The organism is Wohlfahrtiimonas populi, from assembly GCF_002006795.1.
Classification (GTDB): Bacteria; Pseudomonadota; Gammaproteobacteria; order Cardiobacteriales; family Wohlfahrtiimonadaceae; genus Wohlfahrtiimonas; species Wohlfahrtiimonas populi.
The window spans coordinates 230687-286646 of the sequence record NZ_MVDN01000003.1; the positions used below are offsets into that span (position 1 = coordinate 230687).

Consider the following 55960-nt stretch of genomic DNA (forward strand, 5'->3'; position numbering starts at 1 on the left):
TTCATATAATTTCGTGAAGAACCATTGTTCCCAACGATAATAATCAGGCTCGCACGTTGCGATCTCACGATCCCAGTCAAAACCAAAGCCTAAAAGCTTTAATTGGTTTTTCATGTAAGTCATGTTTTTTTGCGTCCATTGATAAGGTGATACTTTATTATCAATCGCCGCATTTTCAGCTGGCATACCAAAAGCATCCCAACCCATTGGTTGAAGAACATTAAAGCCCTTCATCGTCATATAACGGCTCATTACATCGCCAATTGTATAGTTACGCACATGTCCCATGTGAAGTCGGCCAGATGGATATGGGAACATAGATAGGCAGTAATAGTTCTGCTTACCTTCTACATGATCTGCAACTTTAAATGTTTTATTAGTTTCCCAATAAGACTGTGCTGTTTTCTCAACATCTTGGTGATGATACGCTGGTTTCATACGACATTATTCCAATCTATTCAATTAAACAAAGAAAAACACTCATTCTACCTTATTTTTTCAATACTTGTGCGTTTTCTCATAAGCTTTTTGCATAATTTATAACAAATAAAAATCAAGCTAACTCAATGATTAATATATCATTCAGATATAAAAATCATCTTCTTATATGAGAATAATTACTATTTATTAATGATTTCTATTAACATTTGATATTTTTATTGCTACAATCCAAAACACAAATCAACATTAGCTTAAACGGAGCACCCATGACAACTGAGTCAAATGAATTTAATGTAGAAATCATCGATAATAAAGGCGCAGATTTATATGCAGAGTTAGAGCCTGAATTACAACGATTGCATGAGGAGAATATTACTCTTTTGATGGCAACTGTTGATGATGAACAAATTGCTCACGCAAGTTACACGCCATTTGCTGTAATGGATGGTAATTACTACATTTTCATCGCTGACATCGCTTATCACACTCAACATGTTAAAAATCGTCCTATTTTTGACATCATGATTGTAGATGATGAAAGTAAAACTCGTAATATCTATGCTCGTAAACGCGTAACCTATCAAGTAGAAGCAACTGAAGTGCCAGGTGAAGATGCAGAATTTGAAGCAGGCTTAGCTGCATTGACAGAACGCGCAGGTAAAACAGTGAATGTATTACGCGATATGGGTGATTTCCATTTGTTTAAATTGTCACCACGCAAAGGCGTATTAGTAACAGGCTTTGGTAAAGCATTTAGATTGAATCCTAAAGATCAATCAAAAACAACACACTTAACAGGCATTGATGGTAAAGGTCATGGCAGAAGCCACGGCGTACCAAAACAAGCCTAACCCAATATATATGCAAGCGGTCATCCATAAGACAGTTTTAAAATTTGTATCGCTCCCTAAGTTTTAAAATTGTTTTAATCCAAAAGCTCCCCCCTCGCTTAAGGATACTTTAGTTTGATGATAACCTCTTTAATCACTCGACTGATTCCCTCAGGCCGCTTGCATATATTCTAAATTTTCAAAGGAACACCATGTTAACAGAAGCACAAAAAACCAGCATTAAAGAGCGTTTAGCAAAGAATCCAGGTATTTTATTTGAAACATTGGCAGAATCTAACGATGCTAGTGAAGCAGAAATGATTGAATGCTTACCTGAAGAATTATGGTCTAAAGCATCTGGCAATCTTTTCCAAGAAATCCTAACGCGTGTTGCCACTTGGGGCAAAGTGATGACAATCATTCACACAGTGGATGCAGTATTTGAATTCTCTGGTCCATTCCCAGCTGGCGAAGAGGGACATGGATTTTATAATCTTGACGCAACCAGTGGCTTCCAAGGTCATTTAAGATACAAAAATTGCGGTGCAATTTATTTTATCACTCGCCCTTTCCGTGGCTCTGAAACTCGCAGCATTTTATTTGCTAACCATGATGGCGGCATTATGTTCAAGATCTTCTTAGGTCGTGATGAAAACCGCATTATTTTCCCAGAACAAATTGAAAAATTCCAAGCANGTATTTGAATTCTCTGGTCCATTCCCAGCTGGCGAAGAGGGACATGGATTTTATAATCTTGACGCAACCAGTGGCTTCCAAGGTCATTTAAGATACAAAAATTGCGGTGCAATTTATTTTATCACTCGCCCTTTCCGTGGCTCTGAAACTCGCAGCATTTTATTTGCTAACCATGATGGCGGCATTATGTTCAAGATCTTCTTAGGTCGTGATGAAAACCGCATTATTTTCCCAGAACAAATTGAAAAATTCCAAGCATTAGCAAAAGAGTTTAAAGCATAAATATAACAAACCTTTGTTTACTAGTCCTAGACGTTGGGCTTCATCGACCTGCATCATGAAGCCATTTTTTTTGCCTCTTATTTAAAACCAAACTCTAATCCATATTTATATTCATTGATCATATTATTGTCTTTAATGATTTCTAAAGGTCGATTAGACAAAGATTCTATCGTTTTCAGATCAAGCATTTCCATCGCCATAATTCTATCAATAGCGTATTCAGAAGCAGGATCTCCCTTTTTAAAAATAGGTTTGCCATCAAAATGTAAGTTATACAATTTTTCACGTGTTTGCGGTGTGCGGTTGGCCAAGAAATTCTGATGAGAACTATATATAAAACCTAATTCACCCCAATATGAATATGGAAATACCGAATTAGTCGTTTTCAATACATCTAATAACCTTGTGCTATTGAGCGCTACAATACCATTTTCATTCAAACTATTAGAGAGCAAGCCCATCATTTCTTGTGATAAAATATTCGTCGCTCCAGATCTCCAATGATAGGTTGTATTCATTACAATAAGATCATATTTTTCTGTAGAATTACGACGTAACCAACGACGACCATCATCCACATGAATTGTGATTCTCTTATCACTTAAAACAGGGGCAATGTCTGGATATTGTGCAATTGCATCCACATAACCAGGATTTAGCTCAATGGCATCAATTATTTCTAATGTAGGAAAGCTCGATAACATTCTTAACCATGCACCACCACTCACACCAATCACTAACGCTCTTTTGGGCTCAGGATGTACAACATCTAAAATCAATACTCGACTCAAAGTATTGAGATCAGTGATAGGATCCACTTGCATAATGCCATCATAAACATTACCACCATAAATAATCTCTACACCATTTGTTGGTCTAATATCGATCACACCATGCCGATTCTCAGCACTGTATGTTGTATTTGGATTTTTATTCATTTTAAAATAACGAGGATCATTAACATAGCCAATGTTCATTATAATAATTGCCAAACTGGCCGTAATAATCACAATCCCCATGACTCTCTGTACTTGACTAGCAAGTATCATACTCACTGCCAAAAGCGATACAAAAGCACCTATATAAATAAATGCTTGATACGTTGTGATATAAGCTAAAACAACCAACCCAAAGAAGATTGTACCCAATGTCGCACCAATAATATTAGCACAGTACACTATTGAAACAGATGAACCGATTTTTTTCTCATTTTTTAATGAACTACCCAAATGATGGGCAATTGGGAACATGCTTGCTTTTAAACAAGATGTTAAAAAGATCAATGGAACATAAACAAACATTCTTTGAGAGAATTTTGACATGATCATATCCACCAAATACGGCACAAATAGATCCAACACACCACCAATCAATAGAACCACCCCTCCAAAAAACATAATTTTGGAATAGTCATTCTTCATGCAAATGTTTTTACCTAAAATCGCACCTGCTGCGATTCCCAACAAATAAAGTGTTAATACAAATGAAAATGATTGTGGTGTGCCACTAAATTCATAACTCACAATTCTAAACCAAAGCATCTCTTGCCCAAGGCTCACGAAACCAATGGAAAAAGATAAAAACAATGCAAACATTCTTAACATTATGCTTCTCCTCTAAATAACATAAATGTGCCAATTGCAACAACAAAATTGATTAATGCAGCCAGTACAATCACAATATCTAGTGTGAAATAATGAAATAAAACAAAGCCTGTTAAAAATGCCCCCAATGTCGCACCAAATGTATTCACTGCATATAAATGCCCAGTGGAATGTCCAATGTTATTCCACTGCTTGACAACGTAAGTAATTAAAATGGGTAAAGTTGCCCCCATCAATAATGCTGGGATCAGTACTAAAATGAAATTAACTAAAGCAATTACAAATAAATTGTATTGAATGAATAGATCACCCACTACCAAAATCAACGTATAGCTCATTAAGCCATATAAGCCAATCCCAATTTCACAGCAACAAAATAGCAATAAAGTTTTATTGGGATATTTATCAGATAACACCCCGCCAATGATAGCACCGAATCCTAAGCCCAACATAAATGCTGCAACAATGATTGTAGCAGATTCATAATTCGAGCCAAATGCGATATTTAAAACCCTTTGCCAAGAAACTTGATACATTAAACCAGAACTACCTGACAAAAAGAATAAACAGCTCAATACAGCTAACACTGTATTATTTTTTATTAACTTATTCATACATTCTCATATAAATTTATTATTAAATATTTTGGCTAGGTATTCTCCAATTTATTTAGTATCTATGCAAGCAATATTCTCTCGCAATATCTGATAAACCTTATCCATATCCACATATTGTCTAATATGATCCGCTAAGCGATCATACTGTGCATTTTTATAATCCATATCATTGGCTAGCATTTGTGCGGATGTTTGTGATGCACTCAACGAATCTTCTGCCACAATTTCAATATCTTGATAATACGGAATAACCCCCAAAACAGGCACTTTGCATAAATCTTCAATCATCTTCACACCTGATTCAAAGAACTTCATATCACCACGGAACTTATTAATGATAATGCCTTTAATGTAAGGTCGCTCTTCTTCTGGCAACAACATGATCGAACCATATAAACTTGCAAAAATTCCACCTCGTTCGATATCCGCTATCAAAACAATATTCGCTTTGGCATAAATTCCCATTGCGATATTGACCATATCTCGTTCTTTCAGATTCAATTCAGAAATACTGCCTGCACCTTCCAAAACCATTGGCGAATATTGCTCCGCTAAGCGATCATAAGCGTGATGCGCTTCATCCCGCAAATGTAACCAACCATCACCACGAAAATATTCATACGCATTTTTAACACCCAATGATTGACCCAAAAGTAATACATTGCTTTGATGATCCGCTGTGGGTTTTAACATAATAGGATTCATATCAACTGTTGGTTCGACTCCTGCTGCTTCCGCCTGTGTCGATTGAGCAATTGCCATTTCAGCACCATCATCTAACGTGACACTGAAATTTGACATATTTTGCGCTTTAAAAGGCGCAGGCTGATAGCCATCTTGCTTAAAAATACGACAAAAACCTGTTGTAATCACGCTTTTACCAACATCACTGCCTGTGCCTACAAACATAATCGGTGCTAATTTTTTCATATCATCCTTTTTGCTCATCAAATATGGCAAGGCTTCCTGTAAATCTTCCATTAAATATTGCACGTCATTTTTACAAAGTGGCCGATAACCAAATGCAACACCCATCATATCAATATTTGCTAATTTTGCGGCTTCTCGATCATCTAAGGAATCACCAATCATGACAGCGTCTTTAGCTTCAATCTTCAGTGCTTGTAATGCTTTTAATAATAGATCAGGCGCAGGCTTATGTGCGCCATCTTGCCCTGCCATGATGACATCAAAATATTCATGGATGCCCAAAGATTTCAATAATGCATAGGTTAATTCATTTTTCTTATTCGTAATTAAAGCAATCGCAATATCATTTTGCTTCAATGCTTTTAAAAGTGTTAATGCACCTTTAGATAAAATAGTGTGTTCACAAATATGTGCTAAATAATAAGCTTCATATGTATCTGCCAAAGCCTGAATTAAATCATCTGTTATGCGATTAGGCTCATTGACCAAGCTTTCTTGCAATGTACGCTTAGACAATAGCCAAACACCATCACCAATGTAATTCTGAACATTGCGATCATCAATGGCAGGTAAATCTAAGCTTTGTAATCCTTGCTGAATCGCAGCAATGCGATCAGGCAATGTATTCACCAACGTACCATCTAAATCGATCAATACTGCTTTAACGTTACAATCTTTCATATAATCTTCACTGTTATCTTTTCAGCTCAAGTTTACAGATTTTCTAACTCGATTGCTCTCATAGTTATCTAGAAACGCACCAATATAAATATTTATATGCCTTGCTATGAACAAAGTAGCTATAACAAACAATATGAAAAATAAAGGTCATTATGCAATTTTGACAAACATAGTTCCATAATTGAAACGATAAACCACTGTTTTATAGATTATAATAGCTTTAATCTTTAAATTATTCCAAAAAGGAAACAATCTATGAAAAACTATAAAATCTTGCGCAGTGAAGATCGTGGTTATGCTTCTCATGGTTGGTTAAAAAGCCATCATTCCTTTAGCTTTGCCAATTATCACAATCCTGAATGGGTTCATTTTGGTGCTTTACGCGTCATCAATGATGATGTTGTGATGGGCGGTCGTGGATTTGGCTCACATCCACACGATAATATGGAAATCATTTCCATTCCGTTATCAGGAGATTTGGCGCATAAAGATAGCAATGGCAATGAAAAAGTGATCAAAAATGGCGACATTCAAGTAATGAGCGCAGGCACAGGCATCATTCACAGCGAATATAATGCCAATGAAGATCGTGATGTCAACTTTTTACAAATCTGGGTTTTCCCAAATGAAAGAAATATCACGCCACACTATCAACAAAAAACCATTAATTTTGATAAAAGCCACAACAACTTTTTAACATTATTATCACCTGATCGTGATGCTGAAGAAAGTGTTTGGATTCATCAAAATGCATGGTTTTCATTGGCAACCATTGATGCCAATGCAGCTGTGCAATACCAAAAGCATGATGCTAACAATGGTACATATATCTTTATTTTGGAAGGTGATGCAATTGTGCGTGATGAAAAACTCAATACAAAAGATGCGATCATGTTTGATGATTTAGCTGACTTTTCAGTGAATACTCAAAATAATCCTGCAAAAGTATTAATTTTAGAAGTTCCGATGAATTTCTAAGATTTCAAAACCATTATGATTGCGTTTAAACCGGACATTTAAATCCAAAATGGCAACACCATAAATGCGATCATAATCTTGATGATAAGATGGCAAAGGATTCTGAGCAATCACTGATTGAATCAAATCCTTTGCTTTTTCATCCAATAAATTGAATGCCATTTGTGCCGATGCATGAATATTCACTTCATACTTGCCAGGTGCTTCGTTGGCAAATAGAGACTTCGCATCTTCAATACTATCCGTAAATGGAATATATGGCTTAATGTCATAAATTGGCGTGCCATTCACTAAATCATGGCCAGCCACTGTAATCACAGCATTCTCATAATCAATCGAGGCAATCTTTACAGCAGATAAACCCAAACCATTGGGGCGATATGGGCTACGTGTTGCCAATACTCCCATTTTTTGATTACCACCCAAACGCTGTGGGCGAACTTTAGCATCGCCCTGCCACTCATTTTGATGAAAGCCGAAAATCAACCAGATGTGGCTATAATTTTCTAAGCCATCCAAAAAATCTTTAGATTGATAAGGTGGAATCAAGCGAATTTCAGCTTCCGCCGATGTCACAAGCCTTGCTTGGCGAGGAATGCCAAATTTTTCAGGATAGCATCCCTCAATGATCGCAATGGGTTCAATATTCATTACAGTGGGAATTTTGCCAAAAACTCTTCTTCATTCATCACAGTAATGCCTAATTCTTCAGCTTTCGCTAACTTAGAACCTGCTTTTTCACCTGCTAGAACAACTGTTGTATTTTTAGAAACAGAACTTGCAACTTTTGCACCCAATTCAATCAAGCGATCTTTAATACCATCACGTGAAAAATGCGTGAGTGATCCTGTTGCCACCCAAGTTTCTCCTGACAATGGTAAATCGCCAGCATTGGCTATTGGCTGAGGATATTGAATCATCACAAAACTTGTTAAACGCTGTAATAAGTTTTGACTGGATTCATGTTGGAAAAACTCCACCAAGTGATTCGCCATCACAGGACCAATATCATCAATTTTTTGGAAGTTTTCAGCAGTTTCATTTTGCAATGCTTCTAATGATTCATAATGATCCGCCAATACACGCGCAGTTGCTTCACCAATCTCACGAATGCCTAATGAATATAAAAATGCACTAAATTTAGGTTGTTTACTGCCTTCAATGCTTGCCAAAATATTATCAGCGGATTTCTCACCCATTCTTGGCAATTCCAATAGCTGAGCTTTATTTAACACATAAAGATCAGCGGGATCTGTGACTAAATTTTCATTCACAAAAATCTCTAACCATTTTTCGCCCAATCCTTCAATGTCCATTGCTTTGCGAGATACAAAATGCTTTAAGCGTTCAATACGCTGTGCTTTACATGTGAATCCGCCTGTACAGCGCGCAACAGCTTCGCCTTCCACACGTTCAATGACTGAATCGCACACAGGGCAAGTTTTTGGAAAAATAATTGGTCGAACATCATCACCACGATTTTCTAACACCACGCGCACCACTTGTGGAATCACGTCACCTGCACGGCGAATCATAACTTCATCACCAATCATCACTTGCAAGCGATTAATTTCATCTTCATTGTGCAATGTCGCATTGGATACAATCACACCTGCAACATTCACAGGCTCCAAACGTGCAACTGGTGTAATCGAGCCAGTTCTACCCACTTGAAAATCCACATCCAATAATGTTGTGCGTGCTTCCATCGCTAAAAATTTATGAGCAATTGCAAAGCGTGGTGCACGAGAAACAAAACCTAATTTTTCTTGCAGCGCATATTGATCCACTTTATACACAACACCATCGATTTCATAAGGCAATTGATCACGTTCAGCTAAAATTTTCTCCTGATAAGCGATCAAATCCTTCACGTTTTTTGCGCTTTGATTCAATGGGCAAACAGGTAAGCCAAATGATTGCAAGCTAATCAACGCCTCAGAATGCGCTGTGAACTCTTGAGGATTATCTTCAATAATACCAATCCCATAAGCATAGAAACTTAATTGGCGCTCTGCCGCAATTTTGGAATCCAACTGACGAATACTGCCTGCTGCTGCATTACGTGGATTGGCAAATGGCTTTTCATTTTTCTTTAGGCGCGCTAGATTCAATTTTTCAAAGACTGATTTACGCATAAATGCTTCACCGCGTACTTCTAAACGCGCAGGAAAACTACCTGTTAACACCAATGGAATACTTTGAATGGTTTTTACATTCTCAGTCACATCCTCGCCTTGCACGCCATCGCCACGCGTTGCAGCACGAACTAAACGACCATTTTCATACAAAATACTGATAGCCAAACCATCTAACTTTGGCTCCGCCCAATAAGTTAGTGTTGCCAATTCAGATGATGTGAGCTTTTCACGAATGCGCTCATCAAACTTCATCACATCATCTTCATTGAATGCATTATCCAAAGATAACATTGGCATTTCATGCGTAATTTGATTGAATTCTTTTAGAATCATGCCACCCACTTTTTGAGTGGGCGAATTAGGTAAAATCAATTCTGGGTGTTCAGCCTCTAAGGTTCTCAATTCAAGAAAAAGTGCATCAAACTCTGAATCTGTAAGTTCAATCTGATCCAATACATGGTAGTTATAATTTTGGCGATTAATCTCAGCCACTAATTCTGCAATGTGAGCTTTTACTGAATCACTCATTTTTTCTTCCCTAATTTAATAATCTTTCATCCATAAAAAATGTTCTTAAAAGCATTTTTAAGAACATTTTTCGTTATACTTTAATGGTGTGGCTCAATTAGCGATGTGCTCGGTGCTTAGCCCAAGCTTGCTGTTCAATTTCGCTCACATCTGATAATAATTTTTGTACATAATCTTGATCCACTGGGCGCTGATTTTCATCCAACAATGTACCACCCAATTCTTGACCAAAGAAAGCAGCTGCTTTTAACATGTATTGCACTGTATTCATATGCGCATCTGGCCCTGGAATTTGTGCAAAGAATAGCAAACCAGGAATTTCTGCGGTTAAAATTTCAGGATCATTAAAACTACCAGGATGAATCATGTGCGCAATACTGTACATTGGCTCATCACCCAAATACGTTGTCACGATTTGCTGTAAAAAACCTTCGCCACCGATCATCAATTTTAAATCCTGACCAACTTCTAAGACTTCTTTGCCTGAATATGGCTGATCTTCTGGCGCTTTTAAAACTAAAGCCACTGTACGAATCGGCGCTGGACGCGCAAGATTATGTTCATCCGTTGAATGAGAAACTTCTTTATCACCCAATAAAGATTCTTTGATGCGTGCAAAAAAGCTCTTTTTAGGTGCTTCTTCCGCTGGCAACATATTTTCTTCATCAAAAAGATCATAAGTTTCAGGTTTTTGTTCTTCTTTTCTGATCTCTTCTTTGTGTGCCACAGCTGCAACTTTTTCTTCAGATTTGACAGATTGTGGCGCAACCACTTCCTCTTCATAATCATCAAAGTCATCTTTTTCTTGATCTTTTGGCAATTCTTTCTGACTAAACTCAGAAAAACTACTATCAATACTTGGCTCTATTCTATCGCCATCTTCTTCATCAATTTGTTTTTTCAACACAAACCAGTAGACAATACAGCCCACAATGATTATGAGTAAAATAATAGATCCTATTGATCCGAGCATACCTATTTCCTTATTCGCGTTTTTTATATCTGATAAAGGTGATAATCAAAGCTCTATCATACTAAAAAAATAACATTTCAACTATTTAATCTTATTGCTTTGACTGATCAATGCCCACAACTGTTGCTGTTAATCTATCAAATAATGTCTGTTTTAATCCTCGTTTATCATAAGCACTCATGATAAAGATCCCCAAAAGAACCAACAAACCAATGCCACCCAATAAAGTTGCCAGAATAAAGAAAGCAACAATAATGAATACTTGACGAAGTGCAGCTTGCCTTACCAAAATTTGTGGTGAAATCAGAGAATAAACTTTAATGCGGAACAGTTTTTTGCCTAAAGTTGCATTATATTTACTATCCATCAAACCAAAGTATAAAACCTGCACAGCAAATACAAAGAACATCATTTGCATGATCAAGTTTGCAAACTCTTCATTGCCCATGTAGGTATCCACAATATTTTTAATATCTTCTTGCGTTGTAGCAGCATTCACTGCCAAAGATAATTCATGGATGGGTACTGTATTGAATAAACCTAAAGGCGCTAATACCAATTCCAATAATAAGTTCGCAATAATCATACAGATGATCAAATCCAACAAATATGCCATCACACGTTTTGCCATAGGCGCAGGCTGAACATGCAGCACAATCTTTTTCGGTGCTTCTGTACCTTCTTGAACATCTTTCAATGTTTGCTGAATTTGCTGAAATGCATCTTCTAATAATTGCTCAGTCTCTTTTTCAACATCACGAATGGTTTGACCATCTTGATTCAATGGCTCAATCTGAATCACTAAGCCCAAATCACCCAAATAATCGCGGATGTATTCTGCTTCTTCTAATGTTGCTTCTCTTTTAACAACTGTTTTATCATTAGAAAACCACGACTCAAAAAAATTATCATCTTTTTGATAAGCGCCCGCCAATGCTCTCATCGCCATTTCTTGTGAATGCCCTGCTTTCAATTCACCGTAAAAAAGTGCCTGGTATTTCGATTGTTCCACTGTTTATCCTTACAATTTGCTTATTTTGAATCGCCCCATTTATTCATGAGATCATGCTCGATATTCAATTGATCTAGAATTCTAGCAACCATGAAGTCAATGATATCTTCCACAGTTTTTGGCATATGATAAAAACCAGGATTGGCAGGCATCACAATCGCACCCGCTTCGGTCAACGTTAACATATTTTTTAAATGGATGGCGTTGAAAGGTGTTTCACGTAAGACAATCACCAATGACTTACGCTCTTTCATCATCACATCAGCAGCACGTTCAATTAAATTATTGGATTGCCCTGTTGCAACTGCACTCAATGTGCCTGTTGTGGCAGGTACAATCACCATTGCTTTAGAAACATTTGATCCTGATGCCATTGGTGCACTCCAATCTTCAATGCCATAAACTTCCACTAAAGATGGATCATCACATTTCACCAATGATAATAAACGTTCTTTTTGAACTTGTGGCTGATTGCCCAATTGAATATCCATTTCCATCGCAAAAACTAGCAATGCAGCTTTACTGATGACAATATTCAAAGGATATCCGTAAGATAATAATACTTCGATTAAACGCAAGCTATACTGGACGCCAGAAGCGCCAGTAATCGCAATAGAGATTCTTTCTTTCTCTTTAAACTTAGGCATGCTCGATCTCTTTCAAATCGTTTTCTGCAAAATCATATGATTTTCCACAAAATTCGCATGTCACGCTGACTTTGCCTTCTTCAGCAACGATCTCTTTCAATTCATCCACTGACAATTGCTTCAACATACCAATAGAACGATCACGTGAACATTGGCAATGGAAATGCAAAGATTCCTCTTCAAATAAACGAATATCATCTTCTGAATACAAGCGATACAGCAATGTTTGTGTATCCAATTCATTCAATTCTTCTACTGTCACAGTATCTGCTAAATGGCAGACACGATTGTAAGCATCTTCATCTTCCATTTCACCAGGAATACGCTGAAGCAATAAACCGCCCAATGTAGATTCTGTATTGCGTAAGAATAATGATGTGCGTAATTGCTCTGATGTTTCAAAGTAACGCTCGATCGCTGCACTGATAGAATCATCGATCAATGGAATCACGCCTTGGTAGCTACTTTCAATTGAATGAGCATTTTCGATTGTGATCACAACGCGACCGCCTTCTGTCAACTCTTTGAAAGTTGAATTTTCTGGCAAATCATCTTGATAAGTTGCAGTTGCACGGAATCCGCCATCATGTGTGATTTGTACAACCAACATATTTAAAGCACCTGTTGCTTCGATTTGAAGCGTCATTTTGCCTTCGATTTTGATGGTTGCACTCAACAATGCCGCTGTCGCAACTAACTCACCTAAATATTTCTGAACAACTTCAGGATATTCACGTCTTTCTAAGACTTCTTGCCATGAAGTAGTTAATTTGATGCGCTCACCGCGAATTGGAAGGTTATCAAATAGAAAACGTTGTAACATGTTTGCATCATTTTGCATGATCTCACCCTGAAGTTGCACTTGTAAAAAGGTAAGTATACTACATCATTTCCATTTTCGGTTTAGTCACATGCACACTTAATATTCGACGATCGTCCACTTCCCTTGTTGTGAACTGATAACCTTTGAGTTCCAATGAATCACCCACTGATGGTACTTTATCAAAAATATCCACCAATAATCCGCCCAATGAGCTGTAATCATCTTCTTCATCCACTAAACCGCGAACGCCCAAAGTTTGTTCTACTAAGTGAAGATCACATGAGCCTGCAACGATCCATTCATTTTCCCCAACTTCCTCAATGGATGCTTTTTCATCTTCATCAGGGAATTCACCGGCAATGGCTTCGATGATATCGAGTAAGGTAATCACACCATGAATCGAACCAAAATCATCTGTCACAATGACCATGTGTGCATTTGTATGACGGAAAATATCCATCATTTTCAATACAGTGGTGGAACGATGTGAGTAAATGGCTGGTCTAATGGTTTTTTCACGATCCAATTCGCCTGTTGTCATCAAGTCTGAAATGATGTCTTTTGCACGCGCAACACCTATCACTTCATCTAAGCTACCATCACACACAGGGAAATAGTTATGAGGAATCTCTTTCACTTGCGCCAAGATTTCTTCTTTAGACGCATGAATATTGATCCAAGAGATATCATTTCGTGGTGTCATGATTGAGCGAATCACACGATCACCCAATGTTAAGACACCGCTCACCATATTACGTTCATCTTTACCAAAGAGCTCTTCTAATTCAGAGTCAATCGGATTATCTTCCGCTTCTTCCTCTTCATGCTCTTCAGATTTATCGTTTGTGCCCAACATTTTTAAAACTAAGTTAGCCGCACGTTCACGACGAGAATATTTACTTTCTTGTTTTAACAGGTTTCGATTAATGAGCTGATTAATAAGCTCAATGAATACAGAAAAACCGATTGCAGCATAGATATAGCCTTTTGGTACTTCTACACCAAAGCCTTCCATGATCAAACTTAAACCGATCATCAATAGGAAGCTTAAACATAGAACAACAATTGTTGGATGACGATTCACAAATTCAGTTAATGGGCGCGCAGCAAAGAGCATCAATCCCATTGAGATTGTGACAGCTGTGATCATCACCCATAAATGTTTTGCAATACTTGTTGCCGTGATAACAGCATCGAAGGAGAAAACTGCATCCAATACAATGATCTGTAAAACGATTGGCCAGAATTTAGCATAGCCCTTCGATTTACCTTCAACAATGACACCGCCTTCAATGCGTTCGTGCAATTCTTTTGTCGCTTTTTGCAATAAGAAAAAGCCACCAAAGATCATGATCAAATCTCGCACAGAGAAAGAGTGCTGAAAGATGGGATCAGTAAATATAGGGTTTGTCAGCGTGATCATCCACGTCATAACGGACAATAAACCAATACGCATGATTAAAGCCAAGCTTAAGCCTGTTATTCTTGCGTGGTTTCTTTGACGAGGTGGAAGTTTATTAGAGAGAATCGCGATGAAAATTAAGTTATCAATACCTAAAACGATTTCTAAAACGATTAAGATTATAAGCGAAACCCATATCGACGGGTCCAGCAGAACTTCCATATATTTCCTCTATAATGACAAATGAAGCGTATAATGTGCAACACTTTCTTTTTCGATGCAAACGTTTTTACAATAATTCACATTTTTATGCCGATTTTTTAATTAAAATCATGCTAAATTCTCAATAGGCTACGCTGTCAAATGATAAATACCTAAATTTGAGATATGTTTATCATCCAACATCACTCTTAATACTATAAATACGACAGCCATTTAGTCCGTAAAATGCTACCATTAGCAAACTTATTCACTTTGAATCATAAATTTCAGTGAAGTTTCACGCATTAAAATATTTTTAGAGCACATTCAATGAAAAAACCAGAGAATCCAACAACTCATACGCCAATGATGCAACAGTATTTAAGCATCAAATCATCTTACCCAAACATGCTATTGTTCTATCGCATGGGGGATTTTTATGAACTATTTTTTGATGATGCGAAACGAGCTGCGAAACTTCTTGATATTACATTGACTGCTCGCGGACAATCCGCAGGCGAACCCATTCCAATGGCAGGGATTCCACATCATGCAGCTGAAAGCTATTTAGCAAAGCTTGTGCGTGCAGGTGTTTCTGTTGCCATTTGCGAACAAGTGGGAGAAACACCTGCAAAAGGTCCTGTGAATCGTGAAGTTGTGCGCGTATTAACGCCAGGTACATTGACCGATGAATATTTACTCGATACGAAAAAAGACAACCAAGTGGCAGCCATTGCTTTTGCTGATGAGAAATGGCTATTGTCATGGTTAGATTTATCCAGTGCGCGCTTTATGTTGACTGATCCTTTATCAGAATCAGAACTTTTATCAGAATTAATCCGCTTACAACCTTCTGAACTCATTGCGCCTGAAGAACTATCCATTCCTGAATCTATTTCAAGAATGACGATCGTGCAAAAATATCCAGATTGGCATTTTGATTTAGCCCGCAATGCAGAAAAATTATTGAGCCATTTTAAATTAAACTCATTACAAGGCGTTGGTTTAACGAATGATGCGTTGCCAATTATGGCAGCAGGTGCATTGCTCACTTATGCCAAAGAAACACAAAAAAGTGAATTAGAACACATCACCACCTTGCACATTGAACACATTGATGATGCTTTGATTTTAGATACAACAACCCGAAAAAATCTAGAAATTGAGCGCACATTAAGTGGTGGCAGCGATCATACTTTAAGAAGCTTAATTGACCATTGCCAAACACCAATGGGTTCACGCTTGTTATCACGTTGGCTCAATCGCCCACTGCGTGATCAACACATTTTGAATCAACGTTTAGATCTAACGGAAAGCGTAGAACATTATGTCACTACTTTAAAGCCATTATTGAAGCAAATTTCTGATATTGAGCGTTTAACCACAAGAATTTCACTCAAATCAGCACGCCCACGCGATATGATTCAATTGAAAGAGAGCTTAAAACAAATACCTGAACTTGCAAATATTATTCATCAATCAGATAAAATCCAAGTGATTAACCCTGATTGGTTACAGGATTTAGTGGCACATCCTGAATTGGTTGATTTGCTTGAGCGCGCAATTGTGGATGAACCACCTGTGTTGATTCGTGATGGTGGCGTGATTCGTAAAGGCTATAATACAGAATTAGATGATTTACTCGCACTCAATCACGAAGGTAAAAACTTCCTTCTACAATTGGAAGAAGATCAAAAGAAACTCACAGGCATTAACCAATTAAAAGTGGGTTATAACCGCGTGCATGGTTACTATATTGAAGTACCAACACAATTTGCAGATCAAATGCCCACTGAATATGTGCGTCGCCAAACCTTGAAAGGCGTTGAGCGCTATATCACACCTGATTTAAAACAGTTCGAAAACAAAATTCTCCATGCAAAAGAGAATGCTTTATCACTGGAAAAACAGCTATGGGATCAATTGTTAGATCAACTGATTCCACATGTCACAGCACTTCGCTTATTAAGCGATGCCATTGCTCACGTGGATATTTTCACTAACTTCTGCACACTCAAAAACTCTTTGAATTGGCATCGCCCACAATTCAGCAATAACATTGGCATTGAAATCACCAACGGTCGTCACCCTATTGTAGAATCTACAATTTCACATCCATTCATTGCGAATAGTACATCATTAACACCTAGCCAACGCATGCAAATTGTGACTGGGCCAAATATGGGCGGTAAATCCACTTATATGCGCCAAACAGCATTGATCACCCTGCTCGCTTATATTGGCTCTTTTGTACCTGCGGATGCTGCAATTTTGGGCCCTGTGGATCGTATTTTCACACGAATTGGTGCACAAGATGATCTATCATCTGGACAATCCACATTCATGGTGGAAATGTTAGAAACTGCGACAATCCTCCATTATGCAACAGCTAAAAGCTTAGTATTGATGGATGAAGTTGGGCGCGGTACATCCACATTGGATGGTCTATCTTTGGCTTGGAGTGCTGCTGTTTATCTCACAACGCAATTGAAAGCACTCACAATTTTTGCAACCCATTACTTTGAAATGACAGAGCTTGAAAACCTCTATCCTGAAATTGTGAACTTGCATTTGGATGCTGTAGAACACAAAGATCAAATCATCTTTATGCATGCTGTGAAAAAAGGCGCAGCTTCCAAAAGCTATGGCTTACAAGTGGCAGCACTCGCTGGCATCCCACCTAAAGTCATTGAAATGGCAAAAGGTAAATTGCATGAACTGGAACATTCATTTGCAGCAGCCACAACACAACATGCAAAAGCAGAGCCACAAGTGCAAACACAGTTATCACTGTTCACAGAATCCATTCACCCTGTGGTTGAGCATTTAAAATCAGTCAACATTAACAACTTAACGCCAAGAGATGCTTTAAACCTATTGTATGACTTACAAGATAAACTGTAATTTACCTAAAACTTAATAGCATCCTTCTCGAAATGAAGGGTACTAAAAAGCTAGCCAATCTTAAAGCCAAGATCATAAATCTTGGCTTTTTATTTTTAATCATATATGTAAACCATGTTTCATTTGAAAACCTGCCATGAGCATGCTAGATTCAAATGCATCATCTATCACGATTCACCCTAGGAGAAATCATGCTTCAACACAATGTATTATTGGGCATTGCTGCACTCAAAGATGAAATGATTGCCATTCGCCACCAGATCCATAGCAACCCTGAATTAAGCTTTGAAGAAGAACGAACAAGCAATTTAGTTGCATCCCTTTTAGAACAATATGGCTATCAAGTCACACGTGGGATTGCGAAAACTGGCGTTGTTGGGCAACTTAAAAATGGTGATGGCCCAAGCATTGGTCTACGTGCGGATATGGATGCTTTACCCATTCATGAAGCAACAAGTTTATCCTATGCCAGCCAAAACCACGGCAAAATGCACGCATGTGGTCATGATGGCCATACAGCAACATTACTAACAGCCGCACGCTATTTAGCAGCAAATAGAGATCTTTTTAAAGGCACAATTAATGTCATTTTCCAACCTGCGGAAGAAGGTTATGCAGGCGCTGAAAAGATGGTGCAAGAAGGATTATTTGAAAAATTCCCGTGTGATGCAATCTTTGGCTTTCATAACTGGCCAGGTTTTGAAGCAGGCCATTTTGGTTTCCATGCTGGCCCAAGCATGGCTTCAGCAGATACTGTTAAAATCACAATTGAAGGCAAAGGCGGGCATGGTGCAATGCCACATTTAAGTGTAGATCCTGTCGTTGTAGCATCTTCTATCATTATGGCACTACAAACAATTGTTGCACGCAATGTGAATCCCTTAGAAACAACCATCATCACAGCAGGCACAATTCATGCAGGCTCAGCGAGCAATATCATTCCCAATGAAGCTCACATGGAATTAACTGTGCGTAATCTAAATCCTGATGTTCAAGATATTGTGGAACAACGCATCAAAGATACTGTTGAATATCAAGCCAAAAGTTATGGTGCTACAGCTAAGGCTGAATACATTCGCGATTATCCATTACTCACTAATTCAGAGAAAGAAACCGCTTTTGCTGAAAAAGTTGGTCGTGAATTTTTGGGTGATGATTACATCATCAATGATTTTAAACCTATCACAGCCAGTGAAGATTTTGCCTTTATGCTACAAAAAGTTCCTGGCTGCTACGTCTTCGTGGGCAATGGTTTAGATGGTGCTCAAGGCTGTTCTCTACACAATGCACATTATGATTTTAATGATGAGATATTGCCTGTTGTTGCATCCTATTGGGTGAAATTGGTGGAAGCTTATTTAAAACCTTAAGATTAGCTGTAGCGCTCTTCTTTTTTTATGGTATTGTACTAAAGCGCTAAAAGCCTTGATCATAGGCGATCAAGGCGAAGTTTTAAATGTGAGGTCATAAAAAATGTTAGACAATACAACCACTTCACCAATTTTGCTGTATGGCACCAGCGATTGTCACTTATGTGAAGAAGCCATGGATATTCTCAAAGAAAATCATATTCCTTATGAGTTTATTGACATCGCACACGACAATAATCTTGTAGAACAATTGGGCTGGTTTATTCCAGTGATCAAGCTACAAGAAGAAATGATCAAAAGCCCGATTGATTGGGCATCTGTATTACCAAAGATCAAAGCGACTCTGGATATTTAATCACAGATTGATCCAATAAATTAATCATAAGCTCGTCCTTCAATTGCCCACCTGAAACCGTTGGCGCATAAGAAACGAGCTTTATTGCATTAAAACGTAGCAAAACATCCTTTTGAACTTCAAATTGCTTTAACTCTCGCAAAATCAAATCTGTTGGCCATTCATCGTTGTATAAACCCACTGTCACATGTGGAAAATAATCATAATTCTCTTCAAAGTGATCTCGCTTGCTCAATTGATCATTTAATTGCGTTAAATTCCCCTGAATGTCCAATACTTCAAAACCTGGCGCAATGGCATAACTGATTAAAATATTGCGAATGGCAGCTTCTATCGTATTCAATTTCAATGATAAAATCTGTTCGATATCTTTCTCAATCGCATCCAAGCAATAGTCATCACAATATTGCTTTTCAGATGACAAAAACCCACAAGGCGCCAATGTAATGTGCGGTTTACGCACATAAGTTGAAATCAAATAAGGTGATAAATGGTGCTGTGCTTCTCGGTAGCGCTGTAGAAATAGATCATCATCCAACTCAAGCACCCACACAGCATATTTGGATCGACCTTTATGCCAATCATAAAAATCGCCCTGCAATGGTCCATATGTTTTGGAATACTTCAGCAATTCTGAATACATTCATTGATCTCTAAAAATTTTGTCAAAAGAATAAGTTTGGGTATATACTGATTTCCCCAATTTAGTTAACCAAGCTAACCATTATGTCACAACTGCCAAATTTCCGTATTGCTTTGATTCGCTCAGCACGATTATTCAGCGATGAAATCAATACACTACTAGAACCTTATCAGCTAAATTTCTCATTATGGCAAGCCTTATATGCCATTCATCAAAAAAAAGAGTGCACTTCAATCGAGATCGCAGAAGAGCTCAATGTTTCCAAGCCATCCATCACAAAGCGCATGCAAGCACTTGAGAAACTCCAGCTGATTCAACCTTTACCCAGCATTGATAAACGCCAGAAATTATTCTGTTTATCCAATGAAGGTCACAAGCTCTATCAAATATGTGCCAACCAAATTGATGCGTTAGAAGAAAATTTACTCTCAGCTTTTGCTGAATCAGACACGGAACAAACACAACATCTATTAACCCAATTAATAGCTACCTTGCAACAAAGAAAAATGGAACAAAAATGAATACTGAGAAACAACCCTTATGGACACAAAACTTTATCTTAATCAGCGCAATCAATTTCCAAATCGTATTAATTTTCTATCTACTCATCATTGTGATCGTGAGCTACTCTACTGAAAAATTGGGTGCAAGCACAGCACAAGCAGGCTTAGTTTCTGGCATATTCATCGTTGGTATTTTAATTGGCCGATTGATTGTGAGCCGATTACTGAAAAAATTAGGGCGAAAAACAACATTATTGATTGGCCTGACAGGTTTCTTATTAAGCTCAGGCTTATATTTTTTGAATGTAGATGTTGTATTTCTTTCTCTTGTGAGATTCACTCACGGCTTTATGCTCGGCATTGCAGCGACAGTATTGGGTACAATCATCGCTCAGATCATTCCACTCACAAGACGCGGTGAAGGCATTGGCTACTACAGCATGAGCGCAACATTAGGCACAGCCATTGGCCCATTTCTCGCCATTTGGTTGATGGAACATATTCAATATCAATCTATTTTCATGATTTCAAGTGCCATTACTTTTTGCTGTTTAATCACAACTTTTGTCCTAAAAATACCTGAGTTACCTGCTCAAAATTCAGATGTACAAGCACATAAAGAAGCACCTAAAAACTCATGGATCTCAGAGTTTATCGAAAAAAGTGCATTACCCATTTCTCTAGTCATGTTGTTAGTTGCGATCTGTTATTCATCAGTTTTATCGTTCATCAATTTCTATGCTAAGGAGATCAATCTATTGCCTGCGGCTTCATTTTTCTTTTTAACATTTGCAGTTGCCATATTGCTTTCACGCCCATTTACAGGCCCTTTAATGGATCGTAAAGGTGAAAATATTGTCATCTTGCCTGCATTTATTTTCATGACCTTGGCATTGTATTTATTGAGCCAAGCACACAGCTCATTTATGTTATTACTGAGCGCATTTTTTATGGGCTTAGGCTTTGGAAATATTCAATCCATTTGCCAAACCATTGCTTTGAAAAATGTCCCCTTAGAAAGAATGGGCTTAGCCACTTCCACATTCTTTATCTTTTTAGAAGCAGGTTTAGGCTTTGGGCCATTCTTCTTAGGTAAATCACTCGATTATATTAGTTACTCTCAGCTTTATGGCTATAGCGCTGTAGCGATAATATTTTGCATCGTGGTTTATTTTATTCTGCATGGCTATCAATCGATGTTTGGTAAACCTCTGCATTAATATATCAATATCCAATACAAACATCCCGCCAAATAGGCGGGATAGTTTTATGATTAATAATTAATGTGTGTGTTCTATATTTAAACGCTTTGCTTCCCATTTACGTGATTTCCAACGCCAAGCATTCACTAAGCCGCGCACCCATTCATCACATAAGAAACCGATCCAAATACCGATCAATCCCATTTCTAATACGAAGCCGAAGAAATAGCCCACAGGAATTGCCAAACCCCACATGAAAACTAATGCTGCATAAAATGGGAACTTTGCATCGCCTGTTGCACGAAGTGCATTCACCATCACAATATTTTGCGTACGCCCCACTTCCAATAAAATGGACAAACCAAAAAGTGGTAACAATAAATTCGTGATAATAGGATCAACTGTAAAACGTTCCACAATCAAATGGCGAGCAAAATAAAACACAACCACCACAGCAAATGTCACAAGCATGCCTGTTCTTAAGCTTTTAAAGGTTCGCTTATAGGCATCATCGAATCTCGATGCGCCCACTAAATGCCCGACTAAAATTTCATTACCAATACCAATTGCTAAAGCAAATAGCATCAACATATAAGATAATTGCAAATAGATATTGTGTGCAGCCAATGCATCTTCACCCATTTTGCCCACGAACGCGAGCATCACAAGCATTTGTGCTGTCCAAGATAAGTTTTCACCTGCTGATGGCAAGCCAATTTTTAGAATTTGCTTCAATATATTTTTATGGAATTGGAAGAACATGCGCCATTCCAATTTAACTTTAATGCCATAAAACAATAGATAAAACAGCAAAGCAACGCCGATCATTCTGCCCAATAATGTTGATAATGCAACGCCATGCAATCCCATTTGTGGGAAGCCAAATAAGCCATGCAACACAAATATATTACCCACAACCGTGACAATGTTCATGATCAATGAAACATACATTGGCGCTTTCGAATAGCCATAAACACGCAAACATGACGCTAAAATAATCGCCACAGCTTCAAAGATTAAACAGATACCAATGATATGGAAATAATCATAAGCCATATCCAAAATGGTGACTGGCGTATTCATCACTTCTAATAAAGGACGACCAAAGAACCAAATGGCTAAAAACGTCACAAATCCTAATAATAAGTTTAATGTAATGGATAAGTGAATCGCTTTACGCGTGACTTCTCGATTGCCAGCACCCAAATATTGCGCCACCACAATACTACAACCCACACCGATGAAGTTAAGAATCGCAACACTCGTTTCAAAAAACTGATTACTTGCAGCCGTTGCAGCCACCATTTGCATTGAAACATGGCTGATCATCCAAGTATTGATCAACAACGTGACAAGATGTAAGAAAATATCAATGAAGATCGGCCAGCTAATTGAAAAAAGCGACTTCTCTGCCACGATGTTAGTTTGAGATGATGACATAAATTTTGACTGAGCTAAAAAGGCGCATTATATACTGTTAAAGTATGTTTCAAAAGCATTCTTTCATAAGCTTTAATGGTATAATTGGGGTATTCACATCACAATACATTTTAATGTCATAAAGGAAGAAAAATGAGTGAAGTAAAATCACGCCCTAATATCTTTTTAACCGCCATTGGTTGGCTATTTTTGGTAATTGTCAGCTTTGTGATCTCTCGCCCATCGCTGTTGTTTCCAATCTCATTCATTCCTGTGATCACAATTCTTTTATGTTATTCACTCTATTCAGAGTATCCAGAATTTAGAAGAATCGCTTTAGGCATTGGTGCTTTATCCTTTATCTTCAGTGCATTCACATTATTGTCATCCTCATATATGGAGACATTACCTAGCAATTTATTAGAACTAGAGTTCAATTATGGCTTTATGGTGATTCTCACAACATGGTTATTTGTCGTAATCAGCGGATTCATCACAACACTATTCATTCTAGTGAAAGTGGTTCGCCGTCACTCTTCTGCTATGCTTTTGTTTTTAGCGAACTTTATTATATTTTTAGCAGGATTTTATTTCCTTCGTTGGGCAATCCCTTATATGTTGCAAGGTTAATAATTTTCTGAAACAATAATGCAGTAACAAAGGAGATAATGAAAGATTATCTCCTTCAAAATAACAATAAACAGTAAGTTTACAATAATAAACATTACTTAAAAATAAAGTTGCGTAAAGTAAATATAATTCACAATAAAATTGCGTGCATGTAGTAATTTCAACACTAAAATAGAAATTTTTTTGATAAAACTAGCTTATAATATAAACAAGTTAATAAGTTTCCCTACAACAACAATTTATACCTTTAATTAGGAGTTATTATGAAAACAAATAATACACAAAACATCGCTAACTTTGACCTTGCATGGCGTGACTTTAAAGGCACTGATTGGAAAGAAAAAGTTGATGTGCGTGACTTTATACAAAATAACTATACACCGTATGAAGGCGATGACTCTTTCTTAGCAGGTCCAACAGCAAGAACAGAACAATTGTGGAAAGAATTATCAACATTATTAGCCAAAGAACGTGCTTGCCCTGGCGGTGTTTTAGATGTTGCAGATAACGTAGGTTCTCGCATCGATGCATTTGGCCCAGGCTACATTAATAAAGATTTAGAAAAAATTGTGGGCGTGCAAACAGATGCACCTTTAAAACGCGGCTTATTCCCAAACAGTGGCTTCCGTTTAGTTGCAAACTCACTGGAAGAAATTGGTCGTACAATCAATCCTGAATTGGAAGATATCTATACGCATTATCGTAAAGATCACAATGCGGCAACATTTGATATGTATAACTCAGTGATCCGTGCTTGCCGTTCTTCTGGTGTTATTACAGGTTTACCAGATGCTTATGGCCGTGGTCGTATCATTGGTGACTATCGCCGTGTTGCATTATATGGTGTGGATTTCTTAATCAAAGCAAAAGAAGCTGAAAAAGCTGAAACTGATCACTGGGAATTCAACGAAGATACTTTACGTTTACGTGAAGAGATGTCTGAACAAATTCGTGCAATGGGCGAATTGAAAATGATGGCGATGTCTTATGGCTTTGACATCGGTCGCCCTGCTGAAACAGCACAAGAAGCAATCCAATGGACATACTTTGCATACTTAGCAGCAACTAAAGAACAAAATGGTGCTGCAATGTCATTCGGCCGTGTATCCACATTCTTGGATGTGTACATTGAGCGCGATATGAAAGCAGGTAAATTAACAGAATCAGAAGCACAAGAATTGATCGATGATTTGGTGATCAAATTACGTATCATCCGATTCTTACGTACTGAAGATTACAACCAATTATTCTCAGGCGATCCAACTTGGGTAACTGAATCAATCGGCGGTATGGGCAAAGATGGTCGTACATTAGTGTCTAAAAACAGCTTCCGTTTCTTACACACTTTATACAACTTAGGACCAGCACCAGAGCCAAACTTAACAGTTTTATGGTCAACACAATTACCTAAAGGCTTCAAAGATTTCTGCTCTAAAGTTTCCATTGAAACAAGTGCAATTCAATATGAATCAGATGATTTGATGATGCCAAAATGGGGCGATGATTACGGTATTGCATGCTGTGTATCTGCAATGGCGATCGGTAAGCAAATGCAGTTCTTCGGTGCTCGCGCTAACTTAGCAAAAGCATTGTTATATGCAATCAACGGCGGTGTGGATGAAAAATCAGGCAAATTAGTTGCACATGGTTTTGATGCAATCACTGACGATGTTTTAACATACGATAAAGTGATGCCAGCTTACGACAAAATGATGGATTGGTTGGCAGAAACTTATGTGAAAGCATTGAATGCTATCCACTATTCACATGATCGTTATGCTTATGAACGCATCGAAATGGCACTGCATGATCGTGATATTCTGCGCACAATGGCTTGTGGTATTGCTGGTTTATCAGTGGCTGCGGACTCATTGGCTGCAATCAAATATGCAAAAGTTAAACCTGTGCGTAATGCTGAAGGTGTCGCAATTGACTTTGAAATCGAAGGTGAATTCCCTGCTTACGGTAACAACGATGAACGTGCAGATGACATTGCCGTCATGTTAACTGAATCTTTCATGAATAAAGTGAAAGCTCAGAAAACTTACCGTAATTCAGTGCCAACACAATCAGTATTAACCATCACTTCGAACGTTGTGTACGGCAAGAAAACTGGTAATACGCCAGATGGCCGCCGTGATGGCGAACCATTTGCACCGGGCGCGAACCCAATGAATGGCCGTGACACTTCAGGCTTTGTGGCAGCGGGTGCTTCAGTTGCTAAAATCCCTTATGAAGCAGCACTCGATGGCATCAGCTGGACTGCATCAGCAACACCAGGCGCTTTGGGTAATACATTGGCAGATCGCGTGAATAACTTATCTAACTGTTTAGATGGCTACTGCGGTGCAGATGGCTTCCACATCAACGTGAACGTATTTGATCGTGATACATTGGTAGATGCAATGAATCATCCTGAAAAATACCCACAATTGACAGTGCGTGTATCAGGTTATGCGGTTAACTTCATCAAGTTAACAAAAGAGCAACAAATGGACGTTATTAATCGTACCTTCCACATGAAAGCATAATATACTGATCCAAGTATAAATATGGGGCATACTACGGTATGCCCTTTTTAAAATCTTACAGTTACAATATGACTAAAACATTCAAGTTTACTGATAAAACAGATTATATTTTTTATTTATCTGAATTAATTTCTGATTTACTGCAAAAAACTAGCAGGCTCGAGAAATATGACTCTCAAATTAATGATCTTATTGCATTAAATCACCATAACAAAATAATTCAAGCTGACATATATGAAGAAATGAGTGACAAAACTTGCAGAATATTTCAATATCTATTCAATTTACTTGGAGATGAAAGCAAAAAAGCAGTTTCATATAAAAAGTTTCGTAAAATTTTATTCAAAAATCAAAAAAATATTGGTATCACATTGGATGAATTACCACAAAATGAGATAGAGATCTTGGGGAGATTTCATACCTTAAGAACTTGGAGTCTACATATACCAGAATCTTTATTTATTCAAAAAAAGGAATTTTTTCAATTAGATTCAGAATTTATAAAACAATATCAAGATAAAATCCCTGTACCAATATATAGAAATTTTGAAATAAAGTTTCTTATAGAATTACACAATGAAGTACAAACTGTACTTCATCATGCTCTATATATATTAAATAGGATGAAAAAAGATTATTCTATCCTCATAGCACAATCTGTACAGATAGAATATGAAATCAATGAAGTTAAACCGTATGCATTTATGACTGTCGTTAAAAATTCACAATAACACAAACTCTTAGAGCTATAACTGATATGCAGAAACTCCCTATTCCCACCATTTCCCTTGCTGAGCTTGAGAAGCTTGATTTCGACAGTGTCATAAAACCAGCTGGCGTGATCGCGCCTGTTGTCATCAATGAAGATAATAAACTCTCAGGCTTCGTTCACTCCATCGAAACTGGTGCTGCTGTGGATGGTCCTGGTGTTCGCTTTGTGATGTTCAGCGCAGGTTGCCAATTCCGCTGTTTATATTGCCATAATCCCGATACTTGGAAATTGCATAACGGTAAGCTCAAAACTGTTGATGAAATTGCCACTGAAATCGGTAAATATGCACGCTTCTTAAAATTTGCAGGCGGTGTAACATTTTCAGGTGGCGAACCTTTAATGCAAGCCAACTTTATTGGTGAAATTGCTTATCGTGTAAAGCAAGACTATAACTTGCACATTGCACTCGATACACAAGGCTTTTTAGCCGCACATTTAGATGATGCATGGTTTGATAACATTGATCTTGTGATGCTGGATATTAAGCATATTGATCCTGAAAAATACCAAGCTTTAACCGCGCAACCTTTACAACCTACATTAGACTTTGCTCACCGTTTAGTCAAAATGGGTAAACCAATGTGGATTCGTTATGTATTAGTGCCAGGGTTAACGGATAATCTAGAAGATGTCGAAAAACATGCGCAATTTGTAAAATCATTACAAGATGATGGCATTGCATTGCATGGCAAAAAACTCATCGAACGTATAGAAGTGTTACCTTTTCATAACCTAGGTGAATCCAAGTGGCAAGAACTGAATTTGAAGTATACGCTCTCTGAAACTGAACCTCCTTCGCCGGAATTTGTAAAAATCATAAAAGAAATATATAAAAAATATGGGCTACCTGCTGTATAGTTATGCAGTTTTTATATTTTAAGGATTGTTCATGAGCATCATCAATTGGCTAACAGGACCTTTTAATAGCTTTATTTGGTCCTATATTCTCATCATTGGTTTATTGGCATTAGGATTCTATTTCACATTCCGCACTAACTTTGTGCAAATCCGCTTATTCAAGCAAATGCTTAAATTGACGGTTGAAAAGAACCCAGGCTCACAAGGTGTTTCAGCTTTCCAAGCATTCACGATCAGTGCTGCAAGCCGTGTTGGCACAGGTAATATCGCAGGTGTTGCATTAGCAATCGCAGTTGGTGGACCGGGTGCAGTATTTTGGATGTGGTTAATTGCCATCATCGGCATGGCGACTGCTTTCATCGAAAGTACATTGGCACAGGTTTATAAAGTTAAAGATGGCGATACATTCCGCGGTGGCCCTGCTTACTACATGGAAAAAGCATTAGGCTTACGTAAACTTGGTGTTGTATTTGCTGTGCTTTTAGCAATCACATTTGGCTTCATCTTCAACTCTGTACAATCCAATACAATTGCCCATTCATTTGCTTCTGCTTTTGGCTTTGATTACACAGCTGTTGGCGTTGCGTTAGTAGTATTAACAGCAATCATCATCTTTGGTGGTGTTAAAAGAATCGTCAGCTTCACGCAAGTGATCGTCCCTGTGATGGCAGTTTTCTACATTGGTTTAGCGATCTATGTTTTAGCAACCAACATCACTAAAGTGCCTGAAATGTTCATGTTGATCGTGACAAATGCTTTCGGCTTTAATGAAATCGTAGGCGGTGGCATTGGCGCTGCAATCATGCAAGGTGTTCGTCGCGGTCTATTTTCGAATGAAGCTGGCATGGGCTCTGTGCCAAATGCTGCTGCGGCTGCAAACGTAACGCATCCTGCTAAGCAAGGCTTAGTACAAAGCTTGGGCGTATTCTTTGACACAATCATGGTGTGTTCTGCGACTGCATTCATCATATTATTATCTGGCTTATATACAAATGTAACACCAGAAACAACAGGCGTTGTATTGACTCAAAACTCATTGGCAGGTCAATTGGGTAACTGGGCGCAATACTTCGTAGCAATTGCCGTAATGTTCTTCGCATTCAGCTCCATCATTGGTAACTATTACTATGGTGAAACGAACATCGAATTCATCAATGGCAACAAAATCATGCTATTAGTTTATCGTTTAGTTGTATTGGCGATGGTAATGTTTGGCGCGATGATCAACATGCAATTAGCATGGGATTTAGCGGATGTGTTCATGGGCTTAATGACGATCATTAACCTTGTGATCATCTTCAAACTCAGCAAAATCGCATTTGCTGTAAGTGATGACTTCAACAAGCAATTAAAAGAAGGTAAAGATCCTGTATTTAAAGCATCCAGCATCAAAGGCTTAAAAAATACAGAATGCTGGGGCGATGGAGAGAAGTAATCTTCCCTAACCTCCAAAACAAATAAAAGCCCATGAAAATGGGCTTTGTGCTTTAATTTTCTATTAATTTTTCAAGCGTCGATCTTAATAATATTTGATAACGATCTCTTACTCGAAGATCGGACAATAAAACAAAGGTTTCAACATCTATACTTTTTATTACTTTATCATTTAAATACACATTATTTTTATCACGAAAATATTCATGATAAGTCCTATGAGAATGATTTGCACCAATATATTCAAATGTTAATGGGTCAGCACCCTTAAGAACTTTTCCATCATAATAAACATGTTTATCATCCAATGATATTTTAGAATCAAATAAAAAATAAAATTGATTTTGATACCATAAAAATTTATTGTCACAATTAGCTAAATATTGTTGTCCCGACGCTTGGCGATTGGACACAGACAAGCTAGCTTTATGTTCTGTCACAGTATCACAATTAACTCGACCATCTCCTTTATAGCAACCTTGGCTATCTTTAAAAAGTGAAACGCCATCCATTTCTACTCTTTGGAATGTATCAATATCAGCATCCATTATTGTAAAAATATATTTATTATTGCCAGATTTCCTTTCATGATAATAAATAGTGGAATCATCACGAAAATAGTTTCCTGCAATATACTTGGTTTGTATATTTGGCAGTTTTAAATGAATTAACAAATCATAATCTAAATAATAATATTCCCCTAAATACTTAAAATATCCATATTCTAAATAAATTAAATCCTTAACACTCGTTATACCTTGATTTTGTAAATTAATCTTCTGTATCGATATGCCACCATGCATCCCATGAAATATTTGGTACAAATTATTCGTATCTTGCCCAAATCCAGAGCCGAGTACAAAAAAAGATTCAGCATCAGAATCTTCTAGTTGCTCACCTACATAAAATACATACCGATCATCTTTATAAAAAGAGCCTTGTATATGTTTAAAATATTTAGGATTTGCGCCTTCAATAACCTTTCCTGCTAGATATACCCTAGTGGCATCCTTGGCATATCTATCATCATTTGGATCCAATAATTCAAAAGTTAAAGGATCTGCACCTACAATTCTAAATATTTCATAATAGACAGAATTACTATCTAAAGAGTATTGACTTTCTCCTATCACTTTAAAATTTTTAGGATCAGCAGAATATAATTTATGCCCACGATAGTAAACATTTGAGTCATCCTGACTAAAGTTCTTATAAATTAGCTCACACTTATTATTAGGGCTTTCGTTTGCTAGCACTAACATAGTGGGCACTAATAAAATATTCATACATAAGAAAAAATTTATTATCTTCATAATTTTAAAATGTTTTTTTATAAGGGCTCTATTATACTCATCATTTGATGAAAATAGTTCCATTGATATCTAATTCAAATGCCATAAGCCTTTAGAAAAATAAAAACATGCTGTATCCTTAGCCACAATAAAAATGACTATGAAAATATTATTAGGTACAAAATGCTGATCACTTTAATTATTACTTTGATTCTATTTGCAGTTTTAATTCTGCTGAAACTATCCATTGTTATGGCTTCTATCATTGCATTAATCTTTGCAGTGATTCTCTATATCATCATCCAATCATTTAAATCGCCCTCTAGTACAGGCAATTATGATGATGGTTATTATCACCATCATTCCAACACAAATGATCGTGATGATGACGATGATCGTGATGATAATGACAATCGCTGTGATCACGGTTCCGACTCATCAAGCTCAGATGATTCTTCTTGCGATAGCGGAAGCAGTGATGATTAAAATCAACTATATCTTTTATCTATCACAATAAAAACCACAGAATCTTATAATAGAAATCAAATATCCAATTAATGATAAGGAATGACAATGGATCAAAAACCTAATATCTACGGCACATTGAGCATTTGGATATCAATCATTTCTATCATATTGATGTGTAGCTTGTTATCCCTCAATAGCAAGTTATTTACTGTGGGATTATTTGGCATCGCCATTAGTAGTATTTTATCGATCATTGGGCTATTTCAACACAATAAGAGGCCTGCAATTGCAGGCGCGATCATTAATGCAGTTGTGCTCGTCATCATTATATTCTTCTTTGTGGTATTCATTCCCATTGCTGTGCCCTATTCTTAGCAATCACCACATAATCAAAAAGCCCCTTTCGGGGCTTTTTGATTATTGCTCTTCGAGTTGCAGCCAATAATCCTGAATCACTTGAAATAGCTCTTGTTCCTCAAAGCGTGAATGGCTTGTGAGCAAAGCACCAAATGCTTTCACATCTTCCAAAGTCAATTCAGATTGATGGAGATAACGTCTCAATTTTTTATGATCATCTTCAAAGCGATCAATGACAGATTGATCCCCAATGCGATGCATAATGCCCAATAAATCTGTTTCTTCTTCAGCAAAATGATTCAATAACATGCCTTTAGCTTTTTTGATCTCTTTGATTAATAGTGCCAAATCATCACTATTTTTGATCAATAAACCCAATTTTAAAGCGCTGTGGTGTTCTCTTGAAAACTCGACCAACCTAGGATCTCTTTTCATAATTATAACCCTATAATATTGCCATTCTCATCGATATCGATGTTGCGATATGCAGGATTTAATCCCAATCCTGGCATCGTCATCACATCGCCTAATAACACTTTAATGAATCCTGCCCCTTTTGCCAACTGTAATGTTTTCACAGGCAAAATAAATGGCGCTGGTACATTTTTAACTTTCGAATCATGGCTGATGGATGCTGGCGTTTTAGCAATACAGATTGGTAAATTACCATAACCTTCTGTTTCCAATTTTTGTAAAATCGCCATTGCTTCAGGTGAATAATCCACTTCTGTTGCACCATAAGTGCTTGCTACCGCAAGAACTTTATCTTGTAGGCTTAACTCATCACCATATAACAATTGTGCCTTGTGATCGCCCTCACACGCTTTCACGATTCTTTCTGCCAATGTCCTTGCACCTTTGCCACCTTCTGCATAAGCATTGCTGATTTCACAATCCACAGCACCATTTTCTAATGCAAAGGATCTAATGAATGCTAATTCTTCCACTGTATCATTCGGGAATGCATTAATGGCAACAATCACCGGCAAACCATAGCGCTTCGCATTGTGAATGTGCCAGCCTAAGTTGCGCGCGCCACATTCGAGCATTTCCATCGCTGTTGGGTTTTCTGTCACACAATTCGCTTTGATACTTTTCACTGTGCTCACAACTACAATGCAAGAAGGATAAACACCGCTTGTGCGTGCTTTGATATTGAAGAATTTTTCCATGCCCATATCAGAGCCAAAGCCTGCTTCTGTCACAACATAATCAGACAATGACAAAGCAATATCATCCGCAATAATGGAAGAGTTGCCATGCGCAATATTCGCAAAAGGCCCTGCATGAATGATCACTGGTGTATTTTCCACCGTTTGCATTAAAGTTGGCTCGATCGCTTTTTGTAAAATCGCTGTCATCGCACCTGCAACTTCTAAATCTTCTGCGGTGATCTCTTTGCCATTCACATCGTAAGCTAAAACAACTTTGCCGATGCGCTGCCTTAAATCCTGTATATTTTTGCTGAGCGCTAGGATCGCCATCAATTCAGATGCTGCTGTGATATCAAATGCTGCAGGGTGAACATTTTCTAAGTTCTCTGCCATTTTCCCCACGTAAATTTCACGCAGTGCACGATCATTATGATCCACAACGCGTGGCCAAACGATGGCATTTTTATCAATGTTTAAACGTTGCAATCCGCTTTTCTCTGTGAAGCGATCACGTAAGCGATTCTCATGAAATAAGCGTGCATCTAAAGCCGCTGATGCTAAGTTATGTGCTGAAGTTAATGCATGAATATCACCTGTTAAATGGAGATTCAATTGCTCCATTGGCACAACTTCCGCTTGCCCACCGCCAGCTGCGCCACCTTTTTGACCAAATACAGGGCCTAAGCTTGGCTGACGAATACATGCAATTGCTTTTTCACCAATGTAATTCAAAGCTTCACTGATGCCAATTGTGGTTACAGTTTTACCTTCACCTTGTGGTGTTGGGGTTGTACTAGTAACGAGGATGAGTTTGCCTTGTTTGGCTGTAGGATCAATGCTTTTTAGGCTAATTTTGGCGGCATATTTACCATGGGATGTTAAATAATCTGAAGACAGATTAATTTTTGTAGCAATTTCTTCAATCGGCAGTAACTTCATTCGTTGCCCTCAGGGATAATGGAAAAATGCGCTGTTACTATAGCAATATCACCATAAAAATAAACCCGAATTAGGTCAAATAATTGAATATTTTACGAATTCAAATACAATGTTTATAGAGCGTGATTATGATCATGGAATGCCTTTTTAATTTTGATATTTTCTGACTAATGTCTAAAAAGTCATTTTTCATTTGAATTTTTATACTCGATTGAGTGATTTTTTGCTAAATATTGTTCATGGGCAAATATTAAATAGCCAAAAAATCAAGCAGTTATAAAAAATGTGCGTTTTCTAACCTTAATAATTGTAAAAAAACTCCTATAATAAAGGCCCATTTTACTCCCCAATAAAAAGGCACACCAATGATGGAACTCGATCCGATAGTTATGGCGCGGATTCAATTCGCCATTAACATTACATTCCATATCATCTTCCCAAGCATCAATATTGCTCTCGCTTGGATTCTCTTATTTTTTAAACTACGTTACCAGAAAACACAAGATCAATCTTGGCTCAACGCATATAACTTCTGGGTTAAGATCTTCGCACTAAGCTTCGCAATCGGTGTTGTAACTGGTGTAACGATGAGCTTCCAATTCGGTACAAACTGGCCGGGCTATATGGAAACCGTTGGCAACATTGCAGGTCCATTATTAGGTTATGAAGTGTTAACTGCCTTCTTCCTAGAGGCGACATTCTTGGGCGTTATGCTATTTGGTCAAAAACGTGTATCACAACGTGCTCATAACATTGCAACTGCACTTGTCGCAATCGGCACAACATTCTCCGCTTTCTGGATCATTGCATTGAACTCTTGGATGCAAACGCCAGCAGGCTTTGAAATGATTGATGGCAAAGCACATGTAACAAGCTGGATGGAAGTGATCTTCAACCCAAGCTTTGTGACTCGTTTAGCGCACATGCTATTGGCATCAGGTTTAACAGCAGCATTCATCGTTGCAGGTATCTCTGCATACAAAGTGATGAAAGGCGATAAATCTAAAGGCACAAAAAATGCAATGCACGTTGGTGTAATTGTTGGTGCAATCCTAATTCCATTACAAATCTTCATTGGTGATGCTTCGGGCTTATTGGTACTGAAACATCAGCCAGATAAATTAGCAGCAATCGAAGCAATTTGGGAAACTGAACAACCAGCAGCATTGACATTGTTTGCTCTGCCAAATCCTGAAACACGCACAAATGATTTCTCAGTTGCTATCCCACATTTAGGTAGCTTGATCTTAACCCACAGCTGGGACGGTGAAATTAAAGGTTTGAATGAATTTGATGTTCATCCTCCTGTTGCACCTGTATTCTTTAGCTTCCGTATCATGGTTGGCATTGGTTTCTTAATGTTGTTTGCATCTTGGGTTGGTGTTTTCCAATTATGGCGCAAGAAAGAGATCTCAACTTGGATGCATAAAGTATTATTCGGCATGACATTCTCAGGTTGGATCGCTGTGATCGCTGGCTGGTATGTGACTGAAATCGGTCGTCAACCTTGGATCGTTTATGGCTTATTGAAAACATCTGATGCGGTTGCACCACATGGCCCGACAGTCATGATCACATCTTTAACAATGTATATCTTGTTGTACGCGTTCTTATTGGTAAGCTACTTATCTGTAGTGTTTTACATGACCAATAAAGATGTTAAAAACAACATTGAAGCAGCTAAACAAGGAGCATAATCATGGATGCAGCTACACTCTTACCCATCATCTTTGCTGGCTTAATGGCAGTTGCGGTATTCTTCTACATCATTTTCGATGGTTATGACTTAGGCGTTGGCTTACTATTCCCATTTGTGAAAGAACGTGCTGATCGCGATGCGATGGTGGCAACAATTGACCCATTCTGGGATGCGAATGAAACTTGGATCGTATTGGGCGTAGGCGTTTTATTCATTGCCTTCCCTCAAGCTTATGGCGATATCCTTGTGACACTTTATATCCCAACAGCAACAATGCTCGGTGGCTTAATTTTACGTGGTTGTGCTTTTGACTTCCGTAATACAGCGAAAATTGAAAAGCAAGCAATGTGGGATAAATTATTCTGCGTGGGTTCTTACATCGCAACAATGTCACAAGGCGTAATGATCGGCTTATATGTTATGGGCTTAGAACAAAACTTGATGACTTGGAGCTTTGCAATCTTAACAGGCATTGCAGTGTGTTTCGGTTACGCATTATTGGGCTCAGCTTGGTTGATTTTTAAAGCTAAAGATCACATCCGCCAAATGGCAATCAAAGCAATCCGTAACAGCATTTTCCTAGCATTCTTAGCGATCATCTTAGTTTCTATTGCAACACCATTCACAAACTCAGCAGTTTATGACAAATGGTTCACAATGCCGAATATGTTGTATTTAGCGCCAGTACCATTAGCGTGTGTTGCATTGGCTGCGATCATCTTTGTGATGTTACCAAAAATCGCGAAAGACAATACATACAAGCACGATTGGGTTCCATACTTATGTGCTGTATTAATCGTATTGTGTTCTTTCATCGGTTTTGGTTACAGCGTATTCCCTGACATCATCTTAGGTAAATTGACAATCTGGGAAGCAACAGCAGCACCAGCATCGTTAGAATTTACGTTATGGGGCGTTGGCTTAGTATTACCATTGATCTTGATCTACACATTCTATGTGCACCGCATCTTCAGAGGTAAAATTGAGCACCATGATCACGAAGGTTATTAATTCCTGATCGTGATTCAAATGCTTATTAATTCCCTGCTTTCGCAGGGAATTTTTTATTTCTAATAAAATTCAGGCAATAAAAAATCCTGCTAATTTAAGCAGGATTTTTATTTATATCTATTCTAAATATCTAAACTTAAATAGATTTAAAACACAACTGTATGGTTACCGTGAACCAATACACGATCTTCAATGTGATGACGTAAGCCACGTGCTAATACAACGCGCTCAATATCACGTCCTAAGCGGATCATATCTTGTACATTATCTGCATGAGAAATTCTTGTCACATCTTGCTCGATGATTGGGCCTGCATCTAAATCTTGTGTCACATAATGGCACGTTGCACCAATCAATTTAACACCGCGTTGCGCTGCTTGATGATAAGGGCGCGCACCCACAAATGATGGCAAGAAGCTGTGATGAATATTGATGATTTGATGCTTATAACGCTCGCATAAATCTGGCGGAATGATCTGCATATAGCGTGCCAATACGATTGTATCTGCTTTAAGCTCTTCAATTAAACCATTCACTTGGCTAAAACTTTCTGTTTTATTCAAAGGATTCACTGGCACATGGAAATATGGCACTTTATACCATTCAACCAAGCTTCTTAAATCATCATGGTTAGAAATTACGCCCACAATGTCACAATCCAATTCATTTGTATGCCAACGAGATAATAGATCCACTAAACAGTGAGAATCTTTACTCGCCATTAATACTACGCGTTTTTTAACTGCTGTATCTGAGATTTTCCACTTCATGTTGAACTGCTCTGCGATCGGAGCAAAGCGCTCTTTGAACTCTTCTAAGCCAAACGGTAAAGATTGAGCCTGAATCTCATGACGCATAAAGAAATAGCCGCTGCCAAAGTCCGAGTGATGATTTGCTTCTGTGATCCAACCGCCATGCTCAGCGATAAATCCACTGATCCCCGCGACGATTCCCACTCCATCTGGACATGACATTGTTAAACGATATGCATTCATGATTTCCTCTTGCCTAAAAATTTGATAATCTTAGAACAATATCAGATTTAAACTGATATACAAAAAATAAATAAAAAAAGAAGATTCCGAAGAATCTTCAAAGTGCAGGGAGCTGTATAAATTGAAATTATTTGAGTGTGGTTACTCTTGAAGCGTTGTTGTAAAGCCAATCTTCGAAAGGCCCACTCTTTTAATTTCAATTAATGTTTTGGCAACTGTATCGTATGGAACGCTCTCATCAATGTTCAACTGAATGATCGGCTCTTGCTCTGCTGAATTGTTTTTAATCGTATTCAATTCTGCATGCAAAGTTTCCATTGCTACGGCTGTTTTGTTCAATAAAATCTCACCATCTTTGGTGATCTCAATAATTTGTGGCTTTTGTTTCTGTTCTACTGGAACTGCAATGTCTGATGTTTTGGGTAAAGACAAATTCACAGACTGTGTAACCATTGGTGCTGTGATGATAAAAATCACCAATAACACCAACATGACATCGATTAAAGGCACCATATTGATTTCAGCATTCTCAGTATGTACACCTTCTCTGATTCTTCCTAATGCCATGTGAACCTCCTATCGCTTTTGTGTGCCGCCAAGCACAGTAATCAGCTCAAATGCGAATGTATCTAAACGGCCTAATGCAACTCTATTTCTACGTGTTAGCCAGTTGTAAGCCATCACAGCAGGGATTGCGACAGCTAAACCAATGCCTGTCATAATCAATGCTTCACCCACTGGGCCTGCAACTTTATCAATTGTGCCTGCACCTGTTGCACTGATGGTAATGAGCGCATGATAAATACCCCAAACTGTACCAAATAGCCCAACAAATGGTGCTGTTGCTGCAATTGTTGCCAATACTGATAAACCATTTTCTTTGGTCATCTGAATTTCATCGAGTGCTGTTCTTAATGTCACTGTCAAAAAGTCTGTGAATGATGTTGATTCTAATAAAGGAATATCACCGCTTTCTTTATAAAAATGGATCGCATCCACGCCTTTTCTCGTCAATACTGAATAATCCACACCGCTAATTCTATCTGCAACCTCTGAAACTTCTTGTACTGTTTTGGCTTGCCTAAATGCTTTGAAAAAACGTGCAACTTTCTGTCTTCTCATCATGCCTTCAAAAAACTTGATGACAATGATGCTCCATGAAATGAGCGACATCAAAACTAATATTGCCAATAGCGACTTACTTAATAGATCCGATTGTGCAATAAAATGCGTAAAACCAATGTTACCTGCGTCCATTATTTTCCCTTATTAACTTTATATTAAAATGCATAATCCATTCGATGTCTGATGGCTAATGTTTGCCCATTCTCTATATACGGATGAATTTTAACACCACGAGCGGCTTCAAGTGCAGCTTTATCTAATACATCATGACCTGAAGAGCGTTCTAATACAACTTTAACAGGGTTCCCGCGTTGATCAATCTCAACCATGACGACACTATTGCCCGTCCATTTATTTCGGTGAGCAATGCGCGGTCTTTTGGGCGCGGGATTTTTAATAAACTTGATGCTTGAAGATGACACTAATGGCTTGCCACCTTTCATTTTTTGTTGTGCTGAATTCTTTGCTATGTTCTGTGTTTGAACCTTTGGCTGTGGCTTAACAACTGGTTTTTGCACCACTTTCTGTTTCACAGGTTCAATCTTCTCTACTTTTTTAATCTCTTGAATTACTTCTTTCTTTTCTGGAATCACGATATCCGCTTCATTCACAGATTTAACTGCCACAATTTCCTTTTCAAGCACTTCTTCAATGATTGGATGTTCAAAAACTTCTGGTTCAACTTCTTCAACTTTTGCTTCCACTACGCTTTCGCTACTTGCTCCGAAGAATTCCATCTCCATCACATCGAAATTCATCGCATTGGGTGTCAATTCAGCTTTCTTTGCAGGTGATTGGTAAATCATCGCTGCAACCGCAGCTGTATGAAATGCTCCAACGCATGCAATTAAGATCACATTAACAATGGCAGTTTTTTTAAAAAGTCGATTGTTCATAACAGTTATCATTAAGAATTAATTAACGCATGAGAATTATTATCATTTAAGAGTCATTTGTCAAACAATTTCATCATTTATTTAAATAATCACGATAAATTTTCTTAAATTTGGCATTTTATAGATGTGTGAATAAACAATACTTTTATGGGGTTTCTCGCTATAATGAGCCCATTTTATTAAAGAGGTTGAATCATGATTCGAATTGGTATTATCGGTGTCGAAGGCAGGATGGGCGTCAATATTCTGCAATTGGTTGCAGATGCAAGCGACTTAACTTTAGGTGCAGCGATTACTCATAAAGGTAGCGCAAACATTGGTCACGATGCTGGCGAATTATTACACAGCTCACCATTAAATGTTGTGATCACTGATGATGTTTCTACAACGACAAACGCTGTGGATGTTTACATTGATTTCACATTACCAGAAGCAACAATGCAAAATATCAGTGCAATTGCCAAAGCTAAAATCCCTGTTGTGATTGGTACAACAGGTTTATCGAATGATGATTTAGCTCAATTACAAGAATATGCAAAAGAGACTGCAATTCTACAAGCGCCCAATATGAGCCTTGGCGTGAATTTGGTTTATGCATTACTGGAGCAAGCTGCAAAAGTATTGGGTAAACAAGCAGATATCGAAGTATTAGAAATGCACCATAGATTTAAGAAAGATGCGCCATCTGGCACTGCATTACAAATGGGTAAAGTGGTTGCGAAAGCGATGAATGAAGACTTTGACAAAGTAGCAGTTTATGACCGCCATGATATGGATCGTGAACGTGGTGCTGGCGAAATTGGCTTTGCAACATTGCGTGGCGGTAGCGTTGTGGGTGATCACACTGTGATTTTTGCAACATTGAAAGAGCAGATCGAAATCACGCATAAAGCGAAAGATCGTACACTATTTGCTGATGGTGCTGTTTATGCAGCTCGTTGGTTACATGCAAAACCTGCTGGCTTGTATTCAATGCAAGATACATTGGTGATGTAACTGCGATGAATATTTTAATAAGTACTTTAAACGCCCGCTTCTCTCACGCATCTTTAGCAACGCGCTACTTATATGCGAACATGGAAGAGATTCAATCTCAAGCTGAAATCTGTGAATTTACGATTCAACAAGATACAGATGAAATTTTAACCATCGTGTATGAGAAAAACCCAAAGATTTTATTGCTGGGCGTTTATATTTGGAACATCAATGAAACAACAAAATTAGTCCGTGAGCTCAAAGCATTGATGCCAGAGCTTATCATTGTTATTGGTGGACCTGAAGTTTCACATGAATATGACGACACTTCTATCTTCAACACAGCAGATTACTTAATCACAGGCTGGGGCGATATCAGTGCTTATGAATTATGTCGTGACATTTTAGCAGGCAATGCACCTGAAAACAAAGTGATCACAGGTTTACAGCCAAAGCTTGAACACATCAAAATGCCGTATGATTACTATACGGATTTCGATATTCAGCACCGTACAGTTTATGTGGAAGCTTCGCGTGGTTGCCCTTTCAAATGTGAATTCTGTTTATCAAGCTTAGATAAAACAGCTTGGACATTCCCATTGGATGAGTTCCTCGCTGCGATGGATCGCTTATATGAACGTGGCTTGCGCCAATTTAAGTTCATTGATCGTACATTTAACTTAAAGCGCGAATTTACTGTCAGCATTTTGAATTTCTTCTTAGATAAATTGGCAAAAAATCCTGAAGAATCACTCTTCTTACATTTTGAATTGGTACCAGATTTCTTACCGGATGAAATTAAAGATTTGATCTTAAAATTCCCTGAAGGTAGTTTGCAATTTGAGATCGGAATTCAAACATTAAACCCAGAAACTCAAAAGCTCATTTCACGTAAAACCAACCTTGTTAAAGCTAAAGAGAATATCTCTTGGTTATCTAAGCACACAACTGTGCATTTGCATGTGGATTTGATCGCAGGCTTGCCGGCGGAAGATTTAGAGAAGTTTGCGGATGGTTTCAATGAACTTTGGTCTTGGGAACCACAAGAAATTCAATTGGGCATTTTAAAGCGATTGAAAGGTACACCAATTGCGCGCCATACGAAAGAATTTGATTTCAAATATAGTCCTGAAGCACCTTATAGCGTTTATGAGAATAAGGACATGGATTTTGCAACCATGAATCAGATGAAAAACGCAGCTAAATTCTGGGATTTGATTGCAAACTCTGGTCGCTTTAGTCAAACATTGCCATTGTTATTCAATGAAAAAGCCTTTGAAACATTGTGGGAAATTTCAGAATACATGGTGAGCAAGTTTAAGCGCACACACAGTATTCCATTAGACAAACTCTTTGCTGAAGTTTATGTTTATTTAACAGAAATCAAAAAGTTACCATTGGAAGAAGTCCGCGAAACCATGGGACAAGATTTCTTGCGCATCGGCTTACAAGGCTGGCCGAGATATTTGGGTGATAAACCTGAAGGCTTTGAGGATCGCTTTAAAAATCGCATCCCTAAAACTGCCACACCAAAACGCCAACAGCAACATTTGTAAACACAAGAAAGCCCAGCATTGCTGGGCTTTTACTCTACTAATTCCATATCAATATTCTAGTTCATGCTCTAAATTTCTAAAAGTATTATCGACAATCTTTAGGACGAAGAGTATATGGTAATGTTCCTCCTTTACAGTCCCATAAATATTGACCATCGATTATTTTTGGTACAAAAATAATCGTTTTATAGTCCAACTTCTTATTATATGTAATCGTAATTGCATTATTTTTAACTTCTACACCATCAACAATAATCCCTCTAATATATGATGCCGGAGGAAGAGAAGCTTCTTCATTAGAAGACGGCCAAGCTTTGTGAATGCCATAATATTCAATCATAGACTGTTTTCCTACATCCAATAGTTCAAAACTTTCTACAACACGAGCCCTTTTATCATAAGTATAGTAGGCAGGCAAAACAAAAAGATAAATAAGAGCAGATAAAAACAACAAAATGAGAAGAGAAATAATACCAAGACCACTTCCTCTGCGAGAAGGAAAACCATACTTATTCTCTATACTTTTCCCCGGAAAAGATACCAAATAGATATAGAAAACTGATAAAAATATAACTCCAACATATGGAATAACTGACAAAAATAACAAAAGCGAAAACCAACCAGTTTTCTCTAGATCATGTAATCTTAAAACTGTGATTCGTATCATGAAAAATGATAAAAATATCCCGGCAATAATATATAGAGCAATAAAAAATTTAGATGATGTTATTAGAAAATATGGATTATTTGTTATCATCATCAAATTAACAAAATACAAACATCCTATAATTATTATTCCTACTAGAGTAATTATAAAAACTGCATTGATATAATTAAGTCGCCCATATCGCCCTTGAAAAGAGAAATCAAAAACTGAAGTAATCTCATGTCTCAAATTAATATTTTCTTCATCATCCTTAGATATATCTTGAAGTTGGCTAGATATCATATCCATTTTATAAACTCATTTATTATTAATATAAAAGAGGATTATATCTCAATAGTATTCTAAATATATGACAATCTATCCAATAATAGGTCTATTTATAGGCGATTCTACATTTATAATGCGCCTTTATATTAAAGGACGTTATATGATCACAGCTATTGTAAAAGCTGAAATTTTGCCTAAAAAAGTCGATCAATTACGCGAAATTGCAAATATTCTACAACATGACTATTCAATCAATGAAAAAGGTTGTCAGCGCTATGAATCAATCATTGACGGCAATACATTCATTACGATAGAAATTTGGGAAAATCAACAAGTATTGGATATTCATTTAAAACAAGAACATGTGAAAACATATGTGCCTCAAATGAAAGAATGTATTGTTGATGGCATTTTTCATGTAACTTTCATCAATAGTGATGACATTACACAAATCACTATCTAAACTTATCAAAATACAGATAACAGCATTTAATCTCATCGTTATCATATGATATGATTCAGCACACAAACGATATAGAGATACAGAATGAATTATCTAGAAAATGCACAAACCGAGATCGATGATTTTGCTTCAGACAACAGCGAACTTGCTCAAGAGTTCGCAATCAAATTAAGCCAGCAGCTTCAAGGGCTTTTTAGAGATGATTGGGATAGCGATACGCACACTAAAGAAGATGTTTTAATGATGGTGCTCGAGGAAGATGATGTATTACAGAAGTTTTGTGATGACAATGATATCGACATGCAAAATGAAGATGGTGATACAGATTTTGATTTGCAGTATGCAAGAGAGTTACAACATATGATCATCGATGCTGTGGCTGAATTCTTTGAGTTAGAATAAATCTTATAGATATAAAAAAGGGCTGAATCATCAGCCCTTTTTATTAGTTTGTGAGAGAGAAATTATTCTCTACCCATGAATTCACCTGTTTCTGTATTCACACGAATTTTAGTACCATTTTCGATGTAATCAGGTACTTGAACATCAATACCTGTAGACATGCGCGCTGGCTTCGTGCGTTTTGTTGCACTGCCACCTTTTAATTCAGGTGCTGTATCAACAATTTCCAACACGATACTTTGTGGTGGAGCTAATGCGATAGGATTTTCATCAATCAAAGAAACGTAATAACCTTCTACGCCTTCAATAATATAACCTTTCATATCATCCACGATTTTCGCAGATAAAATGTATTGTGTGTAATCTTCCACATCCATGAATACGTAATCTTCACCATCCATGTATGAGAAAGTTGTTTCACGTTTGCGTAAATNGTATCAACAATTTCCAACACGATACTTTGTGGTGGAGCTAATGCGATAGGATTTTCATCAATCAAAGAAACGTAATAACCTTCTACGCCTTCAATAATATAACCTTTCATATCATCCACGATTTTCGCAGATAAAATGTATTGTGTGTAATCTTCCACATCCATGAATACGTAATCTTCACCATCCATGTATGAGAAAGTTGTTTCACGTTTGCGTAAATCTACAGATTCCAAATCATCATCTGCGCGCAAAGACAAATCTACTTTGTGTCCATCAGGAATGGAGAACATCTGAATACGATAAGTCGTGTTGCCACCACGAGCTGTTGGTGCTGACTTCTCTACTTCACGAACCACATAATAAAGCCCATTATGAGCCAAAACCGTATGTTTTTTAACCTCATTTGCCTTCATATCATTCCCTATTTAACAAATTCTTAACGACATCTTGCGTGGATTAACGTTACAGCATGCTGATACGCTTCTTCCACTTGATCAGGACGACTGACATGGAAATTTAAATCATTTAAATGACCATCAGCCAAACCGTAAATACAACCATGAACAGTAAAGCGCTGTCCTCGTTCCCATGCATCTTGCACAATTGTTGTTTGCGTGATGTTATAAGCCTGTTCAATGGCATTTAACTCACATAAACGATCATGACGGGATGTTACATCTTCACACAAATACAAAGAATGTTCTTCATATACGTTGCGAACATGTAAAAGCCAGTTATCAGCTAAACCAATGCGCTTGCCCTCTAAAGCAGCCTTCACGCCAGAACAACCATAATGACCCACAACTAAAACATGTTTTACTTTAAGGATATCAATGGCAAACTGAATCACTGATAAACAGTTAAAGTCACTGTGCACTACAACATTTGCAATATTACGATGAACAAAAACTTCCCCAGGTGCGATGCCTGCAATTTGGTTAGCAGGTACACGTGAGTCGGAACAACCAATCCATAAATACTCTGGAGATTGTTGATCCACTAAAGATTCAAAAAAACCTGGTGATTCTTCTTTAACTTTAGCAGCCCAAGCTCTGTTTTTTGCAATGATTTCATCAAATGCCATTGTCATATTCCTCTGATGGATTAATTAACCAATCGATTTTGCATCGATATCATAATAATCCAATTTCTTTTTCAATGTTGAGCGAGTGATCCCTAAAATTTCAGACGCTTTAGATTGATTACCGTTTGTGTACTCTAACACTTTTTCAAACAATGGACGCTCAACTTCCGATAAAACTAAACGATATAAGTTAGGTGGATATTTTCCATCTAATTGCAGAGAAATCTCATTCAATGCGGTTTTTACAGATTCACGCAATGGGATATGACTTTTGATTCTGCGTTGTGCGATCATTCTTTGTTACTCCTAAAATAAATTACGCAACAATCGGTTGATTGTTAATTAACGATGTCAAAATATGGTGCTGTTCATCCCTGCTCCGTGCAGCCATTAATGTGGTTCGCCAATCTTTCCCATTGTCAAACCAAGATGAATACCATAATAGGTGTTTACGCGCGACTCGAACGCCTTTCTCGTCGCCATAAAGTTCATATAAACCATCGAGGTGCGTATTAATCACCTCAAATATCTCATCAATAGATGGTTGATATACAGTGTCTTCCACAAGAGAGCGGAATATCCACGGATTACCAAAAGCGCCGCGACCAATCATTAAGCCATCCGCTTTAGTGACATCCATTACATAACGTGCTTTTTCAACGCTTGTGATGTCACCATTGGCAATCACGGGGATAGAAATTTGAGATTTAATGTCACGAATGGTTTCATATTCAGCATCTCCTGAAAAACCATCCTGACGTGTACGGCCATGAATTGTGAGCATCTGAATGCCTGCTTTCTCTGCAATTTTTGCAATGTTCAAAGCATTTTTGTTCTCATGATCCCAACCTGTACGGATTTTTAAAGTTACAGGAACATCAACTGCGCCAACAACCGCTGAAAGAATATCTTTCACCAACTCTTCATCACGCATCAATGCTGAACCTGCGGCTTTTTTACAAACTTTTTTAGCAGGACAACCCATATTAATATCAATAATATTGGCGCCTAAGCTTACATTGTAACGTGCTGCATTTGCCATATCTTCTGGCTCTGTACCCAAAATCTGAATCGAAATTGGGCCAGTTTCACCATCTAATACAACACGGTTTTTGCTTTTATCTGTATCCCATAAATTTTCTTGGGCATTGACCATTTCAGACACAGCCAAGCCAGCGCCTTGAGCACGGCATAACTTACGGAAAGGTAAATCCGTAATGCCTGCCATCGGCGCCATAATGTATGGATTATTGAGAGAAAGCTCACCTATTTTCATGCACGTTTAATTCCATGCACTAAAGCCCAACCATCAATTGTGTTGAAAGGCTCTACAAAATCAAACCAAGGCGCATATGCTTCTTTGATCATATCGATATCAGAGATCAAAATGCCTGCCAAAATGATGTTCGCATTAGGTTTTGCTAATGATGCTAATCTTTCTGCCAAAGCCGTCAAAGGCAATGCCAAAATGTTCGCCATCACTAAGTCAGCAGGTTCCGCTGAGAATTCGTTGGATAATACACAATTGATTGTGACGTTATTGCGCTCAGCATTTTCATGAGTTGCTTTGATCGCTTGAGGATCAATATCTGTCGCATCACAACGACTTGCACCTAAAACACGTGCAGCAATGCCCAATACACCAGAACCACAGCCATAATCGATCGCTGTGTGATTTTCCACTGATGATTTGTGGTTAGATAACCACGTTAAGCATAATGCCGTCGATGGATGCGTACCTGTACCAAATGCCAAGCCTGGATCTAACATCACAGTTGCGCATTCTGGTTCTGGTGGCGCTAAATGCGTTGGACAAATCCAGAGGTTTTCACCAAACTTCATCGCGTGGTAATGATCCATCCATGAACGTTCCCAGTCAGTATTTTGTAAGTGATTTTCTTTCACAACTGGTAACGCATTAATTTCTGTTGAGAGAACACTTGCCACACAAGAGAAAATTTCTTTCTCGTCGCAAGGTGTTTCAAATAGCCCTGTGACTAACGTTTCAGGCCATAAAGGTGTTTCACCTGGTAATGGTTCTAATACTGGGTGATCTTCGGCATCGCTGTATGTTACAGCAATCGCGCCTGCAGTGAGTAGCGCTTCATCTATTTCATCTGGTGAATATTGACCAGACTTCAGAGTAAGCTCAAACCATTCCTTCACGATGTAACTCCTGAAAAGTGTCTAATAAAAGGGCAATGAATACTATCGAATTTTTTACAGAAGTCAAGAAGGCTCCGTCAATAGCGAACAAGTATTGTATATAAATTACGCAAAAAATCCTATTTAAAATATAATTTCAAAGGAAATTTTTTTCTTAAAAAAATTTTACAAATTAGGATTTAATTTTCTGATGAGCTGTTCTTGTGCATCAGATTTAGCTGGCACTCTCAGCAAAAGAAGGTCAAACAGTTCAGGATCTTGCATTTCTAATAGCTCGATTAGCAATGCTTTTTCATCTGCGGGTGCAGTTGGGTAATGGTTATCTAAATAGCAATCGAATAATCGATCCATCTCACGCATGCCTCTACGCGCGCGCCATCTAATCTTTGGTAACTGATCCATCACAAATCCTCATTCAAACTGGACTAAATATTCTAACATGGTTCTTCTATAACTGCTTCATCATTCGAATGGTAATTCATCGCAAACAAAAAATATTTCTATCAATTTACAAAAACTATCAAAATTTATAATAGAATGAAGAAACATTGCCTGATTTGTAATGTATTTGTAGTTTATCGGTTTCTCACAATTGTAAAAATAATGAGGAGTATGTATATGACAACAATTTCACCAGCAACATATGGTTTTCCAGTTCAACTCAAAAAAAGATACGAAAACTTCATCGGCGGCAAATGGGTTCCTCCTGTCAAGGGCGAATACTTTGAAAACATCACACCACTCACAGGTAAAGCAATCTGCGAAGTTGCATCATCCTCCATTGAAGATGTGGACGCAGCATTAGATGCTGCGCATAAAGCACAACAAACATGGGGCAAAACTTCCCCTGCTGAACGAGCATCCATTCTGAATAGAATCGCAGACCGTTTAGAACAAAACTTAGAACTCTTAGCTTCTGTCGAAACTTGGGACAATGGTAAAGCCATTCGCGAAACATTAGCCGCTGACATCCCACTTGGCATTGATCACTTTAGATATTTTGCAGGCTGTATCCGTGCACAAGAAGGCGCACTGAGCCAAATCGATGAAAACACTGTAGCCTATCACTTCCATGAGCCAATTGGCGTTGTTGGGCAAATCATTCCATGGAACTTCCCTATCTTAATGGCTTGCTGGAAAATCGCACCTGCACTTGCTGCGGGTAACAGTATCGTATTAAAACCTGCGAAATTTACGCCAATCTCTATTCTTGTATTTGCAGAGTTAATCCAAGACATTTTACCTCCTGGCACATTGAATATCGTCAATGGCTCAGGTGCTGTAATTGGTGAGCATTTAGCAAAATCCCCACGCATTGCAAAAGTTGGCTTTACTGGATCAACAGAAGTTGGCCAAACCATCATGCGTTGCGCTGCTGAAAACGTCATTCCTGTGACATTAGAATTGGGTGGTAAATCACCTAACGTATTCTTTGAAGACGTCATGGCAAAAGATGATGGTTATTTAGATAAAGCTTTGGAAGGCTTTGCAATGTTTGCATTGAACCAAGGTGAAATCTGTACTTGCCCAAGCCGCGTATTAATTCAAGAATCCATTTATGATCAATTCATTGAAAAAGCTGTAAAACGCGTCAAAGCAATTCAACAAGGCAACCCAATGGATCGCACAACCATGATGGGTGCACAGGTTTCTATGCAACAAGTGAATACCATCATGAAATACATCCAAATTGGTAAAGATGAAGGTGCTGAATTATTAACAGGCGGTAATCGCGCAGATTTAGGTGGTGATTTATCAGGTGGTTATTATATCGAGCCAACCATCTTCAAAGGCACGAATGATATGCGTATTTTCCAAGAAGAAATTTTTGGCCCTGTACTAGCAGTCACAACCTTTAAAGATGAAGAAGAAGCTCTAGCGATCGCTAACGATACGATTTACGGATTAGGTTCAGGTGTTTGGAGCCGAAATGGCAATATCGCCTACAGAATGGGTCGTGGCATCCAAGCTGGTCGTGTTTGGACAAACTGCTATCACCAATATCCAGCACATGCTGCATTCGGTGGTTACAAAATGTCAGGCTTTGGCCGTGAAACTCACAAAATGATTTTGAATCATTACCAACAAACTAAAAACTTGTTAGTGAGCTATTCAGAAGAGCCTATGGGCTTTTTCTAACCTAAATATCTAACTTAATTCCCTAACAAAGCCTGATTGAAAACAATCAGGCTTTTTCTTTATGTTCAGATTAAAGTTACTCAAAATAATATAACTTCACCCATTAGACACCATATATCAGCACATAAAAAGCCCATTAACATCTGTTAATAGGCTTTGATTAAACTAACTTTAGATGTTAAGCATTATCCACGGCAAGAGACTGATAATACTCGCCCTTTACGATAAACAATGCGGCATTGCTGATTATTTTTCGCGCTACCACACATCGCAGCTGAAATACTGATGTTATTCACCTTACAACCTGCCAAAGCACCTTTACTGTTATAAATCATGCTCATGCGACCAGAAATTGCTTTCGGTGGTGATGTTAAGATCGTATCATTTTGAGCGCCTTTTGCACCCATTGTTGGCATTACACCTCGAATCGGTTGATCATTTGCCACACTATTTGCTGTATTATTTTTCACAACAGTAGCTGGCGCACGACGACTATTCAATGCAATACGCTCATTCACTTGATGCAATGTTGCCAAATCTGGTGTGCCTGTTACTTTATGGCTATAACGCTTTTGGAAAGTTTCAATCGTTTTCTTCGTAGTTGGGCCTGTCATGCCATCAACCTTGATCTTATAGCCTAACTTACCTAAACCCTGCTGAATCTGTTTAATGATCTCTTTATCCATTGCTTTAAAGAAATTATCAGTCAAATCAGCATTCACAGGCAATTTATTCTCTTTCTTGAATTTTTCAATTGCATCACTCGTTGCCTTACCTTGTAAACCATCGATTTTGCCATTGAAATAACCCAAAACTGTCATATATTCCTGAGCACTTTGTGTTTTCTCTTTCAAGATGCGCTGTTGCTCCAACATATCCAAATATGTTTTCACGTAGTTTTCATTATTCACATCACCCAATACCACCAATAGAATACCAATATCTAATTGCGTAGGATCAGCTTCAGGCAATTTATGTTGTTTACGTAAATCCATCACAATTTTACGTGTTTTAGGGCCCAATGTGCCAGTTGGCGCATCATCCAATAAACCTTTTTCGTTCAAATAACGCTGTACACGAGTGATCGTTTGACTATTCATTTTAGCCATTGTTTGGCGACCAACTTTACCATCTGCACCTAAACCATTGCTAGATTGATAAGCTTTAATAGCAGCAGTCAACTCATCACTTGGCTTACCGTCCACTTCATCTTTAAAGTAGCCCAAAACTGCCAACATTAACTGTAATTGAACAGTATCTTCTACACCTTGGTTTGGGTTAAAGCTTGAAACACTGCCTGCAATTTCAACAACAGGTTCTTCCTCAGGTTTTGTGCCTTCTGAGCCTTCAGTGATCACACCTTCTCCAGCTTCATCATCACCTTCTTCTTCAATGATGCCATCTTCTTCAGCATGATCTGCTTCAGTCAATACAGTTTCTTCCATTGAGCCATCGCTCGTCATTTGTCCTTCATTGAACAACATACTCAATGTTTCAGGCAATAAAGAACCATTCGGTTTAATGCCTGATACTTCTTCATAAGATTTCAATGCGTCCACAGTGCTTGCGCCTGGAATACCATCAATCTCTTGATCATATAATTCTAGTTGCTTTAACTTCTGTTGAACCTTTTTCCAAATTTGCTTTTCTAAAGGTACTTCCCACTTAGCACTCATGATGCCTGTTGGTTTCAAACCTATCGAAGTTTCAAAGTCTTTAATCGCTTGGCGTGTGGATGGTCCCATTTGACCATCTAAAGTACCTGCTGGAAATCCTGCCAATGTTAACCATACTTGAAGATTTAAAAGCTTACCTGCTGTCGCATTGCTATCGATTAAGAAACCTGCAGTCATTGCTTCTGGCTTCGTTGATTCTTCAGTTTTTGCATCATCTTCAACTTTAGGTTTAACTTCCTCAACTGGCTTTGCAGGCTCAATCACTGTAGCAGGCACAGAAACTTCCATCTCTTCCACTAGTTTAACTTTTGGCTGAGTTGGTGATGTTTTAACTGGCTCAATGATTTCTTCAGCCACAACAACATCGCGCTGTGCGATTGTATTGGAATAAGCATTACGTAGCGCAACAATGTCCGCCAATGATAAATGACCTGTTTCAGGTAAACCTTCAGAAGCTTGGAATGCTTTCAGTGCATCAGTAGAAGATGCATCCCAAATGCCCGTGATTTTCTCTGAGCCTTCATCAAATAACAATTCCTGAAGAAAACGAACGCCATCTTCTTCTAAATCAGCATACCAATCTGGCGTAATTTGCTTTTGTGGGCTCAAACCACGTGTTGCTTGGTAATTTAAAATGGCTTCTTCTAAACCTTTATCATAAATACCTTGTAGGTTGAAATTCTTTGAATTCACAGGTACGCCCAACAACAAGAACCACAAACGAACACGTTCGATCATTTGTGGAGAAACGCCCGATGAGATCTTTTGAGAAATCATCCAGCGTTGCACATCTTTGTCATTGTTCAACACAGCATAGTCATACATCGTAAAACCATTTTTATCTGCTGTATTGATTAGCTTAGGAGATTTTTCAATCTCCTCTTTCACCCCATCTAAAGCAGACGATGAAACCACTGTGAAAATATCTTGCTCTGTTTTAGAAAAATTCAGGAAAACTGGAATGATCACAACAATCGCCAGCCAACCATATTTAAGGTATTTATTCATCATTATTCCTTAATTGTTGGAATGAGTCCTTTTCTTAAAAGTACTAATAATAGAGAAATCGCCGCAGGTGTTACCCCTTGAATGCGTGAAGCTTGACCTATCGTTTCAGGCTTTTGACGTGTCAATTTTTCACACTGCTCTCTTGATAAACCTTTGATCGTTGCATAATCAATATTGTGCGGCAATTTAGCTTCTTCAAACTTTTTATTGCGAGCAATTTCATCCATACCACGTTGAATATAGCCCTCATATTTTGTTTGAATCACAACTTCTTCAATCGCAATGCGAGACAAATCATCAAACTGAGGTGCTTCAGGTAATTTTTCTAAAGCTTCAAATGTCACTTCAGGACGCTTCAATAGCGTCAATGCGCGCATATTGTGAGGCATGACTACGGAAGTTTCTGCTTGCAATTGTTTACCTTGCTCAGATTCTTGTGCAACCATCCAATCGCGCAAGCGACCTTCAGCTGCGATGCGATCTTCATTTTTCTGCAAATAATGCTGCCATTGGTCATCGCCCACCAAGCCCAATTCATAACCAATAGGTGTTAAGCGCTCATCCGCATTATCTTCACGCAGAATCAAACGATATTCTGAACGCGATGTGAACATACGATAAGGTTCTTGAACACCTTGCGTGATCAAGTCATCGAGCATCACGCCAATGTAGGATTCATGACGCAATGGATACCATTCTTCTTTACCCAAGTAATTGCGCGCAGCATTTAAGCCTGCAATCAAACCTTGTGCAGCCGCTTCTTCATAGCCCGTTGTACCGTTGATTTGACCTGCAAAGTACAAGTTTTGAATCGCTTTAGTTTCTAAAGTGAATTTCAAATCACGAGGATCAAAGAAATCATACTCAATTGCATAACCTGGACGCGTAATATGCGCATTTTCTAAGCCCGGAATACTGTGTACTAAATTAATTTGCACATCAAATGGCAAACTTGTAGAGATACCATTTGGATAATATTCATAAGTGGATAAGCCTTCTGGCTCCAAAAATACATGATGGCGATCTTTATCCGCAAAACGCATGATCTTATCTTCAACAGATGGACAATATCTTGGGCCAATACCTTCGATCACGCCTGCATACATTGGTGAACGATCTAAACCACCACGAATGATTTCGTGTGTGCGTTCATTTGTGTATGTTGTCCAACAAGAGATTTGGCGCGGATGTTGCAATCTTTCTCTCATGTAAGAAAAATACGGTACAGGATCATCACCTTTTTGTTCTTCCATGCCTGAAAAATCAATTGTACGACCATCAATTCGTGGTGGTGTACCTGTTTTCAAGCGATGAATATTCAAAGGCAACTCACGCAATCTTTGCGCCAAGCTATTCGAGGGTGGATCACCCATGCGACCGCCTTCGTAGTTTGACATACCAACATGAATCAAGCCTGATAAGAACGTACCTGCCGTCAATACAACAGAATGACCATGGAAGCGAATACCTGATTGCGTGACAACACCAGTGATTTTATCGCCTTCAACAATGAAATCATCCGCTGCTTGTTGGAAAATAAAGAGGTTTTCTTGCTCTTCTACATATTTACGAACGGCAGCACGATACAAAGCACGATCCGCTTGCGCACGTGATGAACGAACCGCAGGACCTTTCGATGCATTCAAAATACGGAATTGAATGCCGCCTAAGTCTGTCGCTTTCGCCATCAAACCACCAAGTGCATCGATCTCTTTAACGATCTGCCCTTTCCCAATCCCGCCGATTGCTGGATTACAGCTCATCTGCCCGACTGTTTCAATGTTATGTGTTAATAGTAATGTGGGAACGCCCAATCTTGCTGAAGCCATCGCTGCTTCTGTACCAGCATGTCCGCCACCGACGATAATTACGCCAAAATGTCTAGGAAAGTCCATAAATACACTTATATCTTAAAGAAAAGCAAAAGAGCTATCTTATCAGTTTTATGATGAAATCCCAATAAGCCATACAGATATTTACATAACATGTACAACAAGGAAATTTATGACATATTAGCTAAGATACTGAGAATATAATTTCTTAAAATAAAATCAAAATGATAAAGTACAAAATTTGTATTATAAGCATACTCAAACTCAGATATTGCACGATTTCAAGAAAACCTCATGTTTAATATTGGAGGTTAGTTTGTTATGAATAATGAAATATTAAAGAACCCTCTGCCATCCAAACTCTTGAGGCTTTCTATCATTCTATGGTTTTGCGCATTACCTTTTTCAACCTATATCACTGGTTATGATACTCAAGGTTACTTTGTCCTACTGATTGGATGGCTAGGTTTCATCTCTGGTGACGTTGGATGGTATGCCAATATATTTATATTTTACCTATTCGCTAGTTTTTCTAATTCAAATAGAAAATTAATCTTCCCTTTGATCTGCCTATTCTTAATCAGTCATTTTTTTAATACTAACCAAATAGTAACATTTGATCCTGAAAACCCATCTAATCAACTACAGTATCATATTACTAATATCGGTTTACTTCCCTTTAGGACAGTAGAAGTCTTTAGTATTCGTGAAGAAGAAGATTTGTTAATCGTACAATTTTATGATCCTTATGCTGAAATGATCAATGAAGTAATACTCAAGCTTATTAATCAAAAATAAATGAATCTTTTAAATTATTGGCAAATTTTAAATATATCTACTATCCTCGATATATAGATATATTAAAGGAGCGATCATGCAAAAGAAAATTCCGATTTCGTTATTAGATTTAGTACCTGTTGGCGAAGGGCAAACCATTGCGACAGCAATTCAACAATCTGTTGAATTAGCACAATGTGCTGAGAATGTTGGCTTTAAACGATTTTGGCTAGCTGAGCACCATAACATGGCAGGAATTGCGAGCGCTGCAACTTCCCTTTTACTGTGTCACATTGGTAATCACACACAGAAAATCAGAATCGGTGCAGGCGGAATCATGCTCCCTAATCATTCACCATTAGTGATTGCAGAGCAATTTGGCACATTGGCAACGCTCTTTCCTGATCGCATTGACTTAGGTTTAGGCAGAGCACCCGGCAGTGATATGACAACCGCAACAGCACTTCGCCGTAATCAGCAAAATTCCAACCAATTCCCAAGTGATGTTGTGGAGCTGCAATATTATTTGAATTCTGATGATGATACGGATCTTGTGAAAGCATTTCCCGGCCGTGGCACAAAGATCCCATTGTGGATGTTAGGCTCTAGTCTGTTTGGTGCACAATTAGCAGCGCATTTAGGTTTGCCTTATGCATTTGCCTCACACTTTGCACCGCAAATGTTAAAACAAGCCGTAGAAGTTTATCGCAAACAATTCAAGCCATCGAAACAATTGGCTAAACCTTATGTCAGTATTGCTGCGAATTTAGTCTTAAGTGAAACTGTTGAAGATGCAAAATATCATTTCACCTCCAAGCAACAAGCTTTTACTAATTTACGCCGCAATCAAGCAGGATTAACACCAAAACCTATTCAAGACATTGAAGCCTTTTGGTCTCCTGTCGAAAAACAAAGCACAAGTGCAGCGTTAGCCTGTTCCTTTGTCGGCACAGTGGATTCCGCTTCACCTCAAATTGATGCATTCTTAGCTGAATATCAACCTGATGAATTGATTGTCACTTGTGGGATTTTTGATCAAGCTGCACGTTTAAAAACATTACAACTTGCTAAAGAATTACCACAATTTCAGTTCATATAATTTGATTCTATAACAAACTCAAAGCCATTTCTCCTGTAGGGAAAAATGGCTTTATTAGGGCGTGTTGAACAT

53 protein-coding genes and 3 pseudogenes (1 of these 56 only partly in view) are annotated in these 55960 nt (G+C 38.0%); 25 read left to right on the top strand and 31 right to left on the bottom strand.

Annotated elements, in window-relative coordinates; genetic code table 11:
* A protein-coding gene (gene leuS, locus BZK16_RS05470; RefSeq protein WP_077927890.1) for a leucine--tRNA ligase crosses the window boundary here: on the bottom strand, positions 1–438 show its 5' portion. The gene continues 2145 nt to the left of window position 1, outside the view; only the first 438 of its 2583 coding nucleotides appear in the window; the start codon lies at positions 436–438; its stop codon lies beyond the left edge, outside the window.
* Positions 439–707: 269 nt separating this feature from the next.
* Between leuS and BZK16_RS05475 the strand changes: the two genes are divergently transcribed.
* The 3 genes from BZK16_RS05475 to hutX (BZK16_RS05485) all read left to right on the top strand — a co-directional run bounded on the left by BZK16_RS05475 (position 708) and on the right by hutX (BZK16_RS05485) (position 2249).
* Complete coding sequence (locus tag BZK16_RS05475) at positions 708–1292, top strand: HugZ family pyridoxamine 5'-phosphate oxidase (protein ID WP_077927891.1); 585 nt, start codon at positions 708–710, stop codon at positions 1290–1292.
* Positions 1293–1483: 191 nt separating this feature from the next.
* Positions 1484–1975 (top strand): heme utilization cystosolic carrier protein HutX, encoded by a 492-nt coding sequence (gene hutX, locus BZK16_RS05480; protein WP_077927892.1) that lies wholly within the window; start codon positions 1484–1486, stop codon positions 1973–1975.
* Positions 1920–2249, top strand: coding sequence for a heme utilization cystosolic carrier protein HutX (hutX, locus tag BZK16_RS05485; protein WP_077927893.1), 330 nt, complete (start codon positions 1920–1922; stop codon positions 2247–2249). Before hutX (BZK16_RS05480) ends, hutX (BZK16_RS05485) begins: the two co-directional genes overlap by 56 nt.
* A gap of 77 nt (positions 2250–2326) precedes the next feature.
* Here the strand turns inward: hutX (BZK16_RS05485) and BZK16_RS05490 are convergent, their stop codons facing one another.
* From BZK16_RS05490 to BZK16_RS14860, 4 genes and pseudogenes are all read right to left on the bottom strand, one after another.
* Complete coding sequence (locus tag BZK16_RS05490) at positions 2327–3853, bottom strand: spermine/spermidine synthase domain-containing protein (protein WP_077927894.1); 1527 nt, start codon at positions 3851–3853, stop codon at positions 2327–2329.
* A complete protein-coding gene (locus BZK16_RS05495) occupies positions 3853–4467 on the bottom strand; it encodes a fused MFS/spermidine synthase (protein WP_077927895.1) in 615 nt (204 codons plus the stop codon). Before BZK16_RS05495 ends, BZK16_RS05490 begins: the two co-directional genes overlap by 1 nt.
* Positions 4468–4650: 183 nt before the next feature.
* Positions 4651–5400 (bottom strand): annotated as a pseudogene (locus BZK16_RS14855) (cobyric acid synthase); the annotation flags it as partial.
* 99 nt (positions 5401–5499) lie between these two features.
* Positions 5500–6081: pseudogene (locus BZK16_RS14860) on the bottom strand (HAD family hydrolase); the annotation flags it as partial.
* Positions 6082–6336: 255 nt separating this feature from the next.
* On the opposite strand from BZK16_RS14860, the gene BZK16_RS05505 reads away from it, so the two are divergent.
* Positions 6337–7059, top strand: a complete 723-nt coding sequence (locus BZK16_RS05505; RefSeq protein WP_077927897.1) for a pirin family protein — start codon at positions 6337–6339, stop codon at positions 7057–7059.
* Here the strand turns inward: BZK16_RS05505 and tsaA are convergent.
* The 7 genes from tsaA to BZK16_RS05540 form a co-directional block, all read right to left on the bottom strand.
* Entirely contained in the window at positions 7036–7710 is a 675-nt protein-coding gene (gene tsaA / locus BZK16_RS05510; protein ID WP_077927898.1) for a tRNA (N6-threonylcarbamoyladenosine(37)-N6)-methyltransferase TrmO, read from the bottom strand. The two genes, BZK16_RS05505 and tsaA, sit on opposite strands and share 24 nt — an antisense overlap.
* Positions 7710–9728, bottom strand: coding sequence for an NAD-dependent DNA ligase LigA (ligA, locus tag BZK16_RS05515; protein WP_077927899.1), 2019 nt, complete (start codon positions 9726–9728; stop codon positions 7710–7712). Before ligA ends, tsaA begins: the two co-directional genes overlap by 1 nt.
* Positions 9729–9825: 97 nt before the next feature.
* Positions 9826–10701 (bottom strand): cell division protein ZipA C-terminal FtsZ-binding domain-containing protein, encoded by an 876-nt coding sequence (locus BZK16_RS05520; RefSeq protein ID WP_077927900.1) that lies wholly within the window; start codon positions 10699–10701, stop codon positions 9826–9828.
* A gap of 91 nt (positions 10702–10792) precedes the next feature.
* A complete protein-coding gene (locus BZK16_RS05525; RefSeq protein WP_077927901.1) occupies positions 10793–11713 on the bottom strand; it encodes an RDD family protein in 921 nt (306 codons plus the stop codon).
* A 20-nt stretch (positions 11714–11733) separates the two neighbouring features.
* Positions 11734–12360, bottom strand: a complete 627-nt coding sequence (locus BZK16_RS05530) for a UbiX family flavin prenyltransferase (RefSeq protein WP_077927902.1) — start codon at positions 12358–12360, stop codon at positions 11734–11736.
* Positions 12353–13201, bottom strand: coding sequence for an Hsp33 family molecular chaperone HslO (gene hslO, locus BZK16_RS05535; RefSeq protein WP_077927903.1), 849 nt, complete (start codon positions 13199–13201; stop codon positions 12353–12355). Before hslO ends, BZK16_RS05530 begins: the two co-directional genes overlap by 8 nt.
* Positions 13202–13241: 40 nt before the next feature.
* Positions 13242–14807, bottom strand: coding sequence for a TerC family protein (locus BZK16_RS05540; RefSeq protein ID WP_077927904.1), 1566 nt, complete (start codon positions 14805–14807; stop codon positions 13242–13244).
* Between the two features lie 309 nt (positions 14808–15116).
* Here BZK16_RS05540 and mutS point away from each other — a divergent pair, with 309 nt between their 5' ends.
* From mutS to BZK16_RS05555, 3 genes are all read left to right on the top strand, one after another.
* Complete coding sequence (gene mutS / locus BZK16_RS05545; protein ID WP_077927905.1) at positions 15117–17690, top strand: DNA mismatch repair protein MutS; 2574 nt, start codon at positions 15117–15119, stop codon at positions 17688–17690.
* A gap of 191 nt (positions 17691–17881) precedes the next feature.
* Positions 17882–19060 carry a M20 aminoacylase family protein gene (locus tag BZK16_RS05550; protein ID WP_077927906.1) on the top strand — a complete coding sequence of 393 codons (1179 nt, stop codon included), beginning with the start codon at positions 17882–17884 and terminating at the stop codon, positions 19058–19060.
* 103 nt (positions 19061–19163) lie between these two features.
* Entirely contained in the window at positions 19164–19415 is a 252-nt protein-coding gene (locus BZK16_RS05555) for a glutaredoxin family protein (protein ID WP_077927907.1), read from the top strand.
* Here BZK16_RS05555 and BZK16_RS05560 read toward each other — a convergent pair.
* Positions 19393–20058: a 2'-5' RNA ligase family protein gene (locus BZK16_RS05560; RefSeq protein WP_077927908.1), complete on the bottom strand. Its 666-nt coding sequence runs from the start codon at positions 20056–20058 to the stop codon at positions 19393–19395. The two genes, BZK16_RS05555 and BZK16_RS05560, sit on opposite strands and share 23 nt — an antisense overlap.
* Before the next feature lie 83 nt (positions 20059–20141).
* Between BZK16_RS05560 and BZK16_RS05565 the strand changes: the two genes are divergently transcribed.
* Positions 20142–20579, top strand: a complete 438-nt coding sequence (locus BZK16_RS05565) for a MarR family winged helix-turn-helix transcriptional regulator (RefSeq protein ID WP_077927909.1) — start codon at positions 20142–20144, stop codon at positions 20577–20579.
* Positions 20576–21781, top strand: coding sequence for an MFS transporter (locus tag BZK16_RS05570; RefSeq protein ID WP_077927910.1), 1206 nt, complete (start codon positions 20576–20578; stop codon positions 21779–21781). The genes BZK16_RS05565 and BZK16_RS05570 overlap by 4 nt, the downstream gene beginning before the upstream one ends.
* 60 nt (positions 21782–21841) lie before the next feature.
* Here the strand turns inward: BZK16_RS05570 and BZK16_RS05575 are convergent, their stop codons facing one another.
* The gene (locus BZK16_RS05575; protein ID WP_077927911.1) at positions 21842–23203 is read right to left on the bottom strand and encodes an MATE family efflux transporter; all 1362 of its coding nucleotides are present in this window, start codon (positions 23201–23203) and stop codon (positions 21842–21844) included.
* A gap of 132 nt (positions 23204–23335) precedes the next feature.
* On the opposite strand from BZK16_RS05575, the gene BZK16_RS05580 reads away from it, so the two are divergent.
* The 5 genes from BZK16_RS05580 (at position 23336) to BZK16_RS05600 (ending at position 29408) form a co-directional block, all read left to right on the top strand.
* Positions 23336–23812, top strand: coding sequence for a hypothetical protein (locus BZK16_RS05580; protein WP_077927912.1), 477 nt, complete (start codon positions 23336–23338; stop codon positions 23810–23812).
* A gap of 263 nt (positions 23813–24075) precedes the next feature.
* On the top strand, positions 24076–26343 hold the full coding sequence (gene pflB / locus BZK16_RS05585; RefSeq protein WP_077927913.1) for a formate C-acetyltransferase: 2268 nt from the start codon (positions 24076–24078) through the stop codon (positions 26341–26343).
* A gap of 68 nt (positions 26344–26411) precedes the next feature.
* Positions 26412–27074 carry a hypothetical protein gene (locus tag BZK16_RS05590; RefSeq protein WP_143691139.1) on the top strand — a complete coding sequence of 221 codons (663 nt, stop codon included), beginning with the start codon at positions 26412–26414 and terminating at the stop codon, positions 27072–27074.
* Positions 27075–27100: 26 nt separating this feature from the next.
* Positions 27101–27973 (top strand): pyruvate formate-lyase-activating protein, encoded by an 873-nt coding sequence (pflA, locus tag BZK16_RS05595; RefSeq protein WP_077927915.1) that lies wholly within the window; start codon positions 27101–27103, stop codon positions 27971–27973.
* A 31-nt stretch (positions 27974–28004) separates the two neighbouring features.
* The gene (locus tag BZK16_RS05600) at positions 28005–29408 is read left to right on the top strand and encodes an alanine/glycine:cation symporter family protein (protein WP_077927916.1); all 1404 of its coding nucleotides are present in this window, start codon (positions 28005–28007) and stop codon (positions 29406–29408) included.
* 52 nt (positions 29409–29460) lie between these two features.
* Here the strand turns inward: BZK16_RS05600 and BZK16_RS05605 are convergent, their stop codons facing one another.
* Positions 29461–30783: a DKNYY domain-containing protein gene (locus BZK16_RS05605; protein WP_077927917.1), complete on the bottom strand. Its 1323-nt coding sequence runs from the start codon at positions 30781–30783 to the stop codon at positions 29461–29463.
* Between the two features lie 99 nt (positions 30784–30882).
* On the opposite strand from BZK16_RS05605, the gene BZK16_RS05610 reads away from it, so the two are divergent.
* Positions 30883–31185, top strand: a complete 303-nt coding sequence (locus tag BZK16_RS05610) for a hypothetical protein (protein WP_077927918.1) — start codon at positions 30883–30885, stop codon at positions 31183–31185.
* Positions 31186–31272: 87 nt separating this feature from the next.
* Complete coding sequence (locus tag BZK16_RS05615) at positions 31273–31542, top strand: hypothetical protein (RefSeq protein ID WP_077927919.1); 270 nt, start codon at positions 31273–31275, stop codon at positions 31540–31542.
* A gap of 42 nt (positions 31543–31584) precedes the next feature.
* Here the strand turns inward: BZK16_RS05615 and BZK16_RS05620 are convergent, their stop codons facing one another.
* Both BZK16_RS05620 and BZK16_RS05625 read right to left on the bottom strand, forming a co-directional pair.
* Positions 31585–31959 (bottom strand): hemerythrin domain-containing protein, encoded by a 375-nt coding sequence (locus BZK16_RS05620; protein ID WP_077927920.1) that lies wholly within the window; start codon positions 31957–31959, stop codon positions 31585–31587.
* A 2-nt stretch (positions 31960–31961) separates the two neighbouring features.
* Positions 31962–33617, bottom strand: a complete 1656-nt coding sequence (locus BZK16_RS05625) for a formate--tetrahydrofolate ligase (RefSeq protein WP_077927921.1) — start codon at positions 33615–33617, stop codon at positions 31962–31964.
* A 368-nt stretch (positions 33618–33985) separates the two neighbouring features.
* Between BZK16_RS05625 and BZK16_RS05630 the strand changes: the two genes are divergently transcribed.
* Both BZK16_RS05630 and BZK16_RS05635 read left to right on the top strand, forming a co-directional pair.
* Entirely contained in the window at positions 33986–35314 is a 1329-nt protein-coding gene (locus BZK16_RS05630) for a cytochrome ubiquinol oxidase subunit I (RefSeq protein ID WP_077927951.1), read from the top strand.
* 2 nt (positions 35315–35316) lie between these two features.
* Positions 35317–36327 carry a cytochrome d ubiquinol oxidase subunit II gene (locus BZK16_RS05635; RefSeq protein WP_233145206.1) on the top strand — a complete coding sequence of 337 codons (1011 nt, stop codon included), beginning with the start codon at positions 35317–35319 and terminating at the stop codon, positions 36325–36327.
* A 146-nt stretch (positions 36328–36473) separates the two neighbouring features.
* Here the strand turns inward: BZK16_RS05635 and purU are convergent, their stop codons facing one another.
* From purU to BZK16_RS05655, 4 genes are all read right to left on the bottom strand, one after another.
* Positions 36474–37322, bottom strand: coding sequence for a formyltetrahydrofolate deformylase (purU, locus tag BZK16_RS05640; protein WP_077927923.1), 849 nt, complete (start codon positions 37320–37322; stop codon positions 36474–36476).
* A 141-nt stretch (positions 37323–37463) separates the two neighbouring features.
* Positions 37464–37889 carry an ExbD/TolR family protein gene (locus BZK16_RS05645; protein ID WP_077927924.1) on the bottom strand — a complete coding sequence of 142 codons (426 nt, stop codon included), beginning with the start codon at positions 37887–37889 and terminating at the stop codon, positions 37464–37466.
* A 9-nt stretch (positions 37890–37898) separates the two neighbouring features.
* Positions 37899–38579 (bottom strand): MotA/TolQ/ExbB proton channel family protein, encoded by a 681-nt coding sequence (locus BZK16_RS05650; RefSeq protein WP_077927925.1) that lies wholly within the window; start codon positions 38577–38579, stop codon positions 37899–37901.
* A gap of 23 nt (positions 38580–38602) precedes the next feature.
* Positions 38603–39343, bottom strand: a complete 741-nt coding sequence (locus tag BZK16_RS05655) for an energy transducer TonB (protein WP_077927926.1) — start codon at positions 39341–39343, stop codon at positions 38603–38605.
* A gap of 195 nt (positions 39344–39538) precedes the next feature.
* Between BZK16_RS05655 and dapB the strand changes: the two genes are divergently transcribed.
* Both dapB and BZK16_RS05665 read left to right on the top strand, forming a co-directional pair.
* On the top strand, positions 39539–40339 hold the full coding sequence (gene dapB, locus BZK16_RS05660; protein WP_077927927.1) for a 4-hydroxy-tetrahydrodipicolinate reductase: 801 nt from the start codon (positions 39539–39541) through the stop codon (positions 40337–40339).
* A gap of 5 nt (positions 40340–40344) precedes the next feature.
* On the top strand, positions 40345–41874 hold the full coding sequence (locus tag BZK16_RS05665) for a B12-binding domain-containing radical SAM protein (RefSeq protein WP_077927928.1): 1530 nt from the start codon (positions 40345–40347) through the stop codon (positions 41872–41874).
* Between the two features lie 85 nt (positions 41875–41959).
* Here BZK16_RS05665 and BZK16_RS05670 read toward each other — a convergent pair whose 3' ends face one another.
* Complete coding sequence (locus tag BZK16_RS05670; RefSeq protein WP_077927929.1) at positions 41960–42829, bottom strand: DUF805 domain-containing protein; 870 nt, start codon at positions 42827–42829, stop codon at positions 41960–41962.
* A gap of 139 nt (positions 42830–42968) precedes the next feature.
* Between BZK16_RS05670 and BZK16_RS05675 the strand changes: the two genes are divergently transcribed.
* Together BZK16_RS05675 and BZK16_RS05680 are read left to right on the top strand one after the other, a co-directional pair.
* Positions 42969–43271 (top strand): putative quinol monooxygenase, encoded by a 303-nt coding sequence (locus tag BZK16_RS05675; protein ID WP_077927930.1) that lies wholly within the window; start codon positions 42969–42971, stop codon positions 43269–43271.
* 84 nt (positions 43272–43355) lie between these two features.
* The gene (locus BZK16_RS05680; RefSeq protein WP_077927931.1) at positions 43356–43673 is read left to right on the top strand and encodes a hypothetical protein; all 318 of its coding nucleotides are present in this window, start codon (positions 43356–43358) and stop codon (positions 43671–43673) included.
* Between the two features lie 62 nt (positions 43674–43735).
* Here BZK16_RS05680 and BZK16_RS05685 read toward each other — a convergent pair.
* The 7 genes and pseudogenes from BZK16_RS05685 to BZK16_RS05715 all read right to left on the bottom strand — a co-directional run.
* Positions 43736–44104 (bottom strand): annotated as a pseudogene (locus tag BZK16_RS05685) (elongation factor P-like protein YeiP); the annotation flags it as partial.
* Positions 43993–44520 carry an elongation factor P-like protein YeiP gene (locus BZK16_RS05690; RefSeq protein ID WP_233145207.1) on the bottom strand — a complete coding sequence of 176 codons (528 nt, stop codon included), beginning with the start codon at positions 44518–44520 and terminating at the stop codon, positions 43993–43995. The pseudogene BZK16_RS05685 and the gene BZK16_RS05690, both read right to left, overlap by 112 nt.
* Positions 44521–44543: 23 nt before the next feature.
* On the bottom strand, positions 44544–45191 hold the full coding sequence (gene can / locus BZK16_RS05695; protein ID WP_077927932.1) for a carbonate dehydratase: 648 nt from the start codon (positions 45189–45191) through the stop codon (positions 44544–44546).
* Between the two features lie 24 nt (positions 45192–45215).
* Positions 45216–45485 carry a helix-turn-helix domain-containing protein gene (locus BZK16_RS05700; RefSeq protein WP_008315064.1) on the bottom strand — a complete coding sequence of 90 codons (270 nt, stop codon included), beginning with the start codon at positions 45483–45485 and terminating at the stop codon, positions 45216–45218.
* A 22-nt stretch (positions 45486–45507) separates the two neighbouring features.
* Positions 45508–46467: a tRNA dihydrouridine synthase DusB gene (gene dusB / locus BZK16_RS05705; RefSeq protein ID WP_077927933.1), complete on the bottom strand. Its 960-nt coding sequence runs from the start codon at positions 46465–46467 to the stop codon at positions 45508–45510.
* Positions 46464–47357, bottom strand: a complete 894-nt coding sequence (prmA, locus tag BZK16_RS05710; protein ID WP_077927934.1) for a 50S ribosomal protein L11 methyltransferase — start codon at positions 47355–47357, stop codon at positions 46464–46466. Before prmA ends, dusB begins: the two co-directional genes overlap by 4 nt.
* 165 nt (positions 47358–47522) lie before the next feature.
* Positions 47523–47759 carry an FAD assembly factor SdhE gene (locus BZK16_RS05715; RefSeq protein WP_077927935.1) on the bottom strand — a complete coding sequence of 79 codons (237 nt, stop codon included), beginning with the start codon at positions 47757–47759 and terminating at the stop codon, positions 47523–47525.
* A 216-nt stretch (positions 47760–47975) separates the two neighbouring features.
* On the opposite strand from BZK16_RS05715, the gene exaC reads away from it, so the two are divergent.
* Entirely contained in the window at positions 47976–49496 is a 1521-nt protein-coding gene (exaC, locus tag BZK16_RS05720) for an acetaldehyde dehydrogenase ExaC (RefSeq protein ID WP_096777498.1), read from the top strand.
* A 185-nt stretch (positions 49497–49681) separates the two neighbouring features.
* Here exaC and BZK16_RS05725 read toward each other — a convergent pair whose 3' ends face one another.
* Together BZK16_RS05725 and mnmG are read right to left on the bottom strand one after the other, a co-directional pair.
* Positions 49682–52180, bottom strand: coding sequence for a peptidoglycan-binding domain-containing protein (locus tag BZK16_RS05725; RefSeq protein ID WP_077927937.1), 2499 nt, complete (start codon positions 52178–52180; stop codon positions 49682–49684).
* Positions 52181–52182: 2 nt separating this feature from the next.
* Positions 52183–54075, bottom strand: a complete 1893-nt coding sequence (gene mnmG, locus BZK16_RS05730; protein ID WP_077927938.1) for a tRNA uridine-5-carboxymethylaminomethyl(34) synthesis enzyme MnmG — start codon at positions 54073–54075, stop codon at positions 52183–52185.
* 258 nt (positions 54076–54333) lie between these two features.
* Between mnmG and BZK16_RS05735 the strand changes: the two genes are divergently transcribed.
* Complete coding sequence (locus BZK16_RS05735; RefSeq protein ID WP_077927939.1) at positions 54334–54810, top strand: hypothetical protein; 477 nt, start codon at positions 54334–54336, stop codon at positions 54808–54810.
* A gap of 76 nt (positions 54811–54886) precedes the next feature.
* On the top strand, positions 54887–55888 hold the full coding sequence (locus tag BZK16_RS05740) for an LLM class flavin-dependent oxidoreductase (RefSeq protein WP_077927940.1): 1002 nt from the start codon (positions 54887–54889) through the stop codon (positions 55886–55888).
* The last annotated feature ends 72 nt before the right edge of the window (positions 55889–55960 follow it).

What these genes read in the sequence shown, in the direction of transcription:
- BZK16_RS05475 (WP_077927891.1), top strand. Translation starts at nt 708, where the DNA reads ATGACAACTGAGTCAAATGAATTTAATGTAGAAATCATCGATAATAAA.
- BZK16_RS05490 (WP_077927894.1), bottom strand. Translation starts at nt 3,853, where the DNA reads ATGTTAAGAATGTTTGCATTGTTTTTATCTTTTTCCATTGGTTTCGTG.
- BZK16_RS05495 (WP_077927895.1), bottom strand. Translation starts at nt 4,467, where the DNA reads ATGAATAAGTTAATAAAAAATAATACAGTGTTAGCTGTATTGAGCTGT.
- BZK16_RS05505 (WP_077927897.1), top strand. Translation starts at nt 6,337, where the DNA reads ATGAAAAACTATAAAATCTTGCGCAGTGAAGATCGTGGTTATGCTTCT.
- tsaA (WP_077927898.1), bottom strand. Translation starts at nt 7,710, where the DNA reads ATGAATATTGAACCCATTGCGATCATTGAGGGATGCTATCCTGAAAAA.
- ligA (WP_077927899.1), bottom strand. Translation starts at nt 9,728, where the DNA reads ATGAGTGATTCAGTAAAAGCTCACATTGCAGAATTAGTGGCTGAGATT.
- BZK16_RS05520 (WP_077927900.1), bottom strand. Translation starts at nt 10,701, where the DNA reads ATGCTCGGATCAATAGGATCTATTATTTTACTCATAATCATTGTGGGC.
- BZK16_RS05530 (WP_077927902.1), bottom strand. Translation starts at nt 12,360, where the DNA reads ATGCCTAAGTTTAAAGAGAAAGAAAGAATCTCTATTGCGATTACTGGC.
- hslO (WP_077927903.1), bottom strand. Translation starts at nt 13,201, where the DNA reads ATGCAAAATGATGCAAACATGTTACAACGTTTTCTATTTGATAACCTT.
- BZK16_RS05540 (WP_077927904.1), bottom strand. Translation starts at nt 14,807, where the DNA reads ATGGAAGTTCTGCTGGACCCGTCGATATGGGTTTCGCTTATAATCTTA.
- mutS (WP_077927905.1), top strand. Translation starts at nt 15,117, where the DNA reads ATGAAAAAACCAGAGAATCCAACAACTCATACGCCAATGATGCAACAG.
- BZK16_RS05550 (WP_077927906.1), top strand. Translation starts at nt 17,882, where the DNA reads ATGCTTCAACACAATGTATTATTGGGCATTGCTGCACTCAAAGATGAA.
- BZK16_RS05555 (WP_077927907.1), top strand. Translation starts at nt 19,164, where the DNA reads ATGTTAGACAATACAACCACTTCACCAATTTTGCTGTATGGCACCAGC.
- BZK16_RS05560 (WP_077927908.1), bottom strand. Translation starts at nt 20,058, where the DNA reads ATGTATTCAGAATTGCTGAAGTATTCCAAAACATATGGACCATTGCAG.
- BZK16_RS05565 (WP_077927909.1), top strand. Translation starts at nt 20,142, where the DNA reads ATGTCACAACTGCCAAATTTCCGTATTGCTTTGATTCGCTCAGCACGA.
- BZK16_RS05570 (WP_077927910.1), top strand. Translation starts at nt 20,576, where the DNA reads ATGAATACTGAGAAACAACCCTTATGGACACAAAACTTTATCTTAATC.
- BZK16_RS05575 (WP_077927911.1), bottom strand. Translation starts at nt 23,203, where the DNA reads ATGTCATCATCTCAAACTAACATCGTGGCAGAGAAGTCGCTTTTTTCA.
- BZK16_RS05580 (WP_077927912.1), top strand. Translation starts at nt 23,336, where the DNA reads ATGAGTGAAGTAAAATCACGCCCTAATATCTTTTTAACCGCCATTGGT.
- pflB (WP_077927913.1), top strand. Translation starts at nt 24,076, where the DNA reads ATGAAAACAAATAATACACAAAACATCGCTAACTTTGACCTTGCATGG.
- BZK16_RS05590 (WP_143691139.1), top strand. Translation starts at nt 26,412, where the DNA reads ATGACTAAAACATTCAAGTTTACTGATAAAACAGATTATATTTTTTAT.
- pflA (WP_077927915.1), top strand. Translation starts at nt 27,101, where the DNA reads ATGCAGAAACTCCCTATTCCCACCATTTCCCTTGCTGAGCTTGAGAAG.
- BZK16_RS05600 (WP_077927916.1), top strand. Translation starts at nt 28,005, where the DNA reads ATGAGCATCATCAATTGGCTAACAGGACCTTTTAATAGCTTTATTTGG.
- BZK16_RS05605 (WP_077927917.1), bottom strand. Translation starts at nt 30,783, where the DNA reads ATGGAACTATTTTCATCAAATGATGAGTATAATAGAGCCCTTATAAAA.
- BZK16_RS05610 (WP_077927918.1), top strand. Translation starts at nt 30,883, where the DNA reads ATGCTGATCACTTTAATTATTACTTTGATTCTATTTGCAGTTTTAATT.
- BZK16_RS05615 (WP_077927919.1), top strand. Translation starts at nt 31,273, where the DNA reads ATGGATCAAAAACCTAATATCTACGGCACATTGAGCATTTGGATATCA.
- BZK16_RS05620 (WP_077927920.1), bottom strand. Translation starts at nt 31,959, where the DNA reads ATGAAAAGAGATCCTAGGTTGGTCGAGTTTTCAAGAGAACACCACAGC.
- BZK16_RS05625 (WP_077927921.1), bottom strand. Translation starts at nt 33,617, where the DNA reads ATGAAGTTACTGCCGATTGAAGAAATTGCTACAAAAATTAATCTGTCT.
- BZK16_RS05630 (WP_077927951.1), top strand. Translation starts at nt 33,986, where the DNA reads ATGGAACTCGATCCGATAGTTATGGCGCGGATTCAATTCGCCATTAAC.
- BZK16_RS05635 (WP_233145206.1), top strand. Translation starts at nt 35,317, where the DNA reads ATGGATGCAGCTACACTCTTACCCATCATCTTTGCTGGCTTAATGGCA.
- purU (WP_077927923.1), bottom strand. Translation starts at nt 37,322, where the DNA reads ATGAATGCATATCGTTTAACAATGTCATGTCCAGATGGAGTGGGAATC.
- BZK16_RS05645 (WP_077927924.1), bottom strand. Translation starts at nt 37,889, where the DNA reads ATGGCATTAGGAAGAATCAGAGAAGGTGTACATACTGAGAATGCTGAA.
- BZK16_RS05650 (WP_077927925.1), bottom strand. Translation starts at nt 38,579, where the DNA reads ATGGACGCAGGTAACATTGGTTTTACGCATTTTATTGCACAATCGGAT.
- BZK16_RS05655 (WP_077927926.1), bottom strand. Translation starts at nt 39,343, where the DNA reads ATGAACAATCGACTTTTTAAAAAAACTGCCATTGTTAATGTGATCTTA.
- dapB (WP_077927927.1), top strand. Translation starts at nt 39,539, where the DNA reads ATGATTCGAATTGGTATTATCGGTGTCGAAGGCAGGATGGGCGTCAAT.
- BZK16_RS05665 (WP_077927928.1), top strand. Translation starts at nt 40,345, where the DNA reads ATGAATATTTTAATAAGTACTTTAAACGCCCGCTTCTCTCACGCATCT.
- BZK16_RS05670 (WP_077927929.1), bottom strand. Translation starts at nt 42,829, where the DNA reads ATGGATATGATATCTAGCCAACTTCAAGATATATCTAAGGATGATGAA.
- BZK16_RS05675 (WP_077927930.1), top strand. Translation starts at nt 42,969, where the DNA reads ATGATCACAGCTATTGTAAAAGCTGAAATTTTGCCTAAAAAAGTCGAT.
- BZK16_RS05680 (WP_077927931.1), top strand. Translation starts at nt 43,356, where the DNA reads ATGAATTATCTAGAAAATGCACAAACCGAGATCGATGATTTTGCTTCA.
- can (WP_077927932.1), bottom strand. Translation starts at nt 45,191, where the DNA reads ATGGCATTTGATGAAATCATTGCAAAAAACAGAGCTTGGGCTGCTAAA.
- BZK16_RS05700 (WP_008315064.1), bottom strand. Translation starts at nt 45,485, where the DNA reads ATGATCGCACAACGCAGAATCAAAAGTCATATCCCATTGCGTGAATCT.
- dusB (WP_077927933.1), bottom strand. Translation starts at nt 46,467, where the DNA reads ATGAAAATAGGTGAGCTTTCTCTCAATAATCCATACATTATGGCGCCG.
- BZK16_RS05715 (WP_077927935.1), bottom strand. Translation starts at nt 47,759, where the DNA reads ATGGATCAGTTACCAAAGATTAGATGGCGCGCGCGTAGAGGCATGCGT.
- exaC (WP_096777498.1), top strand. Translation starts at nt 47,976, where the DNA reads ATGACAACAATTTCACCAGCAACATATGGTTTTCCAGTTCAACTCAAA.
- BZK16_RS05725 (WP_077927937.1), bottom strand. Translation starts at nt 52,180, where the DNA reads ATGAATAAATACCTTAAATATGGTTGGCTGGCGATTGTTGTGATCATT.
- mnmG (WP_077927938.1), bottom strand. Translation starts at nt 54,075, where the DNA reads ATGGACTTTCCTAGACATTTTGGCGTAATTATCGTCGGTGGCGGACAT.
- BZK16_RS05735 (WP_077927939.1), top strand. Translation starts at nt 54,334, where the DNA reads ATGAATAATGAAATATTAAAGAACCCTCTGCCATCCAAACTCTTGAGG.
- BZK16_RS05740 (WP_077927940.1), top strand. Translation starts at nt 54,887, where the DNA reads ATGCAAAAGAAAATTCCGATTTCGTTATTAGATTTAGTACCTGTTGGC.